54 protein-coding genes (1 of these 54 only partly in view) are annotated in these 56,202 nt (G+C 65.8%); 23 read left to right on the forward strand and 31 right to left on the reverse strand.

All coding sequences use genetic code 11. The features are described 5' to 3' along the window. Positions 1 to 79 precede the first annotated feature (79 nt). The 3 genes from AADJ02_RS16550 to AADJ02_RS16560 form a co-directional block, all read right to left on the reverse strand. A complete protein-coding gene (locus AADJ02_RS16550; RefSeq protein ID WP_341214110.1) occupies positions 80 to 739 on the reverse strand; it encodes a hypothetical protein in 660 nt (219 codons plus the stop codon). Continuing rightward, on the reverse strand, positions 736 to 1,422 hold the full coding sequence (locus tag AADJ02_RS16555) for a hypothetical protein (RefSeq protein WP_341214111.1): 687 nt from the start codon (positions 1,420 to 1,422) through the stop codon (positions 736 to 738). The genes AADJ02_RS16550 and AADJ02_RS16555 overlap by 4 nt, the downstream gene beginning before the upstream one ends. A 412-nt stretch (positions 1,423 to 1,834) precedes the next feature. Next, positions 1,835 to 3,463 (reverse strand): iron ABC transporter permease, encoded by a 1,629-nt coding sequence (locus AADJ02_RS16560; protein WP_341214112.1) that lies wholly within the window; start codon positions 3,461 to 3,463, stop codon positions 1,835 to 1,837. 151 nt (positions 3,464 to 3,614) lie between these two features. Between AADJ02_RS16560 and AADJ02_RS16565 the strand changes: the two genes are divergently transcribed. Continuing rightward, entirely contained in the window at positions 3,615 to 4,493 is an 879-nt protein-coding gene (locus tag AADJ02_RS16565; RefSeq protein WP_341214113.1) for a hypothetical protein, read from the forward strand. Between the two features lie 16 nt (positions 4,494 to 4,509). Here the strand turns inward: AADJ02_RS16565 and AADJ02_RS16570 are convergent, their stop codons facing one another. After that, the gene (locus AADJ02_RS16570; RefSeq protein ID WP_341214114.1) at positions 4,510 to 4,773 is read right to left on the reverse strand and encodes a DUF2312 domain-containing protein; all 264 of its coding nucleotides are present in this window, start codon (positions 4,771 to 4,773) and stop codon (positions 4,510 to 4,512) included. 156 nt (positions 4,774 to 4,929) lie between these two features. Between AADJ02_RS16570 and AADJ02_RS16575 the strand changes: the two genes are divergently transcribed. Beyond that, on the forward strand, positions 4,930 to 5,145 hold the full coding sequence (locus tag AADJ02_RS16575; RefSeq protein ID WP_341214115.1) for a hypothetical protein: 216 nt from the start codon (positions 4,930 to 4,932) through the stop codon (positions 5,143 to 5,145). Here the strand turns inward: AADJ02_RS16575 and AADJ02_RS16580 are convergent. Then, complete coding sequence (locus AADJ02_RS16580) at positions 5,132 to 6,394, reverse strand: enoyl-CoA hydratase/isomerase family protein (RefSeq protein ID WP_341214116.1); 1,263 nt, start codon at positions 6,392 to 6,394, stop codon at positions 5,132 to 5,134. The two genes, AADJ02_RS16575 and AADJ02_RS16580, sit on opposite strands and share 14 nt — an antisense overlap. A gap of 147 nt (positions 6,395 to 6,541) precedes the next feature. Between AADJ02_RS16580 and AADJ02_RS16585 the strand changes: the two genes are divergently transcribed. Next, positions 6,542 to 6,982: a TIGR01244 family sulfur transferase gene (locus AADJ02_RS16585; RefSeq protein ID WP_341214117.1), complete on the forward strand. Its 441-nt coding sequence runs from the start codon at positions 6,542 to 6,544 to the stop codon at positions 6,980 to 6,982. On the opposite strand, the gene AADJ02_RS16590 is transcribed toward AADJ02_RS16585, so the two are convergent. From AADJ02_RS16590 to AADJ02_RS16610, 5 genes are read right to left on the reverse strand one after another with little or no spacing between them, the layout of a single operon-like run. After that, positions 6,979 to 7,884 (reverse strand): hypothetical protein, encoded by a 906-nt coding sequence (locus tag AADJ02_RS16590; RefSeq protein WP_341214118.1) that lies wholly within the window; start codon positions 7,882 to 7,884, stop codon positions 6,979 to 6,981. The two genes, AADJ02_RS16585 and AADJ02_RS16590, sit on opposite strands and share 4 nt — an antisense overlap. 56 nt (positions 7,885 to 7,940) lie before the next feature. Continuing rightward, positions 7,941 to 10,637 carry an ATP-binding protein gene (locus AADJ02_RS16595; protein WP_341214119.1) on the reverse strand — a complete coding sequence of 899 codons (2,697 nt, stop codon included), beginning with the start codon at positions 10,635 to 10,637 and terminating at the stop codon, positions 7,941 to 7,943. 4 nt (positions 10,638 to 10,641) lie between these two features. Beyond that, positions 10,642 to 10,911: a hypothetical protein gene (locus AADJ02_RS16600; protein WP_341214120.1), complete on the reverse strand. Its 270-nt coding sequence runs from the start codon at positions 10,909 to 10,911 to the stop codon at positions 10,642 to 10,644. After that, positions 10,904 to 11,272: a response regulator gene (locus AADJ02_RS16605; RefSeq protein WP_341214121.1), complete on the reverse strand. Its 369-nt coding sequence runs from the start codon at positions 11,270 to 11,272 to the stop codon at positions 10,904 to 10,906. The genes AADJ02_RS16600 and AADJ02_RS16605 overlap by 8 nt, the downstream gene beginning before the upstream one ends. Before the next feature lie 46 nt (positions 11,273 to 11,318). Further along, positions 11,319 to 12,677 carry a short-chain fatty acyl-CoA regulator family protein gene (locus tag AADJ02_RS16610; RefSeq protein ID WP_341214122.1) on the reverse strand — a complete coding sequence of 453 codons (1,359 nt, stop codon included), beginning with the start codon at positions 12,675 to 12,677 and terminating at the stop codon, positions 11,319 to 11,321. Positions 12,678 to 12,892: 215 nt separating this feature from the next. Between AADJ02_RS16610 and AADJ02_RS16615 the strand changes: the two genes are divergently transcribed. The 10 genes from AADJ02_RS16615 to aat all read left to right on the forward strand — a co-directional run bounded on the left by AADJ02_RS16615 (position 12,893) and on the right by aat (position 23,336). Beyond that, a complete protein-coding gene (locus AADJ02_RS16615; RefSeq protein ID WP_341214123.1) occupies positions 12,893 to 14,236 on the forward strand; it encodes a substrate-binding protein in 1,344 nt (447 codons plus the stop codon). Between the two features lie 115 nt (positions 14,237 to 14,351). Continuing rightward, entirely contained in the window at positions 14,352 to 15,383 is a 1,032-nt protein-coding gene (locus AADJ02_RS16620) for a branched-chain amino acid ABC transporter permease (protein ID WP_341214124.1), read from the forward strand. Between the two features lie 3 nt (positions 15,384 to 15,386). Continuing rightward, entirely contained in the window at positions 15,387 to 16,595 is a 1,209-nt protein-coding gene (locus tag AADJ02_RS16625) for a branched-chain amino acid ABC transporter permease (protein ID WP_341214125.1), read from the forward strand. An 11-nt stretch (positions 16,596 to 16,606) separates the two neighbouring features. Next, positions 16,607 to 17,365 carry an ABC transporter ATP-binding protein gene (locus AADJ02_RS16630; protein WP_341214126.1) on the forward strand — a complete coding sequence of 253 codons (759 nt, stop codon included), beginning with the start codon at positions 16,607 to 16,609 and terminating at the stop codon, positions 17,363 to 17,365. Positions 17,366 to 17,381: 16 nt separating this feature from the next. Continuing rightward, positions 17,382 to 18,137 carry an ABC transporter ATP-binding protein gene (locus AADJ02_RS16635; protein WP_341214127.1) on the forward strand — a complete coding sequence of 252 codons (756 nt, stop codon included), beginning with the start codon at positions 17,382 to 17,384 and terminating at the stop codon, positions 18,135 to 18,137. 16 nt (positions 18,138 to 18,153) lie between these two features. After that, a complete protein-coding gene (gene acs, locus AADJ02_RS16640) occupies positions 18,154 to 20,118 on the forward strand; it encodes an acetate--CoA ligase (protein ID WP_341214128.1) in 1,965 nt (654 codons plus the stop codon). A gap of 121 nt (positions 20,119 to 20,239) precedes the next feature. Beyond that, a complete protein-coding gene (locus tag AADJ02_RS16645) occupies positions 20,240 to 20,701 on the forward strand; it encodes a hypothetical protein (RefSeq protein ID WP_341214129.1) in 462 nt (153 codons plus the stop codon). Between the two features lie 111 nt (positions 20,702 to 20,812). Then, complete coding sequence (accB, locus tag AADJ02_RS16650; protein ID WP_341214130.1) at positions 20,813 to 21,313, forward strand: acetyl-CoA carboxylase biotin carboxyl carrier protein; 501 nt, start codon at positions 20,813 to 20,815, stop codon at positions 21,311 to 21,313. A gap of 5 nt (positions 21,314 to 21,318) precedes the next feature. Beyond that, complete coding sequence (gene accC / locus AADJ02_RS16655; RefSeq protein ID WP_341214131.1) at positions 21,319 to 22,668, forward strand: acetyl-CoA carboxylase biotin carboxylase subunit; 1,350 nt, start codon at positions 21,319 to 21,321, stop codon at positions 22,666 to 22,668. A gap of 14 nt (positions 22,669 to 22,682) precedes the next feature. Next, a complete protein-coding gene (aat, locus tag AADJ02_RS16660) occupies positions 22,683 to 23,336 on the forward strand; it encodes a leucyl/phenylalanyl-tRNA--protein transferase (protein ID WP_341214132.1) in 654 nt (217 codons plus the stop codon). Here the strand turns inward: aat and AADJ02_RS16665 are convergent. The 9 genes from AADJ02_RS16665 to AADJ02_RS16705 form a co-directional block, all read right to left on the reverse strand. Continuing rightward, the gene (locus tag AADJ02_RS16665) at positions 23,300 to 23,656 is read right to left on the reverse strand and encodes a DUF2155 domain-containing protein (RefSeq protein ID WP_341214186.1); all 357 of its coding nucleotides are present in this window, start codon (positions 23,654 to 23,656) and stop codon (positions 23,300 to 23,302) included. The genes aat and AADJ02_RS16665 overlap by 37 nt on opposite strands. Continuing rightward, the gene (locus tag AADJ02_RS16670; protein ID WP_341214133.1) at positions 23,653 to 24,036 is read right to left on the reverse strand and encodes an NADH:ubiquinone oxidoreductase subunit NDUFA12; all 384 of its coding nucleotides are present in this window, start codon (positions 24,034 to 24,036) and stop codon (positions 23,653 to 23,655) included. The genes AADJ02_RS16665 and AADJ02_RS16670 overlap by 4 nt, the downstream gene beginning before the upstream one ends. Positions 24,037 to 24,103: 67 nt before the next feature. Next, positions 24,104 to 24,478, reverse strand: a complete 375-nt coding sequence (locus AADJ02_RS16675) for a Rid family hydrolase (RefSeq protein ID WP_341214134.1) — start codon at positions 24,476 to 24,478, stop codon at positions 24,104 to 24,106. A gap of 4 nt (positions 24,479 to 24,482) precedes the next feature. Continuing rightward, positions 24,483 to 25,748: an ATP-dependent Clp protease ATP-binding subunit ClpX gene (clpX, locus tag AADJ02_RS16680; RefSeq protein ID WP_341214135.1), complete on the reverse strand. Its 1,266-nt coding sequence runs from the start codon at positions 25,746 to 25,748 to the stop codon at positions 24,483 to 24,485. A gap of 148 nt (positions 25,749 to 25,896) precedes the next feature. Then, complete coding sequence (locus tag AADJ02_RS16685) at positions 25,897 to 26,538, reverse strand: ATP-dependent Clp protease proteolytic subunit (protein WP_341214136.1); 642 nt, start codon at positions 26,536 to 26,538, stop codon at positions 25,897 to 25,899. Positions 26,539 to 26,906: 368 nt separating this feature from the next. Then, entirely contained in the window at positions 26,907 to 28,586 is a 1,680-nt protein-coding gene (locus AADJ02_RS16690) for a phospholipase D-like domain-containing protein (protein ID WP_341214137.1), read from the reverse strand. Continuing rightward, complete coding sequence (locus AADJ02_RS16695; RefSeq protein ID WP_341214138.1) at positions 28,586 to 30,337, reverse strand: sensor histidine kinase; 1,752 nt, start codon at positions 30,335 to 30,337, stop codon at positions 28,586 to 28,588. The genes AADJ02_RS16690 and AADJ02_RS16695 overlap by 1 nt, the downstream gene beginning before the upstream one ends. Continuing rightward, on the reverse strand, positions 30,334 to 30,891 hold the full coding sequence (locus AADJ02_RS16700; RefSeq protein WP_341214139.1) for an RNA polymerase sigma factor: 558 nt from the start codon (positions 30,889 to 30,891) through the stop codon (positions 30,334 to 30,336). Before AADJ02_RS16700 ends, AADJ02_RS16695 begins: the two co-directional genes overlap by 4 nt. A gap of 1 nt (position 30,892) precedes the next feature. Beyond that, positions 30,893 to 31,162 carry a NepR family anti-sigma factor gene (locus AADJ02_RS16705; RefSeq protein ID WP_341214140.1) on the reverse strand — a complete coding sequence of 90 codons (270 nt, stop codon included), beginning with the start codon at positions 31,160 to 31,162 and terminating at the stop codon, positions 30,893 to 30,895. A 63-nt stretch (positions 31,163 to 31,225) separates the two neighbouring features. On the opposite strand from AADJ02_RS16705, the gene AADJ02_RS16710 reads away from it, so the two are divergent. Further along, positions 31,226 to 32,038, forward strand: coding sequence for a response regulator (locus AADJ02_RS16710; RefSeq protein ID WP_341214141.1), 813 nt, complete (start codon positions 31,226 to 31,228; stop codon positions 32,036 to 32,038). A 33-nt stretch (positions 32,039 to 32,071) separates the two neighbouring features. Here the strand turns inward: AADJ02_RS16710 and AADJ02_RS16715 are convergent, their stop codons facing one another. After that, a complete protein-coding gene (locus AADJ02_RS16715; RefSeq protein WP_341214142.1) occupies positions 32,072 to 32,425 on the reverse strand; it encodes a hypothetical protein in 354 nt (117 codons plus the stop codon). A 93-nt stretch (positions 32,426 to 32,518) separates the two neighbouring features. On the opposite strand from AADJ02_RS16715, the gene AADJ02_RS16720 reads away from it, so the two are divergent. Further along, positions 32,519 to 33,250 (forward strand): Crp/Fnr family transcriptional regulator, encoded by a 732-nt coding sequence (locus tag AADJ02_RS16720; RefSeq protein ID WP_341214143.1) that lies wholly within the window; start codon positions 32,519 to 32,521, stop codon positions 33,248 to 33,250. On the opposite strand, the gene AADJ02_RS16725 is transcribed toward AADJ02_RS16720, so the two are convergent. The 4 genes from AADJ02_RS16725 to AADJ02_RS16740 form a co-directional block, all read right to left on the reverse strand. Then, positions 33,194 to 34,096, reverse strand: a complete 903-nt coding sequence (locus AADJ02_RS16725) for a YihY/virulence factor BrkB family protein (RefSeq protein ID WP_341214144.1) — start codon at positions 34,094 to 34,096, stop codon at positions 33,194 to 33,196. The genes AADJ02_RS16720 and AADJ02_RS16725 overlap by 57 nt on opposite strands. 252 nt (positions 34,097 to 34,348) lie before the next feature. Then, positions 34,349 to 35,728 (reverse strand): trehalose-6-phosphate synthase, encoded by a 1,380-nt coding sequence (locus tag AADJ02_RS16730; protein ID WP_341214145.1) that lies wholly within the window; start codon positions 35,726 to 35,728, stop codon positions 34,349 to 34,351. Positions 35,729 to 35,730: 2 nt separating this feature from the next. Then, positions 35,731 to 36,513 carry a trehalose-phosphatase gene (otsB, locus tag AADJ02_RS16735; RefSeq protein WP_341214146.1) on the reverse strand — a complete coding sequence of 261 codons (783 nt, stop codon included), beginning with the start codon at positions 36,511 to 36,513 and terminating at the stop codon, positions 35,731 to 35,733. Positions 36,514 to 36,695: 182 nt separating this feature from the next. Further along, a complete protein-coding gene (locus AADJ02_RS16740; protein ID WP_341214147.1) occupies positions 36,696 to 37,895 on the reverse strand; it encodes an ROK family transcriptional regulator in 1,200 nt (399 codons plus the stop codon). 146 nt (positions 37,896 to 38,041) lie between these two features. Here AADJ02_RS16740 and AADJ02_RS16745 point away from each other — a divergent pair, with 146 nt between their 5' ends. From AADJ02_RS16745 to AADJ02_RS16780, 8 genes are all read left to right on the forward strand, one after another. Then, entirely contained in the window at positions 38,042 to 39,067 is a 1,026-nt protein-coding gene (locus AADJ02_RS16745; protein WP_341214148.1) for a sugar ABC transporter substrate-binding protein, read from the forward strand. 145 nt (positions 39,068 to 39,212) lie between these two features. Then, positions 39,213 to 40,280, forward strand: a complete 1,068-nt coding sequence (locus AADJ02_RS16750) for an ABC transporter permease (protein WP_341214149.1) — start codon at positions 39,213 to 39,215, stop codon at positions 40,278 to 40,280. Then, positions 40,277 to 41,068: an ATP-binding cassette domain-containing protein gene (locus AADJ02_RS16755; RefSeq protein ID WP_341214150.1), complete on the forward strand. Its 792-nt coding sequence runs from the start codon at positions 40,277 to 40,279 to the stop codon at positions 41,066 to 41,068. Before AADJ02_RS16750 ends, AADJ02_RS16755 begins: the two co-directional genes overlap by 4 nt. A gap of 26 nt (positions 41,069 to 41,094) precedes the next feature. Then, positions 41,095 to 41,772, forward strand: a complete 678-nt coding sequence (locus AADJ02_RS16760) for a nucleoside/nucleotide kinase family protein (protein ID WP_341214151.1) — start codon at positions 41,095 to 41,097, stop codon at positions 41,770 to 41,772. Between the two features lie 193 nt (positions 41,773 to 41,965). Further along, entirely contained in the window at positions 41,966 to 43,228 is a 1,263-nt protein-coding gene (gene glgC, locus AADJ02_RS16765) for a glucose-1-phosphate adenylyltransferase (RefSeq protein ID WP_341214152.1), read from the forward strand. After that, the gene (glgA, locus tag AADJ02_RS16770) at positions 43,225 to 44,667 is read left to right on the forward strand and encodes a glycogen synthase GlgA (RefSeq protein ID WP_341214153.1); all 1,443 of its coding nucleotides are present in this window, start codon (positions 43,225 to 43,227) and stop codon (positions 44,665 to 44,667) included. The genes glgC and glgA overlap by 4 nt, the downstream gene beginning before the upstream one ends. Continuing rightward, entirely contained in the window at positions 44,664 to 46,778 is a 2,115-nt protein-coding gene (glgX, locus tag AADJ02_RS16775) for a glycogen debranching protein GlgX (protein WP_341214154.1), read from the forward strand. The genes glgA and glgX overlap by 4 nt, the downstream gene beginning before the upstream one ends. A 4-nt stretch (positions 46,779 to 46,782) precedes the next feature. Beyond that, positions 46,783 to 48,414, forward strand: coding sequence for an alpha-D-glucose phosphate-specific phosphoglucomutase (locus AADJ02_RS16780; protein ID WP_341214155.1), 1,632 nt, complete (start codon positions 46,783 to 46,785; stop codon positions 48,412 to 48,414). Positions 48,415 to 48,454: 40 nt separating this feature from the next. Here the strand turns inward: AADJ02_RS16780 and AADJ02_RS16785 are convergent, their stop codons facing one another. From AADJ02_RS16785 to AADJ02_RS16815, 7 genes are all read right to left on the reverse strand, one after another. Continuing rightward, a complete protein-coding gene (locus AADJ02_RS16785; RefSeq protein ID WP_341214156.1) occupies positions 48,455 to 49,414 on the reverse strand; it encodes a magnesium transporter CorA family protein in 960 nt (319 codons plus the stop codon). Between the two features lie 91 nt (positions 49,415 to 49,505). Beyond that, the gene (locus AADJ02_RS16790; protein WP_341214157.1) at positions 49,506 to 49,718 is read right to left on the reverse strand and encodes a hypothetical protein; all 213 of its coding nucleotides are present in this window, start codon (positions 49,716 to 49,718) and stop codon (positions 49,506 to 49,508) included. Positions 49,719 to 49,822: 104 nt separating this feature from the next. Further along, complete coding sequence (locus AADJ02_RS16795) at positions 49,823 to 50,389, reverse strand: ABC-type transport auxiliary lipoprotein family protein (protein WP_341214158.1); 567 nt, start codon at positions 50,387 to 50,389, stop codon at positions 49,823 to 49,825. 3 nt (positions 50,390 to 50,392) lie between these two features. Further along, a complete protein-coding gene (locus AADJ02_RS16800; protein WP_341214159.1) occupies positions 50,393 to 53,398 on the reverse strand; it encodes an MlaD family protein in 3,006 nt (1,001 codons plus the stop codon). After that, the gene (locus tag AADJ02_RS16805; RefSeq protein WP_341214160.1) at positions 53,395 to 54,048 is read right to left on the reverse strand and encodes a paraquat-inducible protein A; all 654 of its coding nucleotides are present in this window, start codon (positions 54,046 to 54,048) and stop codon (positions 53,395 to 53,397) included. Before AADJ02_RS16805 ends, AADJ02_RS16800 begins: the two co-directional genes overlap by 4 nt. Beyond that, positions 54,045 to 54,710, reverse strand: coding sequence for a paraquat-inducible protein A (locus tag AADJ02_RS16810; RefSeq protein WP_341214161.1), 666 nt, complete (start codon positions 54,708 to 54,710; stop codon positions 54,045 to 54,047). Before AADJ02_RS16810 ends, AADJ02_RS16805 begins: the two co-directional genes overlap by 4 nt. Positions 54,711 to 54,918: 208 nt before the next feature. Beyond that, positions 54,919 to 56,202, reverse strand: the final stretch of a protein-coding gene (locus AADJ02_RS16815; protein WP_341214162.1) for a hydantoinase B/oxoprolinase family protein. It continues 2,307 nt past the right edge of the window; only the last 1,284 of its 3,591 coding nucleotides appear in the window; the start codon falls outside the window, past its right edge; the stop codon is at positions 54,919 to 54,921.

A 56,202-nucleotide genomic window follows, 5' to 3' on the forward strand; every position in this document is an offset into this window, starting at 1 on the left:
CGACCTTGGCACATTGCGATGCCGTCGGGGGAGGGCGGCAACCATCCCATCTACCTAGTCAATATATCCGAGGAGTTCCTCAGACATAGGCGGCTAGTGTGGTAGCAACCATGTTCTTGGCCTGCTCGACGAAGGGTCGTGGGTCGTCACTTCCCATGAACTCGGTAAGCGGCCACTCGATGTAGGCGCAGCTCATCTCATCGTACTCCTTCACCTGCGATGCTACTTCTTCGTCCTTAAGGGCGTCGCCGATCTCGATTTTGAACCATGCCTGCTTCCACGTTTCCTTTAGAGGCTTGCTACCCTGATAGGTCCAGAAGATCATCTGGATCCCGGCCGTAGCCTCTTCGAGGGCATCCCATTTCATGGGGTTCGGCTCGATCTTGTTGCGCCCCTCATACTCCGGGCCCTCGAACTCGCTATCGATGCTTACGTTGATCTCGACCATGGTCTCGCCGGGCTGAATACTCGTCGCGTCAGTGCGTTCAGGTACGAGCAGGATGGAGAAGTCGCACAATGGGATATAGTCCCAGGCCCAGTATCCTGGGGAGATGATGTCTTTGTCGCCCCTCGGAACTGGATGCGTATGCGCGGCCTTCCAGTAGGCGAATTGATGCTTGTCGAACGCATCGGAGGTCAGACGCAGGAGGTCAAGGATCCTACGCTGGTAAAGCGCCACCAGCCTGTAGGCGCCGCGCACATCGCGGATCGCCTCATCCCAATCTCGCTCCGTCTTCATGACGTTTTGCTCCATCCCAAGGTGTCCATGCTGCTCTGCCAGTCTTCGAAAGGGCCAGCGTGCAGTAGCCCATCCGATAGTGTGAGGTGTCGATAACCGAAGATTGCGAGAGCCTCGATCATGTCGGAGATGAGGCGAGCTTCGTGCTCGGCGTGGGGTTCGACTTCTGCCAAAGCCTGAGCCATGTCGCTCCAATCGGCTGCCACGGTCAGGATTTCTACTGCCGCTCCGCCCCTGCGCTGCCTCTCATCGCTCACCTGTTGCCCGATCATGCGAGCGGCGGCGGCACCCGTGCTGCCCCGCAGTCCGCCCAGCGCCATGAAGACGATCCTGTCAGGTAGTGTTTCGTCTTCCTCATCCGGCCTGGCCAGGTAGGCATCCTGTTCGAGGCGCCACTGCTTAGCATACTGCTCTGCGCGGTGTTTCGCTTCGAAGATCACATGCCAGCGCTGGGCAGGATCTCCGAGTGTCAGCTGGAAGAAAGCGTCTGGTTCGACATGGCTCCGATCATCCACGCTGTAGTCCCACCGGGGCCAGAACTCGATGCTGTCGAAGCTAGCCATCCGGAAGGCCGGCAACTGCCCCTCATAGGTCTTGGCCAGGATGGTCCAGGCGATTGCCCCAGGCAGATAGGACAGTCTCTCTATGAGCGTGGCGGTTACGAGGTCTTCGTTCTCCCGCATCAAGTGGCGCCATGACGGCGCTTGGTCGCGCGACAGCTCAGCGCGGGGGGCCTTTCCACCCAAGATCGCATTTAGCACATGTCTCTCCTAGATGCGCCCGACCAGAGTACAGTTAGTACACGCTAAACGAGAAAAGCAACCGCATTCCTCTCGATGTCTGGACACTCCTCAACTGACTAGTTGCCGTATACTCGGACATGACAGTTCGGCAGCTACAGTTGTTTCCCTCGCTTGCAAGTGCTTGCAGCCTTGCTATTGTGTCGTCATACCGATGCCGCTAGCTCCGGTATTTCTGATTTAAATCAATGTGTTGGAAAGTTTAAATTGCGACACGAACTGTTTCGGCCGACTGATTTGTAATCAGGGGGTCGGGGGTTCGAGTCCCTCAGCCGGCACCATCATCTCCCGACACTCAGCGGTTGGCGCGCGCCAGAAAGCCGACCGCGATCAGGCCGACGGCGGTGATCATCAGCGCCGCCGGTGCGGCCTCGGCGATGTTCTCGAGGCTGGCCTTGGCATGAACCCGCGTCGCAAGCGTGTCATAGCCGAAGGGCCGCAGGAGCAGCGTCGCGGGCAGCTCCTTCATGCAATCCACGAAGACCAGCAGCAATGCCGAGCCGACGCTGGCGCGGATCAGCGGCACGTGTACCCGGCGCAGCGTGCCGCCCGCCGTCTGCCCGAGCGAGCGCGCCGCCATCGGCAGGCTCGGCGAAACCCGGCCCAGCGCCGCATCGGCTGTGCCCTGCGCGATGGCGAAGAATCGCACGCAATAAGCCAGCACCAGCGCCGCCGCCGTCCCGGTCAAGATTAGCCCCGGATCCCGCCCGGTAAGGGCGAGGATCGCATCCGCCAGCGCATTATCGAAGAAGGCCAGTGGGATCAGGATGCCGATGCCCAGGACCGCGCCGGGGGCGGCATAGCCGATCGCCGTGACAGGCAGCAAAAGCACCGGCAGGCGGTGCCCCGAGAGGCGCGTGCCATAGACCATGAACAGCCCCGCCAGCACCGTGATGAAAGCCGCCACGCCACCGGTGGTCAGCGTGTGATACAGCGCCTTCACCAGCCCCGGCGCCGCCCATTCACGCGCGTCGAGCGCGTGGCTCGTCAGCACCGCGACCGGCAGCACGAAACCCGCGAGGAACGGTAGCAGGCAGGCCAGCGCGGCCAGAACCCCGTGACGGCCCGACAGGCGCATCGGCGTCACGGGGCGCGGCTGCCGGGCCGAGCCGAAAAATCGCGAGCGGCGACGGCTCAGCTTTTCGAGCGTCACCAGAAACACGATCATCGCCAGCACCAGCGTCGCGATCTGCGCTGCACCGCCCAGGTTGCCCGCCTGCAGCCAGACGGTGAAGATGCCGGTGGTCAGCGTCTGCACCGCGAAATAATCGACGACACCGAAATCGTTGACCGTCTCCATCATCACCACCGCGACGCCCGCCGCGATCGCGGGCCGGATCAGCGGCAAGCCGACGCGGAAAAAACGGCCCCAGGGGCCGACACCCAAGGCCCGCGCCACCTCGAACCCCGCGCCGGATTGTTCGCGCAGCGCCGCGCGGGCCAGCAGGTAGACATATGGATAAAGCGCCGCCGAGAGCACGAGGATCGCCGCCCCGCGCGACCGGATCTGCGGGAAGGCATAGTCGCGCGCGTCCTGCCAACCCATGATCCCGCGCAGCATGGTTTGGACCGGTCCTGCGTATTCGAGGAAATCGACCAGCGCATAAGCCCCCACATAGGCAGGCACCGCGAGCGGCAGCAACAGCGCCCATTGCAGCCAGCGGTGGCCCGGAAAGCGGTACATCACCACCAGCCAGGCCGCCCCTGCCCCCACCGCGGCGGTGATCGCGCCGACCGAGACCATCAGCAGCACCGTATTGCCGAGATAGCGCGGCAGCGTCGTCGACAGAAGATGCGGCCAGATATTGTCGTCGGGGTTGAGCGCGAACCAGACCACCGACAACACCGGTAGCAACACCAGCGCCGCGATTGCCACGGCGCCGGCGGACCACGGGTCGAGACGAGGCTTCAAGCTCTTCGCCATGCTTGTCTGACTGGTTTGCTCGGACATGGGACCGGCGGTAGCTCAAAGCGGTTTCGCTGTCCATATAACTCATTATATTAGGGCCGATACGGTCGGGATGGCAGCATCGAACCTAAGGCCGCCGCCGAACCGGAACAGGGACCGAAGCCGCATGGACATCGCCTTTCACATCGGGGCGAACTGCACCGATGACGACCGTTTGCTGAAATCGGTCTCGAAGAACCTGCCGCTCCTGGCCGGGCAAGGCACCCGTGTGCCCAACCCTGCGCGCTATCGCCGCCTGCTGCGCGAAACGATCCAGCACCTGCAAGGCGAGACACCCGAACCCGGCACCCGCGACGTGCTGATCGATGCGATCCTCGATCATGGCGAGACCACCGAGCGGCTGATCATGGGCAACCCGGCCTTCATCTGCACACCGGCGCGAATCTGCGAAGCCGGGTGCTTTCACGAGATGGCGACCTTCAAGGCGCGCTCGCTGCAGGCGCTGTTTCCCGAAGATCAGATCGAGATTTTCCTGAGCATCCGCAACCCGGCGAGCTTCGTGCCCGCCTGCTGGGAGCAGACCCGTGGCCGCGGCTTTGATGAATTCATGGCGGGTCTGGATCCGCGCTCGATCCTGTGGTCGGACGTGGTGGCGCGGCTGCGACAGGCAGCCCCGCAGGCAGGGCTGACGGTTTGGTGCGACGAGGATTCGGTGCTTTTGTGGCCTGAGCTGGTGCGGGCGCTGGCTGCACTTGGCCCCGACGCGCCGATCGAGGGGGCGCATGACCTCATCGACGAGATCATGCACCCCGAAGGCGCGGCGCGGCTGCGCAGCTACCTCGAGACACACCCCCCCGCCTCGCCCGAACAGACCCGGCGCGTGGTCTCGGCATTTCTCGACAAATACGCCCGCGCGGATGCGGTCGAAACCGAGGTTGACCTGCCGGGGTGGGACGCGGCGTTGATGGCCGATCTGACCGCGATCTACGAAGCCGATCTGGATCGGATCGCGCAGATGGAAGGCGTGCGTTTCCTCGCCGCCTGAGCGGCGAGGCGCGGGGTCAGCTCATCCCAAGAGCGGCCTTGTACATGTCGAGCACCGCTTCTTCCTCGGCGATGTCATCGGCGTCGCGCTTGCGCAGCGCGATCACCTTGCGCAGGATCTTGGTGTCGTAGCCACGACCCTTGGCCTCGGCCATCACTTCCTTGATGCCTTCGGCGATGTCCTTCTTCTCGGCTTCGAGATGCTCGACGCGCTCGATGAACTGGCGCAGCTCCTCGCCCGCCGCGTTGCTTTGCACGTCGATGACGGATGACTCGCTCATGGGCTTCTCCTGATGGGCCGATAACGGACCCATTCCCTAGCGCTCGGCCGAGCGGGCTTCAAGCACCGGTGCGGATCGAGCCCGGCATGAGGCGGGCTTGTGCCGCCGGGGCACCGGCTTTAGTGCAAAAGCGACAGCAAAGGCGGGAGTGCGGGCATGGATATCATCATCTGGATTGGCGCGGCGATCACGCTGGCGGGCTTTGTCGCCATCGTCTGGAGTCTCGTCACGGTGATGCGGCTGCGGCGGCTCGGTCTGGACGATACGCAGATGCGCGAGCGGCTTGCGCGGGTCGTGCCGCTCAACATCGGCGCGCTGATGCTGTCGATGCTGGGGCTGATGATGGTGGTGGTGGGTCTTATCCTGTCCTGACCGCTTCGGCGCGGCCCCGCCGAAGCGCGGCGTCGATGTCGTCATCCGTCTCGGTCGCGGCCCGTAGCAAGGGCGGCACGTCGAAGACGGGATCTTCCTTGGCCCAGAACTGCATCCGCTCGATGAGCGGGCCGAGCCCTTCCTGACGGGCCTCGTAGAACGGCCCGCCCGTCAGGCGCGACCAGCCCAGACCATGCACCGCCAGCGCGTCGATGTCGGCGCTGCGGGTCACCCGGCCCGCCGCGAGAAGCCGCGCACCCTGCGCCACCATCGCGGCCAGCCTGCGGACGCCGCTCAGCGTCTCGTTGCCGCGCGTCAGCGCCGCCAGAAGGCCCCTCCCGAGCGCGGTCGGCTCGGTCCCACTTTGCCCGCGTTCGAGCAGCGTCCCGGAGATCCGCCGTTCCGCGAAATAGATGTGTCGCAGCGCCATGAACTGCGGATCGGCAATCGCATCGGCATGCGCGGTGCGCTCGAACCGAAGCGCTGCCCCGGCAGGCAGCAGCAAAGCCGCCTCTATGCTGTCGATGATCCGCGCGGCGCTGCGCAGCGGGGCCTGCGCAACCGACGTTCGCCGTTGTCGCACCTTGGCAAGCCAGTCGGCTCCATCCTCCATCCGCTCGCGCCGTCCCGCCACCGGGCGGGGTCGGATCCCTGCCGCCGCGAGCTGGGCCGCCAGCGCATGGGCCGAGCCGAGCAGATCGGACTCCACGATCCCATCGAGAAGACCCACCTCACGCGCCACCTGCGCCGTGACGGGACGCCCGCGCAGCAACAGATCGAGCGCGGCATCGGCGCCGCACAAGGCCGCGAGGCGTTGCCCACCCCCCGCCCCCGGCGGCAGCCCAAGCACGATATCCGGCAGGCCGAAGCGCGCCTCTCCCACGGCCAGGCGGTAATGCGCTGCAAGTGCGAGTTCCGCGCCCCCGCCGATCGCGCTTCCGGGCAAGGCCGCCACCACCGGGATCGGCAATCGCTCCAACCGGCGGCAGAGCGCGCCGAGGTCCGCGCCGGCGGGGTCGCCCGCGAGGTCCAGTTCGCGCAAATCGAGCCCGACGGAGAACACCGCGTTCGCCCCGGTGAGCACCACGCCGCGCGGCGCGTCGTCGCCTTGAAGATTGGCCTCAAGCTCGGTCAGCGCCGTGTCGAGTGCGCGGCGCGTGGCGGCGTCGAGCGCGTTGCCCGGGCGCGATTCGAGCGTGATCCGCGCGATGCCGTCGATCATTCGCGTCGTGACCGTCCCCCCCTGCATCGCCGTCCTCCCCGAATGTTGCCTAGCTTTCGCCATGATCGGCGGCGCGCCGCTCATGTGCAAGGCCCGGCGCAACCATGGGTCGCCGCGATGGCACCCGCGCAACGCGTCTGGACGTGCCACGAGCAAGGCGGTAATCATGGCCGCATGGACATTCGCCGCATCAGCCCCGACTACGCCGTCAGCCCGCAGATCGAGCCGGAGGACATTCCCGCCATCGCCGAGGCCGGCTTTACCACGGTCTTGTGCAACCGCCCCGACGAGGAAGTCCCCGTCGAATTGCAGGCCGAAACGCTGCGCATCGCCGCCGAAGCGGCGGGGCTGCGCTTTGCGGTCAATTCGGTCACGCATCAGGGGTTGAACCGCGAGATCGTCGATCGCCAGATGCAGGTGCTCGACGGCTCCGACGGGCCGGTGCTGGCCTATTGTGCGTCCGGCACGCGCTCGTCGATCGTCTGGTCGCTGGGTCAGGTGGGGCGGATGGAGACCGATGCGATCATCGCCGCCACCGCCAAGCAGGGCTACGATCTCGAACGTCTGCGCCCGCAGCTCGAGGCGCTGCGCGAGGACGACGCGCCCGAAGACTAGGCTTTGCCAGCCGGGCGCGCGGGGATCTCAAGCGGCAGGTCCGGCGACATGTCGGCCACGACCTCATGCCGCGACAGGCGCACCGCGCGCAGGCCCGCGAACTGACCCAGCCGCACCGTGGCCACGGTGCGGCCCTGCGTATCCTCCAGATCGATGGCCCCGAGCGACACGCCCGGCAGCATCAGCCGCTGACCGGGCTCGAACGCCTCGATCTCACGTGCTGGCAACCGCATGCGATGCAGCACGGCCACAAGCTCGGCCGGGGCCTGGAGCACGGTGTCTCGCAGCGCAGAAGCCCAGGCGTCGGCGGCGGGGGCCGCCTTCGCCGAAACGTCGGGCCGCGGTACCGCGAGCATCAGCTGTCCCTCCCGGCCGCTGCCCGGCCCTATCTCCATCGAAAAGCGGTACATTGCGAAGCTGATCTCCGGCAAAAGCAGCCCCGCCGCCCGCGCGTCGGCCAGCCTGAGCCCCGGTCGCAGCGCAGCGGGGGGCGCTGTGTCATCCAGCGCGTCCAACCGATCGAGCAGCCGTTGCAGCAGGGGGGCCATCATCGCGGCCCCGGTGCCGGTGATCGCCCCCGGCACAGCTGGCGCAGCGCGCGGCGCGCCAAGCGTCAGCACCTCCAGGACCGCGCAGCGCAGCTGCGGCTCGATCGCGGCTAGTCCGGCGATCTGTGCGCCATGCCCGAGCCCGATCAGCAGGGCATCCGGCTCAAGCTCGGCGATCAGGGCCTCGCGATCGCGTGTCTCGCGGCGCGCCGAGCGCGGCAGGACCGGAAGGTTGACCGATTCCTGCGCCGCGCGGGCCAAGGCCCCCCCGAGGGCGCCACCCGGCGCGGCAGGGCTCGCCTGCGTCGTTTCGGCGCCGCCGATCAACCGGCGCAGCACGCTCTCCATCGTCATGTCGGTCATCCTGTCCCGTCACGGCGGACCGGGCCGTGCCCGCCGGTGCACCAGACCTAGCCTGTCACCGGTTGCTCAATCCCTAACGGAGCCGCCACCTGCGGCAGTTCAACCCGGAACACGCCGCAGCCCTGCCCTGGAAGATAGCGGATGCCGCCGCCCAGACGGGTCATGATCTCGCGGCAGATCGCCAGACCGAGCCCCGCGCCCCCGGCCTTGCCGGCGTCGCTGAGCCGCGAAAATTTTTCGAAGATCACCCGTCCCTGATCGGGGGGGATGCCAGAGCCGTTATCGATGAAATCGACGGCATGGGCGGCGGGGTTCCAGACGATGCGCAACTCGGGCTCGGCGGCGTCGCAATATTTGCGGGCATTGGCGATCAGGTTGATGAAGACCTGTGCCAGCCGGTCAGGGTCGGTCACGATTCGCACCCCGTCCAGCGCGGGGTCGCGACGCAGCCGCAGCCCGTCGCGCAGTGGCAGCGCCGCATCAAGCGCACGGTCGATCACCCCCCCCAACCCGGTCGGCCGCAGGTCGAGCAGCCCCTGCCCTGCTTCGAGCACCGACAGGTCGAGCAGATCGTCGAGCAGTCGCGTGAGCCGCCCCGCCTCGTCGCCGATGATCGCCGCGAAGCGGTCCTGTTCGGCCCCCTCCAGTCCGCCTTCGCGCAAGATCTCGGCAAAGGCGCGGATCGAGGTCATCGGCGTGCGCAGCTCATGGCTGATCTGGCTCAGAAATCCGTCCTTTTGCACCGACAGAGCGGTGAGCTTGGCGTTGGCCTCGCGCAGGGCCGCCGCCGTGCGCTCGAGTTCGGCCGACTTCTGCTCCAGCCGGTTCGAGTATTCCATGATCTGCGCGGTCTCATCCGCCACCGCGATCAGATCCTCGACCGAGACGCTGACCCCTTCGGTCATCTGGCCGATCATCGCATGCGCCGTCGCCGCCCCGACCGAGCCCGCCAGTTCGCGCTCGAGCGTGCGGATGAAATCGGGGGTGACATCCGGCAGGCGGCCCTCCTTGCCCTGCAGGGCGGCATGGTTGGCAAAAATCGCCTGCGCCTCTGGCGCGCCGATGATGCGCTGGGCCATTACCAGCAGCGGCTCGGCATCGGCGGCGCCGCGCGCCCAGCTTCCCGGCCCCTCGGAGTGATCGAAGACGCCGACGAACTGCGCGCCCTGAAGCCGCTCCACCGGGCCGGGAAAGCTGGCCAGCGACACGCCCACGAAGCCCGCGACATTGAGTGCCAGCGACCACAGCGCGGCGTGCAGCACCGGGTCGAGTCCGCCGGTCCAGAACAGGGCCTGCGGGCGCAGGAAATCGAGACCAAAGGGCCCCGCCCGCATCACCGCCGCCGGGATGGCCGTTCCGTCGCCGACGCTGGGAAGGAACATCGCCCAAAGCCAGACCGCGAAGCCCAAGAGCAGCCCCGTGGCCGCCCCGGCCCGCGTCGCGCCGCGCCAGAACAATCCACCGATCAATGCGGGCAGTACCTGTACCACACCCACGAAGGCCACCAGCCCGATCGAAGCCAGCGCCGTGCCGCCACCGGACAGCCGGAAATAGAGATAGCCCAGACCCAGCACGCCGAGGATCGACACCCGCCGCGCCGTCAGCACCATGGCGCGCACGTCGCCCGCCATCATCGCGCCGCCTGTGCGCGAGCGTAGCCAGAGCGGCACGATGATATGGTTCGACATCATCGTGGCCAGAGCGATCGTCGCTACCATCACCATCGAGGCCGCGGATGAAAATCCCCCCAGAAAGGCCCAGACCGCAAGTCCGTCGCGGCCTTGGCTCAGGGGCACCGTCAGTACGAACATGTCGGGGTTGGCACCTTCGGGCAGGATCTCCAGACCCATCACCGCGATCGGCACCACGAAGAGGCTCATGAGCGCGAGATACAGGGGAAAGGCCCAGCTCGCGGTGGCGAGATGGCTCTCGTCGGCGTTCTCGACCACCAGCACCTGAAACATGCGCGGCAGGCACAACAGGGCCCCGGCCGACAGCAAGGTGAAGCCGATCCAGCGCCCGCCCGATTGCTCCCACGCGGCAATGGGCGAGGCGTCGATCCGGGCCAGCATCTCTGACGCGCCGCCGCCCAAGCCCCAGACGACATAGACACCCACCGCGATCAGCGCCCCGAGCTTGACCACCGCCTCGACCGCGACCGCCATGACGATGCCGTGGTGACGCTCGTTGGCATCGAGGTTACGGGTGCCGAACAGGATGGTGAAGAGGGCCAGACCCACTGCCGACCACAGCGCCGCAGAACCGCCGCCCTGCGCCGTCCAGCCCCCCTCGCCCCGCGCCGCAAAGACGTCGAGCGACTGGGCGATGGATTGCAGTTGCAGCGCGATGTAGGGCGTGACCCCGACCACCGCCAACAGGGTCACGATCACCCCCAGCAGGCCCGATTTGCCAAAGCGCGAAGAGATCAGGTCGGCGATCGAGGTGATCCGCTGAACGCGGCCAATGCGCACCAGCTTGCGCAACAGCCACCACCAACCAATCATCACGAGGCTCGGTCCGAGATAGATGGTAAGGTATTCCAGACCCGAGCGCGCCGCATAGCCCACCGCGCCGTAGAAGGTCCAAGCGGTGCAATAGATCGACAGCGACAGCGTATAGATCCACGGGCTGCGCAGCCAACCATCGCGCCCCCCAGCGGCGCGGCGCTCGGCGGCGAAGGCAACACCAAACAGGAAAGCGCCGTAAACCAGCGCGATCGAGACGAGAGCGTTGAAACCAAGCACGGGCCTAGCCGCTCGTATCTAGGTCGCGCTCGGACCGGCGCAGCGCACGCGCGAGCGCCGCCGAGACGAGTACGCTCAGGCCCCATGTCCCAAAGAGATAGACCAGCACAGCCGAGACCCGCGTCTCGCCATGCGGCCAGAGCAGTGGCAGGGTCCACAAAAACGCCGCCGCCAAGGGCGCCAGACGGGCCGTGTCATGCAGTCTGCGACGGCGGTAGGAGGCCCGGGCGAGAAAGACCGGGGGTCGGGTACCCGGACGCGACGGATCAGCCATTGGCAAGGGCACGCACCCGGTCGAGCACCTCGGCGTTCGAGAAGGGTTTGGTCATGAAATGCGTGGCTCCCAGCCGCATTGCCAGATCGCGGTCGCGCGCCTGACCGCGCGCGGTCAGCATCATCACCGGCAGCGCCTGAGTTGCCGGATCGCCGCGCAATTCCTGCAGAATGTCAAAGCCCGAGCGGCCCGGCAGCATCGCGTCGAGGATCACCAGATCAGGCGGGTGCGCGCGCACCCGCTCGACCGCGCTCAGCCCGTCGGAATGGGTGTGCACAGTCCAGCCGTCACGCGACAGGATGAAGCTCACGGCCTCGATGATGTTCGGCTCGTCCTCGATCAGCAGGACACGTCTGGCCATCCTCGGCCCCTCCCTCGCGCCCCGCCCTCCCCCGGACCGCGCGCTTTCACCGCGTCACTATCGCCGGGGTCTCCGGTGCTGTCAAAGCCTCCTCTCCGAGGCGCGGCAGCAACGATGGTTCGCGCCGGGCCAGACAGCCGCGACGTGGACACAGCCGACAGCCCGGCCCGACCGCACGCTCGGGCAAGCCCGATGGCTCCGCGCCCTGCGGCATCATCAGCATCACCGCCTCGATCCGAGGCGCCGCGTCCCAGTCCGCGCCCGGTATGATCGTGGCGATGGCGCAGCACAGCACGCTGTCCGCGCTTTCGCCCGGCAGGCGCGCCACCGCGCGCAGTGGTCGTCCGGGCTGGGTCAGCGCCTCGAACAGCGGCCAGAGCGGACAGGCCGCGCCACCGCGCGGCAGCGTGAGGCCGTCAAGCGGGCGGCGCTGCAGGATCGCCCCCGCCGCGTCGCAGACCACGAGGCCCGCGCGCGGCGGCCCGATCCCGGCGGGCAGCGCCGCGAGACGGCGCAACACCCGTTCCAGCGGCTGGCCCAGCCGCGCCGCCATCGCCAGCGGCTCCGCGCTGTCCTGCCAAGCCTTTGCCACCTCATCGAGCGGCAGCGCCGCGGCGTCGGCGCGGTAGCTCTCTAGCCGGTGCTTCATCAAGGTCTGGGCGGCGGCATCGAGCCCCGGCGCGCCTGCGGCGATTTCGGACGGATGCATCGCGGGCCGCGCACCCTCAAGCGCGGGCAGATGGTGGCCCATTGCCTCGAAAAAACGCTCAACCTGCTCCTGCGGAGACAGGGCCGCGCCGCCTGGATCGCCGCCCGGCGCTTCGAGATAGCCCGCGAGCCTGCGGCTGCTCTCGGCGAGCCGCAGGCTCTCGGCATGGATGTTGCGGTGAAACCGGGCCTGCCAGTCGCGATCAAGCGTCTCGCCCCCGGCAAGGATCGACGCGGTAGAGCGGATCGCGGTGGCGGCGGTGATCACCTGATGCAGCGAGGCCGACAGCTCGGGGTCGTGCGCCAACCGGTCGCCCAGCGCCGAGACCTGACCTTCCAGCGTCTCGATCCGCCGCGCCTGCGCATCGACCAACGCGGCCCAGTCCGGAAAGCGCCCCGCGAACTCCTCTGGCGCCGCCCCCGGGCGGTGCTGTGCCGCCGCCGCCGCCGCAAGCCGGGCCACCAGCGCCCCCCCCGCGCCTTCGGCAAGAAGCGCAGGTTCGAGGTCGAGCGCCCGGGCGATGGCGTTGAGAAGCTTGCCGCCGATGCGGCGGCGGTTGTGTTCGATCAGGTTCAGATAGGAGGGAGAGACGCCGATGCGTCGCGCAAGCTCGCCCTGTGCCACGCCCGCATCGAGCCGCCTTGCCCTGATCCGCGACCCGGCGAGAGCGCTTCCTGCGGGCACTTCCGCGCTCATGACGCGCGGGTCTTTCTGCAGATGCGAGATAAAGAGTTTACAGATTTACGGTCAACCATGTCGATAAATTTACAGTAATTTGGCCGCAGTCCAAGCACTTGTTGCGCGATTTTCACCGATGCCCCGATACTGCCCTTGCACCGAAGGGTGTGGCGGCGCGCGCCGGGCGGAGGAGGTTCAGCGCGCATCGACCGGAATATCAGGGAGGAGACCACATGAGACGACAGAACTTCTCGCGGCGCGGCCTTTTGAAGACCGGCGCGGTGGGCGGCGCGGGTCTGGCGATGCCGACGATCTTCGCTTCCAGCGCATCGGCCTTCACCAACAATCCCACCGGATCGTCGGTGACGCTCGGCTTCAACGTGCCGCTGACCGGCGCCTATGCCGACGAGGGCGCCGACGAGTTGCGGGCGCTGGAGCTGGCGGTCGAGCATCTCAACGGCGGCGGCGACGGCGGCATGCTGCAGACCTTCTCGTCGAAGGCGCTCGACGGCACCGGCATCCTTGGCAAGAAAGTCGAGTACGTCACCGGCGACGACCAGACCAAGTCCGACGTCGCCCGCGCCACGGCGCAGTCGATGATCCAGAAGGACGGCGCGGTGATGATCACCGGCGGCTCCTCCTCGGGCACGGCGATCGCGGTGCAGGGCCTGTGCCAAGAAGCCGGCGTGATCTTCATGGCCGGTCTCACCCACTCCAACGACACCACGGGCAAGGACCGCAAGGCCAACGGCTTCAGGCACTTCTTCAACGCCTACATGTCAGCCCAGGCGCTGGCGCCTGTGCTGCAGGGTCTCTACGGCACCGATCGCAAGGCTTACCACCTGACCGCCGACTACACCTGGGGCTGGACCCAGGAGGAATCGATCGCCGCGGCGACCGAGGCTATGGGCTGGCAGACTGCCGAGAAGGTGCGCACGCCGCTCGGCGCCGGGGATTTCTCGTCCTATATCGCGCCGGTGCTGAACTCCGGCGCCGATATCCTCGTGCTGAACCACTACGGCGGGGACATGGTGAACTCGCTGACGCAGGCGGTGCAGTTCGGCCTGCGCGACCGGCAGGCCAACGGCAAGGACTTCCAGATCGTGGTGCCGCTCTACTCCGAACTGATGGCGCGCGGCGCCGGTCAGGCGATCAAGGGCATTCCCGGCTCGCAGAACTGGGACTGGAAGCTCGACGACGCCGGCACCAAGGCCTTCGTGAAGAGCTTCGGCGAGAAGTATGGCTTCCCGCCGAGCCAAGCCGCGCACACCTGTTACGTGCAAACGCTGCTCTATGCCGACGCGGTGGCGCGGGCGGGCGACTTCAACCCCTGCGCCGTGGTCGAGGCGCTCGAGGGCTACGAGTTCGACGGGCTGGGCAACGGCCCGACCCTGTACCGCGCCGAGGACCACCAGTGCTTCAAGGACGTGGTGGTGGTGAAGGGCGCCGAGAACCCGCAGGATGAGTTCCACCTTGTGGAGATCGTCGAAGTCACGCCGACCGAGCAGGTCACCTACCCGCCTGACCACCCGATGTTCGCGGGCGGTGCGCTGGGCGAGTGCAACCCGGGCGCCTGACGCCCACTCCCGAGACAGCCGGCCGCGCATCCCGCGGCCGGCCCCTCCCGACGCGCGCCCGTGAGCGGCGCGCGACCGGGGGCGGTTTGAGCATCCTCATACATGGACGGGGACCATGGACGCCATTTTCATCCAGATTCTGAACGGGCTCGACAAGGGATCAGCCTATGCGCTGATCGCGCTCGGCCTGACCCTCATCTTCGGCACGCTGGGCGTGGTGAACTTCGCCCATGGCGCGCTGTTCATGATCGGCGCCTTCTGCGCCGTGACGCTGCAGAAGATCCTGACCATCAGCGTCACCACCATCGACCCCGAAAAGACCGACTTCCTCGGCAACCCATTGAAGGTGCAGACGCCCTATGTCGAGAACTGGTTCGGCCCCGAGATCGGCGCCGCCATCGTCGACTGGGCGGTGCCGCTGGCGATCGTTCTGGCGATCCCGGTAATGGTGCTGGTCGGCTTCGTGATGGAGCGCGGCCTGATCAAGCATTTCTACAAGCGCCCCCACGCCGACCAAATCCTCGTGACCTTTGGCCTCGCCATCGTGCTGCAGGAGGTGATCAAGTATTTCTACGGGGCCAACCCGATCCCGACACCCGCGCCCAGCGCGTTCCGCGGCAGCCTCGACATCGGCGCCTGGTTCGGCTTTGACCCGTTCACCATCATCTACCCCTACTGGCGGCTGGTCTATTTCTTCTTCGCCGGCTCGATCATCGCCGGTGTCTTTGCCTTCTTGCAATTCACCACCTTCGGCATGGTGGTCCGTGCCGGCATGGCCGACCGAGAGACCGTGGGTCTCTTGGGCATCGACATCGACAAGCGCTTCACGCTGATGTTCGGCCTAGCGGCCGCCGTCGCGGGGCTTGCCGGCGTCATGTACACGCCGATCCTCAGCCCCAACTACCACATGGGCATGGATTTTCTGGTGTTGAGCTTCGTGGTGGTCGTGGTGGGCGGCATGGGAAGCCTGCCCGGCGCGGTGCTCGCGGGCTTCCTCTTGGGCATCCTGCAGAGTTTCGCCTCGATGAACGAAGTGAAATCGCTGCTGCCCGGCATCGACCAGATCATCATCTACCTTGTCGCCATCGTCATTCTGCTGACCCGTCCGCGGGGCCTGATGGGCCGCCGTGGCGTGATGGAGGAATAAGCCATGCTCGGACTTGAGCGCAGAGACACCCTTCTCCTGATCGCGGTGGCCGTCATCACGCTGTTCGCCCCGATCATCCTCAACCCCTTCCCGGCGGGATCGGCGCTGGCGCAGTTCAACGCGGGTTACCCCGACCTGATGCAGCGCTTCGTGATCTTCGGGATCTTCGCCATCGGCTTCAACATCCTGTTCGGCCTGACCGGATACCTCTCCTTTGGCCACGCGGCCTTTCTCGGGATCGGCTCCTACTCGGCCGTGTGGATGTTCAAGCTTTTGTCGATGAACGTGATCCCGGCCATTTTGCTGTCGATCCTCATGGCGGGCGTCTTCGCCCTCGTGATCGGATTTGTCAGCTTGCGGCGATCCGGTATCTACTTCTCGATCCTGACGCTGGCCTTCGCGCAGATGAGCTACAACCTTGCCTACTCGGTGCTCACCCCAATCACCAACGGCGAGACCGGCTTGCAACTCACCCTGTCGGACCCGCGCATCCTCGACGGCGCCTCCACCGGTGGCCTGCCGGTCACCTCGCTCTTCGGAGCCGAGATGCGCGACTCCACCACGCTTTTCGTGGGGCCCTGGTCCTGGGACTTCTCGGTCGGCTACTACTTCTGCGCGCTGCTGATGCTCGTGGCTTTCTACATCTCGGTGCGGATCTTCCGCTCGCCCTTCGGCATGATGCTGCGGGCGGTGAAGTCGAACCAGCAGCGGATGAACTACACCGGTCTCAACACCCGCCCTTATACCCTCGCGGCCTTTGTGATCTCGGGCATGTATGCCGGTCTCGCGGGGGGTCTTCTGGCGGCGATGGACCCGCTTGCGGGCGCCGACCGGATGCAGTGGACCGCCTCCGGCGAGGTTGTGCTTATGACCATCCTCGGCGGTGCGGGCACGCTGATCGGGCCGGTGCTCGGCGCAGGCTTCATCAAGTACTTCGAGAACATCTTCTCGAAGATCAACGACGGCATCCTGCACCAGTGGTTCGCCTTCATGCCCGACGGGCTGGAGAACGCCATCGTCGCCATCATCCACCCCTTCATCGGCAAGGGCTGGCACCTGACGCTGGGTCTGCTGTTCATGCTCGTCGTCATCTTCCTGCCCGGTGGTCTGGTCGAGGGCGCGCAGCGGACGGGACGTCTGTTCCGCCGCCGCGACAAGAACGCCGATCAAGTGGAATCCGACGCCGCGCGCCAGCGCGCCGCCGCTGAATAAGGAGCGCCACCATGGGCATTCTCGAAGTCAAAGGCGTCAACAAGCGCTTCGGCGGCCTGCAGGCGCTGGGCGATGTGAACCTCTCCATCAAGGAGAACACCGTCCACGCCATCATCGGACCCAACGGGGCGGGCAAGTCGACCCTGCTCAACTGCCTCGTCGGCAAGCTGATCCCCGACTCCGGCTCGGTCATGTTCGACGGCCAGTCTGTGCTTGGCCGCAAGCCGCACGAGATCAATCAGATGGGCATCTCCCGCGTGTTTCAGACGCCCGAGATCTTCGCCGATCTCACGGTGCTGGAAAACGTGATGATCCCCTGCTTTGCGCGGCGCGACGGCGCGTTCCGGCTGCATGCCTATGAGACGGTACGCGCAGAGCGCGAGATCCGCGAGCAGGCCGAGGAGATGCTCGCGGACGTCAACATGCTCGACAAGCGGGGCATGACCGCAGCGAGCCTGTCGCGCGGCGACAAGCGGCGGCTGGAGATGGCGATGTGCCTCGTCCAGAAGCCCAAGCTGCTCCTGCTCGACGAGCCGACGGCGGGCATGGCGCGGGCCGACACCAACAACACCATCGACCTGCTGAAAGAGATCAAGTCCAAGCGCGACATCACCATGGCAATCATCGAGCACGACATGCACGTCGTGTTCTCCCTGGCCGAGCGGATCACCGTGCTCGCTCAAGGCACGCCGCTGGTCGAGGAAACGCCCGAGAACATCAAGGGTCACCCCAAGGTGCGCGAAGCCTACTTGGGCGAAGCGCAAGTCTGAACGCGGGAGCGAGAACATGGCAGAGACAGCGACCTACGACCGCGATCGCAACAGCGCGGCGACCCATCCCAAGTTCCTCTCGGTCTGGGACATCCAAGCCTATTATGGTGAAAGCTACATCGTCCAAGGCGTCAGCTTCGACATCCACGAAGGCGAGATCCTGGCGCTTCTGGGCCGCAATGGCGCGGGCAAGACCTCGACCCTGCGCACCATCGCCCGGCTCGACGACCCGGCGCTCAAGCACGGCGAGATCTGGCTCGACCACAAGCCGCTGCACAAGATGAAGGCGCATGAGGCGGCCTCCAACGGCATTGCGCTGGTCCCCGAAGACCGGCGCATCATCCCCGGCCTCACGGTCGAGGAGAACCTGCAACTGGCGCAGATCGCGCCCCCCGTGGGCTGGTCGCTGGAGCGGATCTACGGTTTGTTCCCGCGCCTCAAGGAGCGCCGCAAGCAAGAGGGCGTCACCCTCTCGGGTGGCGAGCAGCAGATGTTGGCCATCGCTCGCGCGCTGGCCCGCGACATCAAGGTGCTGCTGCTGGACGAACCCTACGAAGGTCTCGCTCCCGTGATCGTGCAGGAAATTGCTAAGACCCTGAACGTGATTAGGGATCAGGGGATCACCACGATCATCGTGGAGCAGAACGCCGTTGCCGCGCTCAAGCTCGCGGATCGGGCGGTGATCCTTGACACGGGCTCGGTCGTCTATGACGGATCGGCACAGGAGGTGCTCGAGGACGAGGCGTTGCGCCAGCGATATCTCGCGATCTGAGCACGAGGGAGAGAGAATGAAGGATCAGCTCATGACACCGCAGCTTCACGAGCCGAGCAAGGACACCGTCGCCCGCGCCCACTTCGACCGGGCGGGATATGACCGGATGTACGCGCAATCGATGCAGGACCCCGAGGGCTTCTGGGCCGAACAGGGCAAACGCCTCGACTGGATCAAGCCCTACTCCAAGGTCAAGGACACCAACTTCACGCTGGGCGAAGTCTCGATCAAGTGGTTCGAGGACGGCACGCTCAACGTCGCGGCGAACTGCATCGACCGCCATCTCGCCACGCGCGCCGATCAGACCGCGATCATCTGGGAGCCGGATGACTCCGAAACCGAAGCACAGCACATCAGCTACCGGCAACTGCACGCAGAGGTCTGCCGCTTTGCCAACGTGCTCAAGAAGATGGGCGTGCAGAAGGGTGACCGCGTCGTCATCTACATGCCGATGATCCCCGAGGCCGCCTATGCGATGCTGGCCTCGGCCCGGATCGGCGCGATCCATTCGGTGGTCTTCGCGGGGTTTTCGCCAGACGCGCTGTCGTCGCGCGTCACCGGCTGCGACGCCAAGGTGGTGATCACCGCCGACGAGGCACCGCGCGGCGGCCGCAACACCCCGCTCAAGACCAACGCCGACAAGGCCTTTGCCAAGTGTCCCGAAGGCACGCAAATGCTCGTGGTGCGACGCACCGGCGGCAAGGTCGAGATGGTCGAGGGCCGCGATCACTGGCTGCACGAGATGCAGAGCGACGTCTCCGATGACTGCCCCTGCGAGGAAATGGGAGCCGAGGACGAGCTGTTCATCCTCTACACCTCCGGCTCCACCGGCCAGCCCAAGGGCGTGGTTCATACCACCGGGGGCTATCTTGCCTTTGCGGCGATGACGCACCAGTTCACCTTCGATTACCACGACGGCGACGTCTACTGGTGCACGGCGGATGTCGGCTGGGTCACCGGTCACAGCTACATCGTCTATGGCCCGCTGGCCAATGGCGGCACCACGCTGATGTTCGAGGGCGTGCCGACATGGCCCGACGCCTCGCGCTTCTGGAAGGTCTGTGAAAAGCACAAGGTGAACCAGTTCTACACCGCCCCTACCGCCATCCGCGCGCTGATGGGCAAGGGCGAGAGTTGGGCTACGGGCTGCGATCTGTCATCGCTCAAGGTGCTGGGCACGGTGGGCGAGCCGATCAACCCCGAGGCTTGGGAGTGGTACGACCGCGTCATCGGCAAGGGAAAGGTGCCGATCGTCGACACCTGGTGGCAGACCGAGACCGGTGGCCACATGATCACTTCGCTGCCCGGGGCCATCGCGACCAAGCCCGGCTCGGCCACCCTGCCAGTCTTCGGTGTCAAACCCGTTGTGCTCGACCCGCAATCGGGTGTCGAGATCGAGGAGACCGAAGCCGAGGGCGTGCTTGCCATCGCCGACAGCTGGCCGGGGCAGATGCGCACCATCTGGGGCGATCACGACCGCTTCGAGAAGACTTATTTCTCCGACTACAAGGGCTATTACTTCTCAGGCGACGGCTGTCGCCGCGACGCGGATGGCTACTACTGGATCACCGGCCGCGTCGACGACGTGATCAACGTGTCGGGCCACCGCATGGGCACGGCCGAGGTCGAGAGCGCGCTCGTGGCGCACAAGGCCGTCTCCGAAGCCGCCGTGGTCGGCTATCCCCACGAGATCAAGGGTCAGGGCATCTATGCCTACGTCACCTTGATGGAGGGGGCTGAGGCCACCGACGAGCTGCGCAAGGAGCTTGAGACCTGGGTGCGTCAGGAAATCGGGCCGATCGCCAAGCCCGACTGCATCCAATGGGCGCCGGGTCTGCCCAAGACCCGCTCGGGAAAGATCATGCGCCGCATCCTGCGCAAGATTGCCGAGAACGACTACGGCAGCCTCGGCGACATCTCGACTTTGGCCGAACCGCAGGTGGTCGACGATCTGATCGCCAACCGCATGAACCGAAGCTGATCACGGTTTCAGGAGGGAGGGGCAGCGGTGACGCTGGCCCTCCCCCGGTACCGCTTCGCAGTTTCTTCACAATTTCCTGCCAGGATCGATTCCATTGCGACCCCTGATTCGGGAGCTTTGAATGGAATCCCTAAGACCGATGCCGGTTCTGCCCGGCCCGACCCTCTCGGCCCACTTACGCGTCCCAACCGAAACTCTGCCCGCCTCGGCCCCCCGGCCGGATGCGCCGCCCGTCACGCGCGCTGAGGCCCCGGCCGTCATCGCGCCGCGTCCGCCCGATCAGGCCCGCATGGGCCTCGTTCAGGCAGCGCTGCTCGGTAGTGGCGATCCTGCAAAGGATTACTCCCCCGAACGAGCGCTCAAGCCTTGGGGCGTTACCATGCTCCCCGACAGCGAACGCGCGCAGGAACGACGCGAGGCCGACCTCGCCCGCGAACGACAGGCCGCGCTTGCGCCGCCTGTGCCCGAACCGGGCGATGAGATCGACGTCGCACGGCTCGACGCCGTGATGGGCGCACCCGTGCAAGACAATGCCCCGCAGAGCCTTGCGAGCGAAACCGAACCACCGCCTGCAACCGATTGACGCCGCGCCGCTGCGATGGTCGGTCGCGGCCTGCTTTCCTCGTCCGGCGAACCGGCGTATAAGCCCCCGGAACTGCTGCCCGGACGGGCGCTATACGAGGGGCCCAGAGACATGAGCGACACGACCAGCCACGACAGCGACGTCAGCTTCATCCGCGCGCTGGCGGAACTGTTGAACCAAAATGATCTGACCGAGCTTCAGGTCAAGCGAGACTATGGCGAGAACGACAGCCTGAACGTCCGCGTCAGCCGCGCCCGCGAAGTGGTCCAGCAGATCGCCATGCCGCAGGCTTCGGCCGCACCGGCAGCACCCACAGCCCCGATGGCCGCAGCCGCCCCCGCCGCAGCAGCGACCGCTTCGGACGATCCGGCGAGCCATCCCGGTGCCGTGACCTCGCCCATGGTCGGCACCGCCTACCTTCAGGCCGAGCCCGGCACGCCCGCCTTCGTGACCCCCGGCGCGCAGGTGAAGGAGGGCGACACCGTCCTCATCATCGAGGCCATGAAGACCATGAACCAGATCCCCGCGCCCCGCTCTGGCACGGTCAAACGCATCCTCGTCGAGGATGGCAGCCCGGTCGAGTTCGGCGCGCCCCTGATGATCATCGAGTGAGCCCCATGTTCGACAAGATCCTCATCGCCAATCGCGGCGAAATCGCGCTCAGGGTCGTGCGCGCCGCGCGCGAGATGGGCATCAAGAGCGTCGCGGTGCATTCGACCGCCGATTCGGACGCCATGCACGTGCGCATGGCCGATGAGGCGATCTGCATCGGGCCGCCGCCCTCGTCGCAGTCCTATCTGTCCTTCCCCGCGATCCTCTCGGCTTGCGAGATCACCGGCGCGCAGGCGATCCATCCCGGCTACGGCTTCCTGTCCGAAAACGCCGCCTTCGTGCAGGCAGTCGAAGACCATGGGCTGACCTTCATCGGCCCCTCGGCCGAGCACATTCGCATGATGGGCGACAAGATCACCGCCAAGGACACGATGAAGGCGCTTGGCGTGCCTTGCGTGCCCGGCTCGGACGGCGGCGTGCCGACTGTCGAGGCCGCTCGCAAGGTCGCCGCCGAGATCGGTTATCCGGTGATCATCAAGGCTACCGCCGGTGGCGGCGGGCGCGGCATGAAGGTCGCCAAGACCGAGGCCGAGATCGAACGTGCTTTCCAGACCGCGCGGTCCGAATCCAAGGCCGCCTTCGGCAACGACGAGGTCTACATCGAGAAGTACCTCACCACGCCGCGCCACATCGAGATTCAGGTCTTCGGTGACGGCAAGGGCCGTGCGGTGCACTTGGGCGAGCGCGACTGCTCGCTGCAACGGCGTCACCAGAAGGTGCTCGAGGAGGCCCCCGGCCCCTGCATCACGCAAGAACTGCGCGACCGCATCGGCAAGGTCTGCGCCGAGGCCGTGGCCAAGATCGGCTATTCCGGAGCGGGCACGATCGAGTTCCTGTTCGAAAACGACGAGTTCTATTTCATCGAGATGAACACCCGTCTGCAGGTGGAGCATCCGGTGACCGAGGCGATCTTCGGTGTCGATCTGGTGCGCGAGCAGATCCGCGTCGCCGCTGGCCTGCCGATGTCGTTCGTTCAGGAAGACCTGCACATTCGTGGCCATGCCATCGAGGTGCGGATCAATGCCGAGAAGCTGCCGAACTTCGCGCCCTGCCCGGGCCGGATCACGCAGTACCACGCCCCCGGCGGTCTTGGCGTGCGCATGGACAGCGCACTCTACGACGGCTACCGGATCCCGCCCTATTACGACAGCTTGATCGCCAAGCTGATCGTGCATGGTTCGGATCGCGCGGAGGCACTGGCGCGTCTCAACCGTGCCTTGGGCGAGCTGATCGTCGACGGCGTCGACACCACGGTGCCGCTGCACCATGCGCTCTTGGGCGAACCCAACATTCTCTCGGGCGACTACAACATCCACTGGCTCGAGCACTGGCTCGAGCAGACGTTGCAAGGGTAAGGCGGGGGCCGCGCATGTCCTCGCGGCCCGAGCCCCGGCTCACGCCAGAGCTGCTGCTGCATGGCTACGCGCAGGGCGTGTTTCCGATGGCTGAAAGCAGGGACGACCCGGAGATCTTCTGGGTCGACCCGCGTCAGCGCGGTGTCCTGCCTCTGAACGGCCTGCGCCTCTCGCGCAGCCTTGCGCGGCGCATGCGGCGGGGCGGCTTCGAGATCATCGTGAACGGCGATTTCGAGGCTGTGGTCGCAGGCTGCGCCGACCGGTCCGAAACCTGGATCAACGCAGAGATCTTCGATCTGTACACGAGCCTGCATCGCATGGGTTTTGCCCATTCGGTCGAGGTGCGCCACGAGGGCCAGCTTACCGGCGGCATCTATGGAGTCACGCTGGGGGGGGCGTTCTTCGGCGAGAGCATGTTCTCGCGCCGCACCGACGCGTCAAAACTCGCGATGGTCTGGCTTGTGGATCGGCTGCGGCTGGGAGGCTTCACGCTATTCGATGCGCAGTTCCTGACGCCGCATCTGGCCAGCCTGGGCTTTGTGGAGATCCCGCGCGCGCGCTACCGCGCAGCATTGGCGACCGCGCTGGAACGACCGGGGGACTTTGTCGCACCCGGTGCCCCAGCTCCGGTTCAGGAGGTCCTGCAGCGCAACGCCCAAACGTCGTAGCGCGGGTGATCCATCGCGTTGAGCGCGGGCGCCGAGGCAATCATCCAGCCCTGAAACACCGGCGCCTCAATCTTCTGATAGCGCACGATCAGACGCTCATAGGCGTCGCCCGCCGGATTGTCGGCAGGGTAGCGGCATTCGTCGAGTTCAATCGACAGGTGGCCGACCGTGGCCGTCTCGCCCGCTGCGAGATCGAGATCGGTGACCACGCCGGTGATCTTGTCGAGCACGCGCAACACGCCGCCCGGGGCCTGCGCCGCCTGCTGGGCACTCGCGGGGGCCGCGAGGAGCGCCAGCACCACGGCCGCTGCGCGGATCATTCGGGCTGCCACGCGTCATAATCCTTGGAGACGACAGGGGCCGCGCGACGGATCGAACCCGCGGGCGCATAGGCCTGCGCCGTGCCGGTGTGGTTCGGCTCGTGCGCCTTCTCCCAAGGGCGGTGGACCAGCGGACGGGTGGTCGGCGGCTCGTTCCAGGTCCGGTGCAGCCAGCCGTGCCATTCGGGATCGATGCGGCTCGCCTCGATCTCACCGTTGAAGATGACCCAACGTTTGGAGTCGTCCGCATTGCGATAGAAAATGTTGCCCTGCCGGTCCTCGCCCACCTTCTCACCCTTGCGCCAGGTGAAAAGTTGGGTGCCAAAGGTCTGACCGTCCCACCAGGTGAAGATGCGCTTGAGAGTGCTGCCGAGGCTCATGACTGGTCTCCTGTCCTGCGCCCCGTCATGCCGCAAAGCGGACCCGAGGTCCAGTGGTCAGCGGGCCTCAGCGCAGCCGCGCCGTGACCTCGATCTCGATCCGCATCTCAGGCTGCATCAGCCCACATTCGATCATCGTCGCAGCCGGGGCCGCGGCACCCCATGCGGCCCGCAGATAGGGCCAGCAGGCCGGAAACTCGGTCCGATCAGGCAGCATGTAGGTGACACGCACCACGCGCTCCATGCCCGATCCCGCCGCCTCCAGCGCCGCGGCGACATTGGCCAGAGCGGCCTTGCACTGCGCCTCGATCCCATCGGGAAGGGTCATGGTCGCATAGTCGTAACCGGTGGTGCCAGACACGAAGACCCACCCATCGCAAAGGACGGACCGGCTGTAGCCGATCCGTCCCTCGAATTCAGATCCTGACGTGAAGCGCTCCAAGCGCTCAGCTCGCCGAGGCGGCCTCTTTCTTGGCCCCGTCGGCGTGGATCATCAGCGGCTTGCCATCGCCCACCGCCTCCTCATTGACGACCACCTCGGTGACGCTGTCGAGGCTCGGCAGTTCGAACATGGTGTCGAGCAGGATGCCCTCCATGATCGACCGCAGGCCCCGCGCACCGGTCTTGCGCTCGATCGCCTTGCGCGAGATCGCCTTGAGCGCGTCCTCGGTAAAGGTCAGCTTGGTGTCCTCGATGTCGAACAGTCGCTGGTACTGCTTGACCAGCGCGTTCTTGGGCTGGGTCAGGATCGTGACGAGGGCCTCTTCGTCGAGGTCGGTCAGCGTCGCAATCACCGGCAGACGACCGACAAACTCGGGGATCAGGCCGAATTTCAGCAGGTCCTCGGGCTCCAGATCGCCGAAGATCTCGCCGACGCCACGGTCGTCCTGACCACGCACATCGGCGTTGAAGCCCATGGCCGAGCCCTTGCCACGCTGCGCGATGATCTTGTCGAGACCCGCAAAGGCACCGCCACAGATGAACAGGATGTTCGTGGTGTCGACCTGCAGGAACTCCTGCTGCGGATGCTTGCGCCCACCCTGTGGCGGCACGGAGGCCACGGTGCCCTCCATGATCTTCAAAAGCGCCTGCTGCACCCCCTCGCCCGAAACATCGCGGGTGATCGAAGGGTTGTCGGACTTGCGGGTGATCTTGTCGACCTCGTCGATATAGACGATGCCGCGCTGCGCCCGCTCGACGTTGTACTCGGAGGCCTGCAGCAGCTTGAGGATGATGTTCTCGACATCCTCGCCGACGTAGCCCGCTTCGGTCAGCGTCGTCGCATCCGCCATGGTGAAGGGCACGTCGAGGATGCGAGCCAACGTCTGCGCGAGCAGCGTCTTGCCACAGCCGGTCGGGCCGATCAGCATGATGTTGGACTTCGACAGCTCGATATCGCTGGCCTTGGCCGCGTGGTTGAGCCGCTTGTAGTGGTTGTGGACCGCAACCGACAGCACGCGCTTGGCATGCAACTGGCCGATCACGTAATCGTCGAGCACATCGCAGATCTCGCGCGGCGTCGGGACGCCCTCGGCCGATTTCAGGCCGGAGCCCTTTGTCTCTTCGCGGATGATGTCCATGCACAGCTCGACGCATTCGTCGCAGATGAACACGGTCGGCCCCGCGATGAGCTTGCGCACTTCGTGCTGACTCTTGCCGCAAAAGCTGCAGTAGAGCGTGTTTTTGCTGTCGCCGCCGGACGTGCTTGCCATATCGAACCCCCGGGCCATCGGCCCTGCTGTCATCTCTCTCGGACTGCCCTTGTAGGAACGATAGGGCAGCCATTTCGCGGCCACAACGCCAAAATCCCGGCGCGGCGGTGGCGGTCACCCCCTGTCGAGGGGGTGACCCAGCGTCGGATCAACCGGCGGTGTTGGGCGTCTTTTCGTCGCCCTGCGCGCGGCTGGTCAGGATTTCGTCGATCAGCCCCCAATCGCGCGCCTCGGTCGGCGACATGAAGTTGTCGCGCTCAAGTGCCGCTTCGACCTTTTCGAGCGGCTGGCCGGTGTGCTCAACATAGATTTCGTTGAGCCGGTTCTTAAGCTTCTGGGTTTCTTGGGCGTGGATCATGATGTCCGTCGCCTGACCCTGATAGCCACCCGAGGGCTGGTGCACCATCACGCGGGAGTTGGGCAGCGAGAAACGCATGCCTTTTTCACCGGCGGTCAGCAGCAGAGAGCCCATCGAGGCCGCCTGCCCGATCACCAGGGTCGAGACCTTGGGCCGGATGTACTGCATCGTGTCATAGATCGACAGGCCGGAGGTGACGACACCGCCGGGGCTGTTGATGTACATCGAGATTTCTTTTTTCGGGTTCTCGGCCTCGAGGTGCAGCAGCTGCGCGACGATGAGCTGGCTCATGCCATCGTGCACCGGGCCGTTCACGAAGATCACGCGCTCTTTGAGCAGCCGCGAGAAGATGTCGTAGGCGCGCTCGCCCCGGCTGGTCTGTTCGACCACCATCGGCACGAGGTTCATGTAGGTCTCAACGGGATCGTGCATCTGCTCTGCCTTTTCGGGAACGCTTGCGTCTCGTACGGAACTTGTCGTGACAGAGTCTTAGTGGTCCCATCGGGGGGATTCAACTGCACCGCCCCATGCAGTAGATGGGAAGGGGCCGCCCGCCACACCCCGGCAGATGGGGCGCGACGGGCGACGTCCTGTGACCGTCCGGCAGCGAAACAGCCATGGTCCTCTCCCAACCTACATCTCAGTCGTCACCGCCCGTGAGCAGGAATATCAGGAACGCGACCACCACCAGACCTGCAAGGGCGGCCACCATCGTCGCGATGGTCATGGCGTCCTCCTGGGTCGTGTCGTGTCAGGTCGCAACGCACGCGCCTTGCCGAGGTTCCGCCGCGTCGCAGCGCTCAGACCATGGCTTCGGGCACACCGGGCAGGTTGCGCCCCAGACGCCAGGCCGGTCGCAGCGGATAGGGCAGCAAGAACCCCTTGCGCAGCTCCGGTACCTCGGCCCGATCGGCATGGACCATGCCGCGCCAGCGGGCCACCAGCGCCCTGCCGCTTTCACCCGGACGCGGCGGCGCGTCAGGGCCCATCCAATGCGTCATGCAGGCTTGCAACAAGGGGTCCACTTCGGCCTTGGACGACAGCCGCACCCCGGCCTCGGTATCCCAATGCATGGACCGGCCATTGAGATTGGCAGATGACACGATGGCATCGGTGCCGTCGGCAATGGTGACCTTGGCGTGCACATAGACGATCGGTGCGCGCCAGATCCTGGCGCGCGGTCCGCGATCCTCCTTTGTGGCGCGACGCGGCACGGCGGGCGAGACGATCAGTGACCGGTCGCCGAAGGCGCGTGCGATCTTGCGTACGCAACGCGCCTGAAGATAGTCGCCATAGCGCGCATCGACCCGGGCGGTGGAGAACGCCGCGTCCTCGGGCGCGGCCGGCAGGACCATGACAAGGCCCAGATTCGGCTGTGACCGTGCGGCATGAACCAGACTGCGCGCGAGGTCACGGTCGCGCATGAACTGCGTCTCGACATAGATGAGATCACGCGCACCGGAAAAGAGATCTTTCTGCGCATCGAAGATCTCGGACACCTTGCGATCGGGCGACATGCGCAGCACGGCAGGGCTGCGATGCGCCGACAGCGTGCGCAAAATCCGGCCCGTGGGCATGGGTTCGGCCCCTGTGTTCACCGCAAGGTAGCTGTCGAGATGACGGTGCGCATCCGCCACAGCCGACCCGCCCATGAGCAATTGCACGTCGTGCCATGTCTCTTGCGCAGGCCGGTCGTGCCGCAAAGTGTCATAGCGGCGATCATCGAGGTCGAGCCCGCCGATATAAAGCCAGCGATCGTCGAATACAGCGAGCTTCTGATGGTGCGTGGCGAGGTACAGCTCGGGGATCGGCCACGCCTTGGCCACGAGACGTCCGCCACGCCACGTCAGATGCCCGTCAAGCCCCGGCCTGAGACGCAGCATCTCCTTGCGTTCCTCGGCCGGCAGCGCGCCGATCTGTCGCGCGGTGGTGCGCAGTTCGCTCCAAGTCTTGTACCACAGCATCACCCGCGGCACTGCGCCAACCCGTGCGGGGTGCATCGCCGCGCGCAGCTTGAGCCGCTCGGGGTGCCCCGACGCCTCGCCCGCCGCAATCAGCCCGCGCATCGCATCCCATGTCATCGCATGCATCGCGTTAACGGCAATGGGATCGAAATCGGTGACGGCGATCTCGACCTCCAGCCCCTCGCGCAGCTTGTGCGCGATCAGGTCGAACCAGAGATCACCGATCTTGCGGGCGGATTCGGAGTGCAGCTGCGTGAACGGGTCGAAGACCCGAAACGACATGCGCACCCGCTTGGTCGCCTCGAGGAAGCACCGCTCGAACACGGGGTAGGCCTGTTCGGCGGTGATCAGGGGCATCGGTACGTCCGGATCGTCCGGCAAGACCGGATCGGGCAAGGCCTCGCGCCCCCAGCGAGCATGCTCAGGGTCGTTCTCGGCGTAGTCCGTGTCGGTCTTGGCGGTGCCGCGCCGCTCGCGCAGCGGGAACCCCATTCCGTCTTGTCTGCCGGGCGTCATCAATAATCCTGTGGGTCATATTGCATTTCCCGAACCAGAAACCGGGTCGAGAGTTTATAGACCCCCAACTCATGACAGGTTTCGCTGGGTCCACCGAGTTGTGCGGCGAATGCCTGGATGAGGTTGGTGCCCAGTCCTTGAGCGCGTGGACGGGCGGGGGGGGCATCGCCGGTTTCGATGGCGGCAGAGTTGGCGATCTCGAGACGTACCATGCCCTCCTCTTCACGCCGGAGCGAGACCGCGACCCAAAGTTGACCGTCCTCGCCGGGGGCGACGTTGCTCAGCGCATTGGCCAGCGCCTCCGAGGTCAGCAGAGACAGCGGCACGGCCTGATCGGGCAGAAGTTCCAGATCCTCGAGGTCGAGCCGCGTCTCGAACTCTCGCCCTGCCCCGGAGGCCACGCTTTGCTGGGACACGATCTCGCGCAGCAGCCGTGCCGCGTTGACGCGACCCACATCCTGACTCTCATAGAGCGTGCGGTGAATCGTAGCGAGGCCCAGCACCCGATCTTGCAATCGGCTCAGGATCTCGCGGGTCGTGACATCAGGGGTACGACGCATCTGCATCGACATGATCGAGGAGATGAGCTGCAGGTTGTTCTTGACCCTGTGGTGCACCTCCTTCAGCAGGATGCCGCGCTCGCGCAACTGATCTTCAAGCCGAGCTTCGTCTTGCAGGATGTTGCCCGCCATCTGCACGAATTCGCCTTCGATTTCGCGCAGCTCACGCGACATGTCACCGGTGCTGGCTTGCGTCGGCAGCTGCCGGTTCGCGCCGAACCGCCGCATGGAGCGACCAAGGCTGCGGACATGGCGGATCACAAGGCGGTGGATCGCGTAATAAGCGACGAGCAAGCTCGCGCCCCACATGAGGATCGGAAACAGGCTGGGCAGGAGCGGCGAGGCAAAGCCCTCTGAGGCGGGCCAGATGCCGAGGGCAAAGACCGCCCCAGTGACCAGCGGCGTGACCGCATAGACCAATCTTTCGCCACTGGGCGAGACGGCGGCGGTGGCGGTTGCGCGCAGACCGGTCTGCGACGACAGATCGAAGCCCTCGGGCAAGAGGGTGTCGAGCGGTCGGTCGGGGTTCTGCAGCGTCAGGCGCTCCCCCAGCTCGTTGTAGGTCACGAGTTGGATCGGGCGGCGATCGGTCGAGACCATTCCGGCAGGCGTCGCAATGCGCCGCTGCGGGATGGCGAGTTGCACATATCCCATGAACCGACCGTCTTCCTCGATCGGGCTCGCGACGTTGATCACCGGCTCGTCGGCAATCTCCGCGCGCTGGCTCAGCGTGACGATCGGAGACGGTGTCACCGACATCTGCTGCCAGATGCGGGTGTCGCGCATGTCGAGCGGTTGATCGAGCGACGAGCAGCGCATGGTGCCGTCGGGATCGACCAGACCGATCATCGCATAGAGCCTGCGTCCTTCGATATAGCGGTTGAGGTAGCTCGAGCAGCTGGCCGGATCATTGAGTTCGTCGATCACCACGCCCAGCGCTTCGGCCACGCCAAAGGCGCGCTCGATGGTCTGCTCCACCGGCGCGCCGGCCTGCGCTGTAAGCGCAAGCAATGACAGTTCAGACCGCCGCAGCGTCTCGCGCTGGAACTCGGCGGTCTGATAGATCGCGATCAATCCGATGGGCATGAGCGCGATGGTAAGGAAAGCGACCACGCGCAGCACGAGCCCATGCGCGCTGAACCAGCCGCCGGCCTGCGCCGCCCGGTCCCGCTCGCCTGTGGTTTCTGTCACAAGTGAGGCCCGCCTTGAGCCGCAAGCACGGCCATCGTCGCCTCATCCGTCATACCGAGGTTATCGCCCTCATCGAGATGCAAAAGCTCTGCAAGTCGCACCCGCGCGCGGTTCGCCCGGCTCTTGATCGTGCCGATCGCCACGCCGCACATGCCGGCAGCTTCTTCGTAGGAAAAGCCCGAGGCCCCCACCAGAGCCAGCGCCTCGCGCTGCTCGTCGGGAAGCTGCGCGAAAGCCCGCAGGAAATCGTTCATCTGCAGACGACCGTCATGCGCCGGCTTTTCCGCGAGGCTTGCTGTAAAGACACCGTCGACATCGGCCACCTCGCGCTGCGCCTTACGGCGACCCGAGTAGAACGTGTTGCGCAGAATCGTAAACAACCAGGCGCGCAAATTTGTGCCGGGTTTGAACTTGTCGAAGTTGGTCCATGCCTTGACCACCGTGTCCTGCACGAGGTCGTCGGCCTGGGCACCGTTGCGCGTCAAGGACAGCGCAAAGGCCCGCATGGCCGGGAGGTGCCCGACCAATTCATCTCTCGGATCCTGATGGCTCATTCTAGCCCCTGCCCACCTTGCCTACATTTGCCGTTTCCCGGTCCGGCTCTGGCTGGCTGGTCTCGGACGGTGCGCTCGACGCACCCTCACCGGATTTCAGCTTTGCCAGTAGGTCCGTGAACCTGTCCGGCAGGGCCTCATCGGTAAGCTGCTGGAACGCACGCTTGAGATGGGCGTCAATGTCGCCTCGCGCGTTCCCTTGGTCCCGCTGTGTCATTCCCGCTAATACCCTCGTCATTTTCGGCAGCCTCGCATAGCATGGCTGCATCATGGAACCACAATGCTGATGAACGCGTTCGGTTCCAGAAAAAATGAATTTGGGGACTCTCAGCCGATGACGACAACCACCACCGCACCCGACCTCGCCACGGTGATCGGGCACGAGCTGCCCTATCTGCGCCGCTACGCGCGGGCGCTGACAGGAAGCCAGGACAGCGGTGACACCTACGCCGCAGCCACCCTCGAGGCCATTCTCGAGGATCGCTCGGTCTTCGACACCGATTCGTCGCCGCGCACAGCGCTGTTTCGGGTGTTCCACCTGATCTGGCAAAGCTCCGGCGCCCCCGTTTCCGGCGATGAGAGCGGCCTTGCCGCCGCGGCCCAAGCGCATCTGGCCAAGCTGACCCCGAATACCCGCGAAGCGCTGCTGCTCAACACCATCGAGGATTTCTCCACGACGGAGATCGCCGACATCATGCAGACCGACGTGGACGAGGTCGAGCATCTCGTGAAGATCGCGCGTCAGGAAATGGAAGACAGCATCTCGGGCCGTATCCTCGTAATCGAGGACGAGGCGATCATCGCCATGGACCTGCAGTCGATCGTGTCGGACATGGGCCATGCCATCACCGGCGTCGCGCGCACCCGTGACGATGCCGTGCGTCTTGCGCAGCAGGAAAAGCCCGACCTCGTGCTGGCCGACATCCAGCTTGCCGACAACTCGAGCGGTATCGACGCGGTGCGGGACATCCTCGAAGCGCATGGCAACCTGCCGGTGATCTTCATCACCGCCTTCCCAGAGCGCCTGCTGACGGGCGAGCGTCCCGAACCCGCCTTCCTGATCTCCAAGCCCTACGGCGAAGAGCAGGTGCGCTCCGCCGTGAGCCAGGCGATGTTCTTCTCCTCGACCGGCCCCCTGCACGGCTGAAACCCAACTCAAGCCTGTCGCGGCCCCCGTCTCTCAGACGGCGGGGGCCGCGAGCGACAGGATATGACGACGGATCGCCTCTGGCACTATGGGCCGAGGCTCGATGAACCAGCCCGGCGCGAGCGAGCTAGGCGCCGTCACCCGATCGGTGATCACCACCCGATGCGCGCTCGAGCGCAGCACTTCATGTGTAAATAGCCCGGTCCGCTGCTCTGCGTTTACGCCGAGAAAGACCAGATCGGCATATCCAAGAACCTGCAGCAGGGCCTCCATCTGGGGAAGGTCGCGCAGCACATGCACCGCGATGTCGGGTCGGCATTCGCCGATGATCTCCATAAGATCCAACGCCACGAGCGGCACACGCTCGACGATCAGTACATTCACCATTCCAATGCCTTGTTCCGCAGCCGACCTTCGGTCTCACATGGAACATTCCGCGGGACCTCGCATTAAACTACGACATACAAACAGCGAGTTCCGATGAGCACACCTTGCCAGGTCTGCCCCCTTCGCGCGCGGCGCATCTTCGTTGAGCTCGGGCAGCAGGAAATCCGTGCGATCCAGCGTTTCAAGGCGGGAGAGTTGCGGATCGGGCCGGGCACGCCGCTGCTGCTCGAAGGCTCCAACAGCCCGCAGCTTTACACGGCGCTTTCCGGAATGGGGCTACGTTACAAGACACTCGCTGACGGGCGGCGACAGGTGATCAACTTCATCTTTCCGGGCGATTTCCTCGGCCTACAGGCCGGCATGATGGGAGAGATGCAGCATTCGGTCGAGGCGACGACGGACATGACGCTCTGCGTATTCGATCGCAACGAGTTCTTCCGGTTTTTCAGCACGCACCCGGCCCGCGCCTTCGACATCACTTGGCTTGCCGCCGTGGAAGAGCATTTTCTAGGCGAGGCGCTTGCGAGTCTTGGGCAACGCAGTGGCCTGTCGCGGTTGGCTTGGGCCATCACGCGCATCTATCTCCGGATGCAGTCGCTGGGACAGATCGATGCCAGCGGCGGCTTTCCCCTGCCCTACCGACAGCAGGATCTGGCGGACGCGCTGGGGCTCAGCCTCGTGCACACCAACAAGACCTTGGCCAAGCTGCGCGACAGGCAGCTTCTATCATGGAACGAAGGGCGGATGATAATTCACGACCTGAGAGCCCTAGCCGATCTGGCGGGGACCGATCTCGAGGCCGAGGTCGTCCGGCCGCTGCTCTGAACGTAGGCTGCGTTGCCACACGACGTTGACTGCGGCCCCCAGCAGCACGAGGAACGCCGAAATATACAGCCACATCAAGAGCGCGATCACCGCGCCAATCGAGCCGTAGACCTCGTTGTAGTTGCCGAAATTGGTGAGGTAGAACGAGAACCCGGCCGAGGCGATGAGCCAGAACAGGATCACCAGAAACGCCCCTGGCGTGATCCAGCGGCCTCGTGCGCCGCGCATGTTGGGGCCAAAGCGGTAGATCACGCCCAAACCTGCCAGCACGATGCCAAAGGCGGCGATCCAGCGGATCGCCTCGAGCAGCCAGCCAGTCCCCCGCTGAAGCGGGAGCACCTTGAGCAGGATCGGGGCGATCACCACGACCAGCATCGCCATCACCGCGATGAAGATCAGCGACAGCGTCAGCAGGATCGCCACGGCAAGCTGGCGCAGGCCGTTGCGATTGGGTCGCCCATAGATCTGGTTAAGCCCGAGGATCAGCGAGGCCACGCCGTTGCGCGCCGAGAACAGCGCCACGAAGGTCGACAGCAGCGTCGCGAAGCCCAGTGTTTCGGGCCGTGTGGCCAACATCAGGTTCAGCTGTTCCTGCAGAAGGCCGTAAGCTTCGACGGGAATGATTTCCTGCATCATCACGAGTTGCGTCTCGATCACGGCAGGGTCGGCCATCAGACCGAAGATCGCGATCAGTGCCGCAATTGCCGGGAAGATGGCGAAGATGGAATAGAACGCCACGCCCGCCGCGATCAGCCCAAGCTGCACCTCACCCGATAGCGTCCAGATCCCCACAAGCACCCGCCAGATCCGGCGGAACGTCAAAAATGGGGGGGTCGTTTCGGTCATGCTCTCTCCGCTCGCGGGCCCCGAACCGGGTCCGAATGAGCGGCAAGTCGCTCATGCCCAAATTGGCATGGCACGTTCGGGTTGTGAAGAGTGATGGGAGGGGTGGCCGGCGGCTGGATCTTCCCCGAGGGAATGATCGGAAAGAGCCGCCACCGGCCTTGGGGAATGCGAGAGACGAGGGAACGGCGTCTCTTCATTTGACAAACACGCGGATAGAGGAAGGGTTCCGAATATTTTCGCCTCCTCCTCTGCTCAAGTCGCAGAAACCGGGGCTTTCTGTTGCAAAGCAGCTAGATAGGTTCGCGTCCACCATGCGATATCGGTCTCGCGGATGGATTGCATCAGGCTGAGATGTCGCGATTGCCGCTCGTGCAACGGCATCGACAGCGCCTGTTCGATAGCCCGCGCGGTCTCTCCCGGATCGTAAGGATTGACCATCAGCGCCGCTTCCATCTGCTCGGCCGCGCCAGCAAAGTGCGACAGGATAAGCACGCCCGGATCGGCACCGTCCTGTGCCGCGACGAATTCCTTGGCCACGAGATTCATCCCGTCGGCGAGCGGTGTGACGAGGCAGGCATCCGCGCGCCGATAGAGCCCGGCCAAAATTTCGCGCTCGATGTTGCGCCGGATATAGCGGATCGGCGTCCAATCGAGTTCGGCCATCTCGCCATTGACCCGACCGGTGATGGTCTCGAGCTCCTGCCGGATGTCCTTGTAAGCCTCCACGTCTTCGCGCGAGGGCGGTGCGATCTGCAGCAGCGTCGCGCGAATCTGCGGGTCGGGCCGATGCGACAGATATTCGCCGAAGGCCGCAAAGCGCTGTGGCAAACCCTTGGAATAGTCGAGCCGGTCGACGCCCAACACCAGCCGCTCGCCCGGGGACAGGCGCAGATGTTCGCCCGAATCCGCATTGGCTTCGGCAGCCTCGACAAAGCCGTCCACGTCGATGCCGATCGGAAAGCTCGCAATTTCAAAGGTGCGATCGCCATGCTTCATCTTGCCACGCAGCAGTATCTCGGCACCGTTGTCTCGCAGAAAATCAAGCGCGTTTGATACATCACGGCGTGTCTGCAGCCCGATCAGGTCGAACGACGACAACCAGCCGGGCATCATCTTGCGCTCTGGCAGCGCGGGCATGTCCGAGGGGTTCGGGAACGGGATGTGCAAAAAGAACCCGATCCGGTTCGTCACGCCGCGCCTGCGCAACGCTTCGGCCAGCGGAAGGAAATGGTAATCATGTACCCAGATCGCATCGCCAGGCTTCACCACCTCCGAGATCAGCCCGGCCACCCGGTCGTTCACCTCCCGGTAGACCCGAGCCTGATCGGGGTCGACCGAAAGAAGATCGGTGCGGTGATGAAACAGCGGCCAGAGCGTGGCGTTCGCATAACCCAGGTAGAATCCCTGATGCTCCTCGTCGGTCAGGTCGAAGCAGTAACGCTCATAGGGCTTGTCCGCGATCTGGGTCAATCCCCGTGCCGCTTCTTCGGGGTAGACGCGCTTGCCGGAGTTGCCAATCCAGACACCGCCGCGCTCCTTGAGCGCATCATGAAGCGCCACAACAAGTCCCCCAGACGGGGCAGCCTCCGTCGGGATGCGGTTCGACACGACAATGAGGCGTCCTTCGTCCATGGTCACGCCTCGGCCCAGCGACGCAGCGTCCTCCGCGCAGCCTGCGGATCGCCCAGACGGCAGCCCGCGGCGGTCTCGCCCTCGCCTACCTTCACGGCCAGCCCGCCCTGCTCGGTTACCCAGTGAAGCGCCGGCTCGTCGGTCACGTCATCGCCGAAGAAGATCGGCGTGGTGCCTTTGAAGCCGTCGCTTTCCATCATCCGACGCATCGAGACGTCCTTGCCGATCCCCGAGGGGCGCAGCTCATAGGCCATTTTGGAATGGTGCAGATCAAAGCCTTCGTGGGTCTCGGAGAGCGCCCGCAGGAAAGCGTAGGCTTGGGAGGCGAGATCCTCGTTCTGGCGGAAATGCAGAACCACGCCCGTGGGCTTGCGCTCGCAGATCAGGCCGGGATGCGTCGCGGCGAAGGAATGCGTCATCTCACCCAAGTGGCCGACAATCTCGGGGTCGGCCAACTCGTGGTTGCGGATCGTACCGGACAGACGTTCCTGCGCCCCGTGACCACCGATGATCGGGCCGTCAAAGCCCTCAAGATACTGGGTCACATCCTCGATTGCCCGCCCCGTGATGATCACGACCCGACCTTGAGTCTTTTGCGACAGCGCGCGCAAAAGGTCGTCGAGACCCGGGTCCACTTCGATCGCGTCAGGACGGTCGGCGAGCTCGACCAGCGTGCCATCAAAGTCGAGAAACAAGGTAGAGCGATCGAGCTTGGGCTCGGGCACCCCGTCGACCGTGTGCTCGCTCTGGTGCTCTCCGTGAAATCCGATCATCTCGTAGTACATTCCCTGTCTCCAATACCGAAGGCCCGTCCAGCCCGTCGTGGCCCGAATCCGAACATGCCGGGGGCTGCAATTTACAACCCACGGGCAAAGGCGCGGGTTCCCGCCAAGCGCGGTACCAGCGCCTGCCGCGACGACAGCTGGCCCGGCGATTGTCGGCCATGGCCCCGCCGTTGACAAGCGCCTCAGACGGAGGCGAAGCCCGCATGGGTGTTGAGCAGGAACTGTGCGAAGACCGGCCCGCAGGCCGCGCCGAGGCCCCGCGCGTTGCCACCCACGGCGGCGGCCTCGATCCGGGGCGGCACCAATCCGCGCAGGTCGACCTCGCCCAGCGCCGCACGAACCCGCGCGACCAGCGCCTCGCGCACCTCGGCCGGAAAGCCGCCGTCGATCAGCACCGCCTCGAAATCGATGACGGCGCAGACCGTGGCCGCCGCGCGGGCCAGTTCGACCCCCACCCCGTCGAGCCACGGCTCGAGCACCTCGTCCATGCCGGTCCAGTCCTGCGGCAGGGTCCAGAGCCGCGCCGGATCATGGCCCGCCGCGACCAACCGCCGTTCGAGGAGATGCAGCGAGGCGGTGTCGATGAGCTGTGCAGGGCGTCCTTGGGCATCATGGGTTGGCAATGACCCCATGGCACCCGCATTGCCGCGCGAGCCCTCGAACACGGAATGGTTGAGCACGATTCCACCGCCGATGAACGAGCCGATGAAGAAATACGCATAGTCACGGAATTCGCGTCCCCGACCATAGACTTGCTCGGCGCGGCACGCCGCGGTGGTGTCGTTCTCGACGAAGACCGGGAGCGCGGAGAACTTCGCGATCTCTTCGGAGAAATCGAAACCGTGCCAGCCATCAAGCGCCGCAGGCGGCGCGCCGACCGTTTCCTGCCAGATCCAAAGCTCGTGCGGGCGGGCTACGCCGATGCCCGCGATGCGGTCGCGCAGTCGCACGGGCAAAAGCCCGGCCAACTCGGCGATGCCGCGCTCCAGAAATCCCATTACGCGGCCCGTGTCGGGATAGGCATAGGTGTCCTGGATCTGGCCGCGCACCTGCCCGTGCAGATCCATGATCAGCAGATCCGCGCTGCGACGCCCGATCTTGAGCCCGATCGAGAAGGCCCCGTCGGGATCGAGCCCGACCGGCACGCGCGGTTTGCCGACGCGACCCCGCTGTGGCGCGCCGCGCAAAATCATGCCATCCTCATCGAGATGTCGCAGGATGACCGAAACGGTCTGGGGCGACAGACCCGAGAGCCGTGCCAGATCGCTGCCGGGCATCGGACCGTGCCGCTGCATCAACGACAGCAGCAGCCGTTCGTTGTGATCGCGCAGACCACGCTGGTTCGCACCGCCCGCCAGGCTGCGCACTTCGGAGCTCTCCATCCGCCATCCTCCCTGCCTCATAGTGGCTCCATGCCCATTAATAAATCAACATGATTTATTTATTGACGGATTGTCAGAATCATTATTACCTATGGGCAATCCCGATGGTTGAGGAGCCTCGGGTGACATCTGGGAGGATAATGACGATGAAACATCTTTTCGCTGGTACAGCACTTGCCCTGATCGCCGCCGCCGGAGCCGCTCAGGCCGAGAGCCACATGGCGGATGTCTCCGCCTGTCTGATCACCAAGACAGACACCAATCCCTTTTTCGTGAAGATGCGCGAAGGCGCCGAGCAGGCCGCCGAAGAGCTGGGCATCACGCTCAACTCCTATGCCGGCAACGTCGACGGCGACCACGAAACTCAGGTCGACGCGATCGAGACCTGCATCGCCAACGGTGCCTCGGGTATCCTGATCACCGCCTCGGACACCTCGGCCATCGTCTCGGCGGTCGAGCAGGCCCGCGATGCGGGCCTTCTGGTGATCGCGCTCGACACGCCACTCGATCCGATCGACGCCGCCGACGCGACCTTCGCCACCGACAACTTCAAGGCCGGTGAGCTGATCGGCCAGTGGGCCGCGGCGCAGCTCGGCGACGAGGCGGCCAACGCCAAGATCGCCCTGCTCGATCTCGCCGTGAGCCAGCCATCGGTGGACGTGCTGCGCGATCAGGGTTTCCTGACAGGTTTCGGGATCGACACGAAGGACGTAAACGTCATCGGCGACGAGGACGACCCGCGCATTGTCGGCAACGACGTGACCGCCGGCAACGAGGAAGGTGGCCGCACGGCGATGGAGAACCTCCTCGCCAAGGATCCCGAGATCAACGTGGTCTATACAATCAATGAGCCTGCCGCCGCCGGTGCCTATGAGGCGCTGAAGTCCTTTGGCCGTGAGAACGACGTTCTGATCGTCTCGGTCGATGGCGGCTGCCCCGGTGTAGCCAACGTCGCCGACGGCATCATCGGCGCCACCTCGCAGCAGTACCCGCTGCAGATGGCGAAACTCGGCGTCGAGGCGATCGCGCAGTTTGCCGAAGACGGCACCTTGCCCGAGAACACCGAAGGTAAGGATTTCTATGATACCGGTGTGAAGCTGGTCACCGACACCCCCGTCGACGGTGTGGAGTCGGTCTCGGTCGAAGAGGGCCAGGATCTCTGCTGGGGCTGACCTAGCGTCACAAACAATTTGGCCTGCGCCCCCCATGGGGCGCAGGATGACCCTGACGGGGCGGGCCCCAGTGCCCGCCCCGCTCACGAGAGCCGTGCTTTTCTCGAAGGCGCGGCCCCGACGTACGCCACGGGAGGGGCGCACCATGCCAACAGATACAGACCATTACGAAGCCTCGGTGCGAGAGAAACGCGCCGAAGCCGTCGCCGAGTTCAAGACCCACAAGCCAAGCGCCCTGCAACGGGTGCAACACGCGCTGCATGTGACACCGGCGCTGGTACCGCTGATCGTTCTCGTCGCTTCGATCGTGGTCTTCGGTGTGCTCTTGGGCTCGCGCTTCTTCTCGCCCTTCGCGCTGACGCTCATCTTGCAGCAGGTTCAGATCGTCGGCATCGTCGCCGCCGCACAGAGCCTCGTGATCCTGACCGCGGGCATCGACCTCTCGGTCGGCGCGATCATGGTGCTGAGCTCGGTGGTGATGGGCCAATTCACCTTCCGCTATGGCATCCCCGCGCCGATTGCCGTGGCCTGCGGCCTTGCCGTCGGCACCGCCTGCGGCTTTCTCAACGGCTGGCTGGTCGCGCGCATGAAGCTGCCGCCCTTCATCGTGACGCTGGGCACTTGGCAGATTTTCCTCGCCACCAACTACCTCTACTCGGCCAACGAGACGATCCGCGCCCAGGACATCGAGGCCGCGGCACCGATCCTGCAGCTCTTCGGGACCAAGTTCTCGATCGGCGGCGCGGTGTTCACCGTGGGCGTGGTGTTCATGATCGCGCTGATCGTGGTGCTCGGTTGGGTGCTGCGTCACACTGCTTGGGGCCGCCATGTTTATGCGCTGGGCGACGATGCCGAGGCCGCGCAGCTGTCGGGCGTCAACGTCGGACGCACGCTGATCTCGGTATACATGCTGTCGGGCCTGATCTGCGCCTTCGCCGGCTGGGCTCTCATCGGTCGCATCGGCTCGGTCTCTCCGACCTCCGGCTATGACGCCAACATCGAAAGCATCACCGCCGTGGTGATCGGTGGCATCTCGCTCTTCGGCGGGCGCGGCTCGATCATGGGATCGCTGTTTGGCGCGCTGATCGTCGGCGTGTTCTCCCTAGGGCTTCGTCTCCTCGGTGCTGATGCGCAGTGGACCTATTTCTTCATCGGCGTGCTGATCATCGCCGCCGTGGCCGTGGACCAGTGGATCAGGAAGGTGTCGGCATGACCCAGCTGCAACGTGAACCCATTCTCAAGGGCCGCAACCTCGTAAAGCGCTATGGCAAGGTGGTCGCGCTCGATCATTGCGACTTCGACCTCTATCCGGGCGAGATCCTCGCGGTGATCGGTGACAACGGTGCCGGAAAATCCACCTTGATCAAGGCGCTCTCCGGCGCCGTGATCCCCGACGAGGGCGAGGTCACGCTCGATGGCAAGCCGGTGCACTTCGCCTCGCCGAACGACGCGCGCCACGCCGGGATCGAGACGGTCTACCAGCAGCTCGCCATGTCGCCGGCGCTGTCGATCACCGATAACATGTTCATGGGACGCGAGCTGCGCAAACCGGGATTCCGGGGCAAATGGATGCGCCAGCTCGACCGGCCCGCGATGGAGAAGTTCGCCCGAGACAAGCTCAACGACCTTGGGCTGATGACGATCCAGAACATCAACCAGGCGGTCGAGACGCTGTCGGGCGGCCAGAGGCAGGGCGTCGCCGTGGCCCGCGCCGCGGCCTTCGGCTCGCGCGTGATCATCCTCGACGAACCCACGGCGGCGCTCGGCGTCAAGGAGAGCCGCCGCGTGCTCGAATTGATCCTCGACGTAAAGTCGCGCGGCATCCCGATCATCCTGATCAGCCACAACATGCCGCATGTCTTCGAGCTGGCCGACCGGATCCACGTTCACCGTCTGGGCCAACGCCTGTGTGTCATCGACCCCAAGAATCATTCGATGTCCGACGCGGTTGCCTATATGACGGGGGCGAAGGTCCCGGAGACCGAGTTCGAGACCGCTTGACGGTCGACAACCCAGATGAGGCGCGCTTGCTCGACGTGACTTCGCACATCAATGCCCTGGCCGACCGGGTTCACGACCTGGCCGGACGCAAGCCTCGGGTGATCGTCGGCATCGCCGGCGCGCCCGGGAGCGGCAAGTCGACCCTCGCCACCGAGCTGGCACGTCGGCTCGAGCGGCAGAAGCTCGTGGCGCGGATCGTGCCGATGGACGGGTTCCACCTCGACAACGGCGTGCTCGACCTGTGGGGGCTTCGCACCCGCAAGGGCGCGCCGGAGACCTTTGATGCACGCGGCTTTCTGCTCTTGATCAAGCGTCTGGCGCGCGGCGAGGAAGTCGTGGCCCCGGTGTTCGACCGGGCCCGCGACATTGCCATCGCCGGCGCGCAGCTGGTCGAGGCCGACGCACAGGTGGTGATCGTCGAGGGCAATTACCTGCTGTTCGACGAAGCACCATGGTCCGAGTTGGCCCGCCTGTGGGATGTCTCGGCCTTTCTCGACGTGCCGCTTCCGGAATTGCGCGCCCGCCTCATCGCGCGCTGGCTCGGCCACGGGTTGAGCCGTACGGCGGCGACACAACGTGCGATGCACAACGATGTGCCCAACGCCCAGCGCGTGATCGAACGCATCCTGCCCGCCGATCTGGTGCTGCGCCCCTCCTACGAGAGCCGGCCGCCGCAACCGGTTCAGCGGCGCAGCGCCGATTGACCTTCGACGACCCGGAACCGGTTTCCAACGCGCCTATTATAAAAAGACGGGCAAAATCCGTGCCTTCCAAAGCGTTTTTGGTCGTTGCGGGGTATGGATTCTGCCCTATGCTCACAAGCGAGTGACCCGCGTCCCGTAGGGGGTGGTGTACCGGGTTGGTTAACGAGGACACGGGACAGGGAGGCCCGTCATCATGCAACATACCCACCGCAGACTATCCCAACGCTCCATGGCATTCGTGCTGGCCGGCGGACGCGGCTCCCGACTTCGCGAACTGACGGATCGCCGTGTGAAACCGGCCGTGTATTTTGGCGGCAAGGCGCGGATCATCGACTTCGCGCTCTCCAACGCCATGAACTCGGGCATCCGCAAGATGGCCGTGGCAACCCAGTACAAGGCACATAGCCTGATCCGGCACTGCCAGCGCGGCTGGAGCTTTTTCCGCGCCGAGCGCAACGAATTTCTCGATATCCTCCCCGCCTCCCAACGGGTGAGCGAAAGCATGTGGTACCGCGGCACGGCCGATGCCGTGACGCAGAACATCGACATCGTCGACGGCTATGACGTCGACTACGTGGTGATCCTCGCGGGTGACCATATCTACAAGATGGATTACGAACTCATGCTCCAGCAGCATGTGGATTCAGGCGCCGACGTGACCATCGGCTGTCTCACGGTGCCGCGCATGGAAGCGGTGGCCTTCGGCGTGATGCATGTCGACGAGAACAGCCGCATCACCTCGTTCCTAGAGAAACCGGCGGACCCGCCCTCGATCCCCGGACAGCCCGACAAGGCGCTGGCCTCGATGGGCATCTATGTCTTCTCGTGGCCGTTCCTGCGCGACCTGCTGACGCGCGACGCCGAGGATGACAACTCCAGCCACGACTTCGGCACCGATCTCATTCCCGACATCGTCAAGAACGGCAAGGCGATGGCGCATCGCTTCGACGACTCTTGCGTGCGGGCCGAAGGGCGCGAAGCCTATTGGCGCGACGTTGGCACGGTCGATGCCTTCTGGCAGGCCAACATCGACATGACCAACTTCGATCCCGAACTGAATCTGTGGGACCGCGATTGGCCGATCTGGACCTATTCCGAGAGCGCGCCACCGGCCAAGTTCATTCATGACGAAAAGGACCGGCGCGGCTCGGCCGTCTCCTCCATGGTCTCGGGCGGCTGCATCATCTCGGGCACCGAGGTGCGCAATTCGCTGCTGTTCACGCAGGTGCACACCAACTCCTACTCGGTGCTCGATCACACCGTGGTGCTGCCTTACGTCAACGTGGCGCGCCACGCGCGGCTGAGGAACGCGGTGATCGACGCGGGCGTGAAAATCCCCGAAGGCCTTGTGGTGGGCGAAGACCCCGAAGAGGACGCGAAGCACTTCCGCGTCACCGAGGGCGGCGTGACGCTGATCACCCAGTCGATGCTCGACAAGCGGGCCGCCTCCCTGTGACGCGGGTTCTCTCCGTCGCCTCCGAATGCGCGCCGCTGGTCAAGACCGGCGGGCTCGCCGATGTGGCGGGCGCCCTGCCCGCCGCCCTGCGCGCCGAGGGCGTCGAGATGCGCACCATCCTGCCGGGCTACCCGGCAGTGATGGCCGCTCTCGATCCCGGCGCGGTTCAGGTGATGACGGAGACCGCGCTTTTCGGCGGCCCGGCGCGCGTGCTCGCGGGCCGGGCCGCCGGGCTCGACCTCTTCGTGATCGACGCCCCGCATCTCTACATGCGCGAGGGTTCGATCTACCTTGGCGCCGACGGCAACGACTGGCCCGACAACCCGCAACGCTTCGCGGCGCTGAGCCTTCTTGCCGCGCGGATCGGCACCGAGGGGGTAACCTTCGACGGCCACGAGTGGCGGCCGGATGTGTTGCATTGCCACGATTGGCAAGCGGGCTTCGTGCCCGACTACCTCGCACAGATGGGCGGGCGCTGCGCCACGATCCTGACGATCCACAACATCGCCTTTCAGGGTCTCACCGGTCACCACATGATCGAAACGCTGCGCCTGCCGCGGTCGCGGTTTCATGCCGAAGGCTTCGAATATTACGGAAAGCTGTCGGCGTTGAAAGCCGGTCTGATGCGTGCCGACCGGCTTACCACCGTCTCGCCCACCTATGCCGCCGAACTGATGCGGCCCGAGTTCGGCATGGGGCTCGACGGGGTGATGCGGGCGCGGCGACGCGACCTGTCGGGCATTCTCAACGGCATCGATGAGAGTGCGTGGAACCCCGCCACGGACCCGCATATCGCCGAAACCTATCATCACCCGGCGGGCAAGGCCGCGAGCCGTGCCGCCTTGCGCGCCGAGATGGGCCTGCCCGAAGCCTCCGGGCCGCTGTGCTGCGTGGTGTCGCGCCTCACTGAGCAAAAGGGCCTCGATCTGCTGCTCACCGCCCTACCCGCCTTGCTGGAGCGCGGCGGTCAGCTGGCGCTGCTTGGCTCGGGCGACAGGGCCTTGGAGAACGCCTTTCTCGATGCCGCGCGCGAAGACGGCGTCGCGGTGCGTATCGGCTATGACGAGGCGCTGTCGCACCGGCTCATTGCCGGGTCGGACGCGATCCTCGTGCCGTCGCGCTTCGAGCCTTGCGGGCTGACGCAGCTTTACGGCCTGCGCTATGGCACGATCCCGCTCGTGGCGCTCACTGGAGGGCTGGCCGACACGGTGATCAACGCCTCGCCCGCCGCGATCGACCGAGGCGTCGCCACGGGGCTGCAGTTTCACCCCGTGTCGGCCGATCCGCTCGCGGTAACGCTCGACCGGTTGTGCGACCTCTACGCCGAAGCCGACACCTGGGCGCAGATGCAGGCCAACGCGATGCGCCAGCCAGTGGGGTGGTCCAGCTCGGCGAGGGCCTATGCGGCGCTCTACCGGGATGCTATCGCCACGGCATGAGCACCAGAACACGGATCAGCGCCGGACGGCCTCACCCGCTCGGCGCCACGCCCGATGCGGGCGGCGTCAATTTCGCCGTTTTCAGCCAGAACGCCACGCGCATGCAGCTGTGCCTGTTCGAGCGATTTGGCCGCGAGACCGCGCGCATCGACATGCCCGAGCGCGAGGGCCATGTCTGGCATTGCTACGTGCCCGGGCTAAAGCCCGGTCAGCACTACGGCTTTCGCGCGCATGGGCCGTACCGCCCCGACGAGGGTCATCGCTTCAACCCCAATAAGCTTCTGCTCGACCCCTATGCGCGCCAGATCAGCGGTCACGCGATCTGGCACGACGCGCTGCACGGCTACGACACGCGTTCGCGCCTGGGCGATCTGAGCTATGACACCCGCGACAGCGCGCCCTACATGCCGCGCGCGGTGGTCTGCAACACCTCCAAGCTGCTACCCGCGCGCCACCCAGATCGCCCCATGGCCGACACGGTGATCTACGAGGCGCATGTCGCAGGCCTCACCGCCGACCGGCCCGACATCGCGAGCCGGGGGCGGTTTCAGGGCCTTGCCTCAGACAAGATCATCGACCATCTGGGTCGGCTCGGCGTCACCGCGATCGAGCTTCTGCCGGTGCACGCCTTCGTCAACGACCGCTTCCTGGTCGAAAAGGGCTTGTCGAACTACTGGGGCTACCAGTCGATCGGCTTCTTCGCGCCGGAGCCGCGCTATCTCGCGAGCCACGACATCGCCGAGTTTCGCGCCATGGTCGACCGTTTCCACTCGGCGGGGATCGAGGTGATCCTCGACGTGGTCTACAACCACACCGGCGAGGGCAATCAGATGGGCCCCACCCTGTCGTTCCGGGGCCTCGACAACGCCAGCTATTATCGGCTGGCCGAGAACCGGCGCTACCACATCGACGATACCGGCACCGGCAACACGCTCAACATCGAGCATCCGATGGTGCTGCGCATGGTGATGGATTCCTTGCGCTACTGGGTCGAGGTGATGGGGGTCGATGGTTTCCGCTTCGATCTGTGCACCTCGCTGGGCCGCCGCGCCACGGGGTTCGACCGCAACGCCCCGTTCTTTCAGGCGCTGCGCCAAGACCCGGTGCTGGGTCGCACGAAGCTCATCGCCGAGCCGTGGGACATCGGACCGGGCGGTTACCAGCTCGGCGCTTATCCCGCGCCGTTTTCGGAATGGAACGACAAGTTCCGCGACGAGGTGCGCGACTTCTGGCGCGGCACGCCCGGCATGATCGGCAAGATGGCCGCCCGCATCTCGGGTTCGGCGCAGCAGTTCGACCACGACAACCGCCCCGCCACCTCGTCGGTGAACTTTCTCACTGCGCATGACGGCTTCACGCTGATGGACGTGGTTTCCTATAACGAGAAGCACAACAAGCTCAACGGCGAGAACAATCGCGACGGCCATTCGGCCAACCACAGCGACAACATGGGGGTCGAAGGCCCCACCGAAGATCCAAAGCTTTCGGCCGCGCGCGCGCGGCGTCGACGCAACATGCTGGCGACGCTGATGATCAGCCAAGGCACGCCGATGATCCTCGCGGGCGACGAGCTGGGCAACAGCCAAAGGGGCAACAACAACGCCTATTGCCAGAACAACGAATTGGGCTGGGTGAACTGGGACGGCAACGACCCCGAATTCCTGAGCTTCGTGCGCAATCTCGTGGCGTTTCGTCACGCGCATCCGATTCTGCGGCAAAAGCGGTTCCTGCACGCGCGCAGCCGGAAGATCGACAACCGCACCGACCTTTTCTGGCGCCGCGCCGATGGCCGCCCGATGACCGAGGCCGACTGGGACGATCCCGAGCGCCGCCTGCTGGCCTTCGAGATGCGCACCGCGTCGGGCACGCCCGATTATGCGGCGCTGGAATACGCGCTTTTCATCGTCATCAACAACGGTGGGCCGTGTTTCGTCACCCTGCCTGCCCCGCCCGAAGACCATGTCTGGGTGCGCCACATCGACAGCGCCCGGCCCGGCGCCGCCCCGCGCCCGCATGAGGGACGCACCCGTATCCGGGGCCGTTCCGTCGTCGCCATGGTGCTGGAGCCCTCACAGGACCCCCCGCCCGAACCCGCAAGCCGAGGAGATTGAACCAGTGCAACAGATCACGGTGAACACCAAACCCATTCAGGGCCAAAAGCCCGGCACCAGCGGGCTGCGTAAGAAGACCCGCACCTTCATGGAGCCGCACTTCCTCGAGAACTACGTGCAGTCGATCTTCGACGGCATCGGCGGCATCGAGGGCAAGAGCCTCGTCGTCGGCGGCGACGGGCGCTATTTCAACGACCGCGCAAGTCAGGTGATCCTGCGCATGGCCGCAGCCAACGGTGCCAAGCGCGTGATCATCGGTCAGGACGCGATCCTGTCGACGCCCGCCGCCTCGCATCTCATTCGCAAGCGCGGCACCGATGGCGGGCTGATCCTTTCGGCCAGCCATAACCCCGGCGGCCCGGACGCCGACTTCGGCCTGAAGTACAACACCCCCAACGGCGGCCCCGCGCCCGAGACCATCACCGACAAGATCTTTGCCGCGACCCAAGGGCTGACCCGCTACCGCATCATCGAGTCTCAAGACATCGACCTCTCCAGCCCCGGCGTCACCAGCCTGGGCGAGATGGAAATTGAAGTGGTCGATCCGGTGGCAGATTACGCGGCCCTCATGGAGGATCTGTTCGATTTCGACGCGATCCGTGCGCTGCTTGCAGGCGGCTTCCGCCTGAGCTTCGACGCGATGCACGCCGTGACCGGGCCTTACGCGGTCGAGATCCTCGAAAACCGCCTCGGGGCGGCGTCGGGCTCGGTCGTCAACGCCACCCCCTCGCCCGATTTCGGTGGCGGCCACCCCGATCCGAACCCGATCTGGGCCAAGGAGCTGGTGGACACGATGATGGCCGGTGCCGCGCCCGACTTCGGCGCGGCCTCGGACGGCGACGGCGACCGCAACATGATCATGGGGCGCGGCGTCTACGTCACCCCCTCCGACAGCCTCGCGCTGCTTGCCGCGCACGCCCATCTCGCCCCGGCCTACAAGAGCGGGCTCAAGGGTGTCGCGCGCTCCATGCCGACCTCCGCCGCCGTCGACCGCGTGGCCCAGAAGAAGGGCATCGCCTGTTACGAGACGCCGACCGGCTGGAAGTTCTTCGGCAACCTGCTCGACGCCGGCAAGGCGACGCTGTGCGGCGAGGAGAGCGCCGGGACCGGATCGGACCACGTGCGCGAAAAGGACGGGCTCTGGGCGGTGCTATTGTGGCTCAACATCTTGGCCGAGACCAAGAAAGGCGTGAAGGAGCTGCTTGCCGAGCACTATGCCGAGTACGGGCGCAACTACTACTCGCGGCACGATTACGAGGATGTCGAGAGCGATCGTGCGAACGCACTGATGACCGAGTTGCGCGGCAAGCTGGGCAGCCTGCCGGGTCAGAGCTTTGCCGGTCTGACCGTGAAGACCGCAGACGAGTTCTCCTACGACGACCCGGTCGATGGCAGCCATTCCGCGGCGCAGGGGCTGCGCGTGGCCTTCGAGGACGGCGGCCGCGTCGTGTTCCGCCTATCGGGCACCGGCACGGAGGGGGCGACGCTGCGCGTCTACCTCGAATCGCTTGAAACCGATGCGTCCAAGACCGACCGCGATCCGCAGGAAGCGCTGGCCTCGATCATCGCCGCCGCCGATGGAATCGCGGGTATCAAGGCCCATACCGGCCGCGACGCGCCGAACGTCATCACCTGAGACGAAGGGCCCCGCCGCAGGCGCGGCGGGGCCCTTCGTCTCAGAGCCAGCCCTTGGTCTTGAACCAGACCCATGTGCCCACCGCCGACGCCACCATCGCGCCGAGCGCGATGTAATAGGCGTAGGGCTCGTTCAACTCGGGCATGTTGGCAAAGTTCATCCCGTAGATAGACGCGATCAGCGTTGGCGGCAGAAACAGCGCCGCCACGACCGACAGCGTGCGCACCACCGCGTTCTCGTCGAGATTGATCATGCCTAGCGTCGCGTCGGTGGCCAAGGCCACGCGGCTGTTGAGGAAATCAAGATGCACCTCAAGCGCGTTGATGTCGCGCATCTGCGCCTTGGCCAGCGTGCCGATCTGCGGGTCGCGGTGCTTCATCGTGCCGTTCCAGACGATGAAAGTCGACAGCATCCTCTCCATCGTGAACAGCGCCAGACGCACCTTGGCGGTCAGCTCGCCCTGTTGGCCGATGTCGCGCAGCGCCAGCCGCAGACCGTCGACATCGTTCATTTCCTCGCCGTAGACCTCGCTCGCCACCCGGTCGAGCACGCGCCCCGTGGCCTCCAGGAGATCGGCCTGCCGCGCGATGATCTCCTCGACCAGCCCGAGGAAGATGCGCACCGGCGTGCCCGATCCGGCGCTCGACCTCTCGGCGCGGGTGGAAAAGGTCTCGAAGGGGCGCGGCCGGTGGTGGCGCACCGTCACCAGCCGCTCGGGCGTCAGAAGGAAGGTCACGGGGGCCGAGAACTGCCGCCCCTCATCGTCGCGTCCGGGCAGCATTACCGTCATCACCTGACAATCGCCCTCGCGGTGCAGGCGGTTGGAGATCTCGATCTCCTCCATGTCCTCGAGCGAGGGCACGTTGATCCCCAGAGCCTCGATCGCCGCCGTCTCCGCCGCATCGGGCCAGAGCAGGTCGATCCAGATCGCGCTCTCGAGGCCGTGCCCTTCGGACAATAGGGCAAGGCCCGTGCCTTGGGGCTGGTAGGCGGCGATCATCGGCGGTCTCCTCGTCTCGGACTAGCTGTCGAAACAAGGAGCTAGCGCGGTCTCGCTTGCGTCCAGAGCGGCATGAGAGATGGCCGTCATCTCAGAGCTTGTCGTCGGTCTCGTCCTCGGGTGGATCGAAGACCACAAAGAACTGGTAGGCGCACCAGAGCCCGGCCGCGGCAAAGAGCGCGGCCCAGCCGACTGAGCCCCGCGACAACTCGACAATCGCCCAGGCCAAGGTCAACGCGACCACGAGCACCCGCCGGTACAGCGGAATGAAAAAAGGACTTTGAACGTCGAACAGCTTGCCCATGCGATATCTCCGCCTTGTGTCGCCTTGACGTCGTGGGCCGGTCACTTGGGGCGCCGACCCCACCGAAGCAATCGGATGTTCTCGTTCGCCCGACCCGGTATTTCTCAGCGCAGCCCGGTCTTTGCGATGATCTGCGCAAGCTGCGTCATCGCGGTCGCCCGCGCCGCCGCGACGCCGCTGGCGCCTGAGGCTTGCGGGATCGGCACCGCGATCTCGAAGGTCTCGGCGCGGTCACGCCCCAGCGCATCGCGGGTCGCCACAAAGTACTGCCCCGCCACCTTGAAGCGCCCCTGCGCATCGGCGAGGAATTCCTCGACCCGCACTTCGACACGGGCTTCGGCAAAATCGTCGAAGGGCCATGGCTCCGAGGCCACGCGCGCCCCGGTCGAAAGCCTGAGCGCGCGCGACAGCTCCAGCGTCGCGGCGCGCACCGGGTCGTCGGCCCAGAGCAGATCCTCGGCGGGGGTGATCACCCCCTCGGGCGTCTCGATGTAGATCTCTTCGAGCGCCGCATAGGTCGGCAGGGTGATCTCGCGCAGCTCGACCGAGGCAAATGCGATGGAGACCTTTTCCGTCGGCACGACCTGCGGCACCGCGTAGCGCAGCTCCGGCCCGCCGCAGGCGGCGAGACCGACCAGAAGGGCCACGGCGAGAGTGGTACGGTTCATCATGGCCTAGCGTCCTGTCAGAAGCGAATTGGGGCGGCGTTCGATGGCGCGGGCGAGAGAGCCCACCGCCTCGGCGGCCTTGGAAACGTCGCGCAACGCGGCACGCAGATCGCGCAGCGCGGGCTCGGTGCCGTCGCCGATGGTGGCGACCGTGCCGTTCGACGTGACCAGCAGCGCCTCGGCGCGGCTGACCAGCGAGGGCAGCGTGCGTGCAGCCTCGGCCAAGCGGTCGGCAGCGTTGGCGGCCGAGGCGAAGGTGGCGTTGGCGTTCTCGACCACGCCGCCCTCGCTCACTTGGCCAAGGATCACGCGCAACTGCTCCAGCGCGCCGTTGAGCTCGCCCGGCAGCGCTCGGGCCGTGTCCTGCTTGAGGATCCGGTCGGCGCTGTTGATGAGGCTGGTGGTCTCGGCGACGAGCACCTCGAGCGGCAGGTCGGCGGCCTTGCCCGCCACGGCGTTGAGGCTGTCGATAAGCTGCGGCGCTCCCGCAAGCGAGCGGTCCAGCGAGTCTGCCGCCCCCGCAGCACTTTCCAGCGCCGCGACAAGGCTGGCACCGCCGCCCCCTTCGTTGACCTCGGCCAGAAGCGTGCGCGCCTCGGCGACGCCAAGCTCCAGCTCGCCCGCGAGCATGCCGATCTGGCCCGGCAGCGCGCGTGCGGCCTCGGTGCCGATCAGGGCACGGGCATCCTGCGCCAGTCCCGACACGCGGTCGAGCAACGCGTCCACGGGCAGATCCTGCGCCATCGCGGCCACCGCGTCGATCCGCTCGATCAACTGCGGCACGCCCGCGAGCGAAGCGTCGAGCGTCGTTGCCGCCCTGCCCGCCGCATCGACCGTGTCGAGCAGCCGAGCGACGCCTTGCTCCTCGTTGAGGCTGGCGATGAGCGTGCGCGCTTCGGCCGTGCCGGTTTCCAGCTCGGCCAGAAGCGTATTGACGCGGCCCGGCAGAGCGCGCGCATCGTCGGTATCGATCAGGCCGCGCGCAGCCCCGGCAAGGCCGCTCACCTCGGACAGGAGCGCCTCGAGCGGCAGCTCGTTTGCAGTGGCGACGAGCGTGTCGATCCGGCTCACCAGCTGCGGCACGCCCGCAAGCGAGGCGTCGAGCGTGGCGACGGCGGCGCCTGCCGCGTCCACCGTATCCAAAAGCCGCGTCACCGCTTGCTGCTCATTGAGCCCGGCGATGAGCGTACGTGCCTCGGCGGTGCCACCCTCCAGCTCGGCCAAGAGCGCGTTCACGCGGCCCGGTAGGGCCTGCGTCTCTTGTGCGCCTACAAGCGCGCGGGCCTCCTCGGCCAAGCCGGACACTTGGGTCAGGAGCTGATCGAGCGGCAGCTCGGCTGCGGTTTCCGCGACGCGATTGAGGTTGCCGATCAGCTCGGGCACGCCGTCCAGCGCCGTGTCGAGATCGGCGGTCACCGCCGTGGCGCCATCCACAGCATCGAGAATGCGGCGCACCGCCTCGGCCTCGCGCACGTCGTCGAGGATCAGCCGGACATCGGCCACGGCGAGTTCGATCTCGCTCATCACGACACCGATCTGACCGGGCACCGCCTGCACCTCGTCCGAGCCGACGAAGCCGCGAATGTCGTCCAGCAGCGCGCGCACGTCGCCCGGCGTCTGCTGCAGATCCTCGGAGCCGATCAGCCGGGCCGAATTCTCGAGAAAGCTGGTGGCCGAGGCGAGCAGTTCCTCGATCGGCAGGTTGTTGATCCGATCGAGCGTGCCCTGCGCCGTCGCCTGCACGTCAGAGATCTCGCTGCCGGTCACCGGCACCGATGGATAGGGCAGCGCATCGACGTCAAGCACCGCCGGCTCGACGCCGGGCACGTCGATCAACTGCACCTTGAGGCCGCCGGTGAGGATCGAGCCGGTCACGAGCCGGGCCCTGAGCCCCGAGGCCACCTCGTCGACGAAGTATTGCAGCGCCTGTTCGACGCCACCGTCGTCGGCCATGCCGAGCCGCGATGGCAGGATGTTGAGAACGGTCTGCAGCCGCACGCCCCGGTCGCCGAACCGCTCTTCGTCCACAAGGCCGTTGAGTCCGGTGACCGAGCCCACGCGCACACCATCGAGTTCGACCGCCGCCCCCACGGCGAGGCCCGAGACGTTGCCGTCGAAGACCGCCACGAGGTTCAGCGAGGGACCATCCGGGGTGTTGAAGACCGAATTGCGCGCCGTCTCTTCGGCGTCATAGACCTCGAAGATCTGGCCATCCTCGGCCAGCGTCGCGCCCGACACGAAGGTGTCGAAGGCCAGACCGCCGGCGAGCAGCGCCGCGACGCTGTCAAAATCGATCTCGGCGCCGCCGGTGCCGATCTTGACCGAAAAGCCCGAGGTATCCCAGAACCGCGTCGTTTCGGTGACGAGGTTGTCATAGGGCGCATAGATCACGCCCGGCGCTTCGACGTAGAAGCCGTCCGTCGACACGCCTGCCGCACCGATCCGGCCCGCCTCGACACCCTTGTAGAGGATCGGGCTGTTGCCCGAGAGCACGCCTTCGGTGGCGCGCAGGATAATTTCGATGCCTTGCTGATCGGGGCCGAGGAGCGGCGCGTGATCGAGACCCTCGAAGCTCGTCAGCGCCTCACCCATGCGCCCGTCCCACTGGCCGCGCAGATAGACGCCGGACAACACGGTATCGAGGCCCGACACGCCTTCGGTCGTCACCTCGGGGCGCACCACCCAGAACTCTGCGTCGTCGTCGATGAAGGGCGCGATGTCCTTGGAGACCCGGATCGCGATACGGACCTTGTCGAGGGACTCGGTGAAGCCCACCTCCTCGACCAAGCCCACCGCCACGTCGCGAAAGCGCAGTTCGGTCTCGCCCGCGAGCACGCCGCCCGCCTCGTCGAAGATCACTTCGATCAGGGGGCCCTGATCCGACCACTGCTTCCAGCCGATGCCCAGCGCCACCGCGAGCGCGCCGATGGGCACCAGCCAGACCACGGAAACGCGGCTGGCGAGCGAACGGCGCGGGCCGTCGAGCGGCACCTCAGGGACCTCTTGGCTCACGCGCGCGCGGCCCGGTCGTGGCTGTCGTCATCCGCGCGATCCCAGATCAGGCGCGGGTCGAAGGCTTGGGCGGAGAGCATCGTGAAGATCACCGAAAGTGCGAAGGCGAGCGCCGCCGGGCCCGGCTTGATCGAGGCGGCCAGATTCAACTGCACCAGCGCCGTCAGGATCGCAACCACGAAGACATCGATCATCGACCAGCGCCCGATATACTCGACGATTTCATAAAGCCTGTGGCGCGCATGCGGCGATGCATGACTGCCGCGCCGCACCGAGGTCGCGAGCCATGCGATGGCCGCGAACTTGCCCAGCGGGATCGCGACCGAGGCGATGAGGATGATCAGCGCCACGAAGACCGCCCCGTGGCTGGCAAGCTCGATCGCGCCCTGGACGATGGTGTCCTCGGAGACGGTGAACAGCACTTGGGTGCGCAGCATCGGGTAGAGGTTGGCTGGAATGTAGCACAGCACCCCCGCCACCCACCACGCCCAGACCCGGCTCAGGCTGTGGGTATCGCGCGACACCAGCGCCTTGCCGCATCGACCGCAACGGGCCGTCTCGGCGGGCCAGACGCGCGTGCAGCGGGTGCAGGCCACCAACCCCGCCCCGCGGGCGGTGATGGCGGGAATATCGGTGACAGTGTCGCTCATGCCGCCGCCCCCTTGGGGCGACGCGCGCCGTAACCATGCTCCAGCGCCTCCCAGACCGACCAGCGGCACATCCAGCGGTCGTGGATCACCGTAAGAAACACGAGCGCAGCGAACATCCAGAACGCAGGGCCGAAGCTCAGATGCGCGAGGTCGGCCACCTTGACCAGCGCCACGGCGCAGCCCAGCGCGAAGATTTCGGCCATCGACCACGGACGCAGCGCCTCGGCCAAGGCAAAGAGCCGCAGCGCCCCCGGTGGCGCGGGCCGGTCGAACACCAGGGGTCCGAGCACGTAGATGGTCAGGATCGCGCGCGCCAGCGGCACCAGAACGATCAGAGCGGTCACTGCCAGAGACAGCAGCAGCAGCGGCCCGCCGGTAAAGCTCAGCGCCGCGTCGAGCAGCGTCGCTTCGTTGACGAAACCCTGTCGGCTGATCTTGAGGAACGGAAACCAGACCGCGCCCAGCACGAGGATCAGCGAAGCGGCGGAGAGCATGATGATGATCATGCCCGCGCGCTTGCGTGGCGCGATCAACACGGTGTGGCAGCGCGCACAGACCGCGCGTTCACCTAGCCCCGGCATCCGCGCGCGGTAGATCGCGTCGCACTGCGGGCAGGCGATGAGATGCGCCGGATCGGCGCGCGCGATGTCAGTGCTGTGCATGGGGTCCGCCCGTCAGATCACTCTGGGCGAATACTAGGACCGGGCGACGAGAAAGGCCACGGCACCAATTGCACGGCATCGTGACAGGGCGCGGAATTCGCGTATTCGAGAGTTGATGCAAGTAAGTGCGCAACAACGCGGCCAGCGCACCCCCTGCTCCTCGTTCCCCGAATGCGCGAACCCCAAAGCCGACCGCCCGACGCCTCCCTCAAGCTTTGCGCCCGACCCCTCCGGGCGTCGGTGTCACCACCGTCACGACCTCCCCCGCCCTGAGCCGCGTCTGCGCGCAGGCGGCGAGCGTCTCGACCGAGCCGTCGTGCCGAGTGACCTCGGTGCGCCCGACCTCCCCGCCGCCGCCGCCTTCGAGCCCCTCGGGCGGGCGGTGCCGGTGCGACGACAGGATCGACAGGTCCATCTCTTCGAGAAACCGCAGCGACCGTTGGGTGCCGTCGCCGCCCGGATAGGCCCCCTCTCCGCCGGACCCGGGACGCAGGGCGAAGCTCTCCAGCAGCACCGGGAACCGCGTCTCCAGGACTTCGGGGTCGGTCAGCCGCGAGTTGGTCATGTGGGTGTGCACGCCCGGGGTTCCGGCAAAGCCGCGACCGTCGTTCATCCGCCCCGCCGGACTGCCGGAACAGATCGTCTCGTAATACTGGTGCGCATCGTTGCCGAAGGTGAGGTTGTTCATGGTGCCTTGCGCATTGGCCAGAGCGCCCAGCGCCTGAAACAGCGCATTGGTGACATGCTGCGACGTTTCGACATTGCCCGCCACCACGGCGCGTGGATAGGCGGGGCGCAGCATCGACCCTTCGGGGATCACAATGTCGATGGGGCGCAGGCAGCCCGCGTTCATCGGCACCGATTGCTCGCACATCACGCGAAACACGTAGAGCACGGCGGCGCGAGCCACCGGTTCAGGCGCGTTGAAGTTGTTGGCCCGGGCCTCCGATGTGCCGGTGAAATCGACCGTCGCGCGACGGGCCTCGCGGTCCACGGTGATCTTCACGCGGATCACCTGCCCCGTGTCGGTCTCATAGTCGCAGGCGCAGTCCGACAGCCGCCCCACCAGCCGCGCCACCTCTTCGGCGGCGTTGTCTTGCACATGGCCCATGTAGGCGCGCACCACGTCGAGGCCGAACTCGGCGACCATGCGCTTCAATTCCGCCGCGCCACGCGCGTTGGCGGCGACCTGCGCCTTGAGGTCGGCGATGTTCTGATCGGGGTTGCGGCAGGGATAGGGATGATCCGTCAGCAGCCGGCGCAGCGCCTCTTCGCGGAACTGGCCCCGGTCCACGAGGTGGAAGTTGTCGATCAGCACCCCTTCCTCGTCGACGGTCGTGGCCAGCGGCGTCATCGACCCTGGCGCCGTGCCGCCCACGTCCGCGTGGTGCCCTCGGCTCGCGCTCCAGAACAGAATGTCCTCTCCCCCCTCGTCGAAAACGGGCGAGACGACGGTGATGTCGGGCAGATGCGTGCCGCCGTTGTAGGGCGC

The sequence above is a fragment of the uncultured Limimaricola sp. genome (assembly GCF_964022235.1).
Taxonomy (GTDB): Bacteria; Pseudomonadota; Alphaproteobacteria; order Rhodobacterales; family Rhodobacteraceae; genus Limimaricola.

What these genes read in the sequence shown, in the direction of transcription:
- AADJ02_RS16550 (WP_341214110.1), bottom strand. Translation starts at nt 739, where the DNA reads ATGAAGACGGAGCGAGATTGGGATGAGGCGATCCGCGATGTGCGCGGC.
- AADJ02_RS16555 (WP_341214111.1), bottom strand. Translation starts at nt 1,422, where the DNA reads ATGCGGGAGAACGAAGACCTCGTAACCGCCACGCTCATAGAGAGACTG.
- AADJ02_RS16560 (WP_341214112.1), bottom strand. Translation starts at nt 3,463, where the DNA reads ATGGCGAAGAGCTTGAAGCCTCGTCTCGACCCGTGGTCCGCCGGCGCC.
- AADJ02_RS16565 (WP_341214113.1), top strand. Translation starts at nt 3,615, where the DNA reads ATGGACATCGCCTTTCACATCGGGGCGAACTGCACCGATGACGACCGT.
- AADJ02_RS16570 (WP_341214114.1), bottom strand. Translation starts at nt 4,773, where the DNA reads ATGAGCGAGTCATCCGTCATCGACGTGCAAAGCAACGCGGCGGGCGAG.
- AADJ02_RS16575 (WP_341214115.1), top strand. Translation starts at nt 4,930, where the DNA reads ATGGATATCATCATCTGGATTGGCGCGGCGATCACGCTGGCGGGCTTT.
- AADJ02_RS16580 (WP_341214116.1), bottom strand. Translation starts at nt 6,394, where the DNA reads ATGCAGGGGGGGACGGTCACGACGCGAATGATCGACGGCATCGCGCGG.
- AADJ02_RS16585 (WP_341214117.1), top strand. Translation starts at nt 6,542, where the DNA reads ATGGACATTCGCCGCATCAGCCCCGACTACGCCGTCAGCCCGCAGATC.
- AADJ02_RS16590 (WP_341214118.1), bottom strand. Translation starts at nt 7,884, where the DNA reads ATGACGATGGAGAGCGTGCTGCGCCGGTTGATCGGCGGCGCCGAAACG.
- AADJ02_RS16600 (WP_341214120.1), bottom strand. Translation starts at nt 10,911, where the DNA reads ATGGCTGATCCGTCGCGTCCGGGTACCCGACCCCCGGTCTTTCTCGCC.
- AADJ02_RS16605 (WP_341214121.1), bottom strand. Translation starts at nt 11,272, where the DNA reads ATGGCCAGACGTGTCCTGCTGATCGAGGACGAGCCGAACATCATCGAG.
- AADJ02_RS16610 (WP_341214122.1), bottom strand. Translation starts at nt 12,677, where the DNA reads ATGAGCGCGGAAGTGCCCGCAGGAAGCGCTCTCGCCGGGTCGCGGATC.
- AADJ02_RS16615 (WP_341214123.1), top strand. Translation starts at nt 12,893, where the DNA reads ATGAGACGACAGAACTTCTCGCGGCGCGGCCTTTTGAAGACCGGCGCG.
- AADJ02_RS16620 (WP_341214124.1), top strand. Translation starts at nt 14,352, where the DNA reads ATGGACGCCATTTTCATCCAGATTCTGAACGGGCTCGACAAGGGATCA.
- AADJ02_RS16625 (WP_341214125.1), top strand. Translation starts at nt 15,387, where the DNA reads ATGCTCGGACTTGAGCGCAGAGACACCCTTCTCCTGATCGCGGTGGCC.
- AADJ02_RS16630 (WP_341214126.1), top strand. Translation starts at nt 16,607, where the DNA reads ATGGGCATTCTCGAAGTCAAAGGCGTCAACAAGCGCTTCGGCGGCCTG.
- AADJ02_RS16635 (WP_341214127.1), top strand. Translation starts at nt 17,382, where the DNA reads ATGGCAGAGACAGCGACCTACGACCGCGATCGCAACAGCGCGGCGACC.
- acs (WP_341214128.1), top strand. Translation starts at nt 18,154, where the DNA reads ATGAAGGATCAGCTCATGACACCGCAGCTTCACGAGCCGAGCAAGGAC.
- AADJ02_RS16645 (WP_341214129.1), top strand. Translation starts at nt 20,240, where the DNA reads ATGGAATCCCTAAGACCGATGCCGGTTCTGCCCGGCCCGACCCTCTCG.
- accB (WP_341214130.1), top strand. Translation starts at nt 20,813, where the DNA reads ATGAGCGACACGACCAGCCACGACAGCGACGTCAGCTTCATCCGCGCG.
- accC (WP_341214131.1), top strand. Translation starts at nt 21,319, where the DNA reads ATGTTCGACAAGATCCTCATCGCCAATCGCGGCGAAATCGCGCTCAGG.
- aat (WP_341214132.1), top strand. Translation starts at nt 22,683, where the DNA reads ATGTCCTCGCGGCCCGAGCCCCGGCTCACGCCAGAGCTGCTGCTGCAT.
- AADJ02_RS16665 (WP_341214186.1), bottom strand. Translation starts at nt 23,656, where the DNA reads ATGATCCGCGCAGCGGCCGTGGTGCTGGCGCTCCTCGCGGCCCCCGCG.
- AADJ02_RS16670 (WP_341214133.1), bottom strand. Translation starts at nt 24,036, where the DNA reads ATGAGCCTCGGCAGCACTCTCAAGCGCATCTTCACCTGGTGGGACGGT.
- clpX (WP_341214135.1), bottom strand. Translation starts at nt 25,748, where the DNA reads ATGGCAAGCACGTCCGGCGGCGACAGCAAAAACACGCTCTACTGCAGC.
- AADJ02_RS16685 (WP_341214136.1), bottom strand. Translation starts at nt 26,538, where the DNA reads ATGCACGATCCCGTTGAGACCTACATGAACCTCGTGCCGATGGTGGTC.
- AADJ02_RS16690 (WP_341214137.1), bottom strand. Translation starts at nt 28,586, where the DNA reads ATGACGCCCGGCAGACAAGACGGAATGGGGTTCCCGCTGCGCGAGCGG.
- AADJ02_RS16700 (WP_341214139.1), bottom strand. Translation starts at nt 30,891, where the DNA reads ATGAGCCATCAGGATCCGAGAGATGAATTGGTCGGGCACCTCCCGGCC.
- AADJ02_RS16705 (WP_341214140.1), bottom strand. Translation starts at nt 31,162, where the DNA reads ATGATGCAGCCATGCTATGCGAGGCTGCCGAAAATGACGAGGGTATTA.
- AADJ02_RS16710 (WP_341214141.1), top strand. Translation starts at nt 31,226, where the DNA reads ATGACGACAACCACCACCGCACCCGACCTCGCCACGGTGATCGGGCAC.
- AADJ02_RS16715 (WP_341214142.1), bottom strand. Translation starts at nt 32,425, where the DNA reads ATGGTGAATGTACTGATCGTCGAGCGTGTGCCGCTCGTGGCGTTGGAT.
- AADJ02_RS16720 (WP_341214143.1), top strand. Translation starts at nt 32,519, where the DNA reads ATGAGCACACCTTGCCAGGTCTGCCCCCTTCGCGCGCGGCGCATCTTC.
- AADJ02_RS16725 (WP_341214144.1), bottom strand. Translation starts at nt 34,096, where the DNA reads ATGACCGAAACGACCCCCCCATTTTTGACGTTCCGCCGGATCTGGCGG.
- AADJ02_RS16730 (WP_341214145.1), bottom strand. Translation starts at nt 35,728, where the DNA reads ATGGACGAAGGACGCCTCATTGTCGTGTCGAACCGCATCCCGACGGAG.
- otsB (WP_341214146.1), bottom strand. Translation starts at nt 36,513, where the DNA reads ATGTACTACGAGATGATCGGATTTCACGGAGAGCACCAGAGCGAGCAC.
- AADJ02_RS16740 (WP_341214147.1), bottom strand. Translation starts at nt 37,895, where the DNA reads ATGGAGAGCTCCGAAGTGCGCAGCCTGGCGGGCGGTGCGAACCAGCGT.
- AADJ02_RS16745 (WP_341214148.1), top strand. Translation starts at nt 38,042, where the DNA reads ATGAAACATCTTTTCGCTGGTACAGCACTTGCCCTGATCGCCGCCGCC.
- AADJ02_RS16750 (WP_341214149.1), top strand. Translation starts at nt 39,213, where the DNA reads ATGCCAACAGATACAGACCATTACGAAGCCTCGGTGCGAGAGAAACGC.
- AADJ02_RS16755 (WP_341214150.1), top strand. Translation starts at nt 40,277, where the DNA reads ATGACCCAGCTGCAACGTGAACCCATTCTCAAGGGCCGCAACCTCGTA.
- glgC (WP_341214152.1), top strand. Translation starts at nt 41,966, where the DNA reads ATGCAACATACCCACCGCAGACTATCCCAACGCTCCATGGCATTCGTG.
- glgX (WP_341214154.1), top strand. Translation starts at nt 44,664, where the DNA reads ATGAGCACCAGAACACGGATCAGCGCCGGACGGCCTCACCCGCTCGGC.
- AADJ02_RS16785 (WP_341214156.1), bottom strand. Translation starts at nt 49,414, where the DNA reads ATGATCGCCGCCTACCAGCCCCAAGGCACGGGCCTTGCCCTATTGTCC.
- AADJ02_RS16790 (WP_341214157.1), bottom strand. Translation starts at nt 49,718, where the DNA reads ATGGGCAAGCTGTTCGACGTTCAAAGTCCTTTTTTCATTCCGCTGTAC.
- AADJ02_RS16795 (WP_341214158.1), bottom strand. Translation starts at nt 50,389, where the DNA reads ATGATGAACCGTACCACTCTCGCCGTGGCCCTTCTGGTCGGTCTCGCC.
- AADJ02_RS16805 (WP_341214160.1), bottom strand. Translation starts at nt 54,048, where the DNA reads ATGAGCGACACTGTCACCGATATTCCCGCCATCACCGCCCGCGGGGCG.
- AADJ02_RS16810 (WP_341214161.1), bottom strand. Translation starts at nt 54,710, where the DNA reads ATGCACAGCACTGACATCGCGCGCGCCGATCCGGCGCATCTCATCGCC.